Annotated in this window: 62 protein-coding genes and 1 pseudogene (1 of these 63 running past the window's edge); 30 read left to right on the forward strand and 33 right to left on the reverse strand. The window is 63.8% G+C overall.

Features of this window, described 5'->3' with window-relative positions:
* The coding region (locus JWP83_RS27750) for a TetR/AcrR family transcriptional regulator (protein ID WP_297738019.1) at nt 1-312 on the reverse strand (312 nt) is incomplete at its 3' end.
* Nucleotides 313-499: 187 nt separating this feature from the next.
* Between JWP83_RS27750 and JWP83_RS27755 the strand changes: the two genes are divergently transcribed.
* The 7 genes and pseudogenes from JWP83_RS27755 (at nt 500) to sthA (ending at nt 7,616) form a co-directional block, all read left to right on the forward strand.
* Nucleotides 500-1,192: an NAD(P)-binding domain-containing protein gene (locus tag JWP83_RS27755; protein WP_297738022.1), complete on the forward strand. Its 693-nt coding sequence runs from the start codon at nt 500-502 to the stop codon at nt 1,190-1,192.
* Nucleotides 1,193-1,590: 398 nt separating this feature from the next.
* Entirely contained in the window at nt 1,591-1,866 is a 276-nt protein-coding gene (locus JWP83_RS31380) for an MmpS family transport accessory protein (protein ID WP_367185682.1), read from the forward strand.
* Nucleotides 1,867-2,307, forward strand: a complete 441-nt coding sequence (locus JWP83_RS27760) for an MmpS family transport accessory protein (protein WP_297738024.1) — start codon at nt 1,867-1,869, stop codon at nt 2,305-2,307.
* The gene (locus JWP83_RS27765; protein WP_297738027.1) at nt 2,304-5,207 is read left to right on the forward strand and encodes an RND family transporter; all 2,904 of its coding nucleotides are present in this window, start codon (nt 2,304-2,306) and stop codon (nt 5,205-5,207) included. The genes JWP83_RS27760 and JWP83_RS27765 overlap by 4 nt, the downstream gene beginning before the upstream one ends.
* Nucleotides 5,204-5,541, forward strand: a pseudogene (locus JWP83_RS27770) (DUF732 domain-containing protein). Before JWP83_RS27765 ends, JWP83_RS27770 begins: the two are co-directional and overlap by 4 nt.
* Before the next feature lie 55 nt (nt 5,542-5,596).
* On the forward strand, nt 5,597-6,076 hold the full coding sequence (locus JWP83_RS27775; protein ID WP_297738030.1) for a DUF5078 domain-containing protein: 480 nt from the start codon (nt 5,597-5,599) through the stop codon (nt 6,074-6,076).
* 133 nt (nt 6,077-6,209) lie between these two features.
* Nucleotides 6,210-7,616, forward strand: a complete 1,407-nt coding sequence (gene sthA, locus JWP83_RS27780) for a Si-specific NAD(P)(+) transhydrogenase (protein WP_297738151.1) — start codon at nt 6,210-6,212, stop codon at nt 7,614-7,616.
* 521 nt (nt 7,617-8,137) lie between these two features.
* Here the strand turns inward: sthA and JWP83_RS27785 are convergent.
* From JWP83_RS27785 to JWP83_RS27805, 5 genes are all read right to left on the reverse strand, one after another.
* Entirely contained in the window at nt 8,138-9,139 is a 1,002-nt protein-coding gene (locus JWP83_RS27785) for a zinc-dependent alcohol dehydrogenase family protein (RefSeq protein ID WP_297738033.1), read from the reverse strand.
* 26 nt (nt 9,140-9,165) lie between these two features.
* Complete coding sequence (locus tag JWP83_RS27790) at nt 9,166-9,783, reverse strand: NAD(P)-binding domain-containing protein (protein ID WP_297738036.1); 618 nt, start codon at nt 9,781-9,783, stop codon at nt 9,166-9,168.
* Nucleotides 9,784-9,811: 28 nt separating this feature from the next.
* Nucleotides 9,812-10,804 (reverse strand): zinc-binding dehydrogenase, encoded by a 993-nt coding sequence (locus JWP83_RS27795; protein WP_297738039.1) that lies wholly within the window; start codon nt 10,802-10,804, stop codon nt 9,812-9,814.
* Nucleotides 10,805-10,982: 178 nt separating this feature from the next.
* Nucleotides 10,983-11,573, reverse strand: a complete 591-nt coding sequence (locus tag JWP83_RS27800; protein ID WP_297738041.1) for a TetR/AcrR family transcriptional regulator — start codon at nt 11,571-11,573, stop codon at nt 10,983-10,985.
* Between the two features lie 86 nt (nt 11,574-11,659).
* A complete protein-coding gene (locus JWP83_RS27805) occupies nt 11,660-12,019 on the reverse strand; it encodes a tautomerase family protein (RefSeq protein WP_297738043.1) in 360 nt (119 codons plus the stop codon).
* A gap of 8 nt (nt 12,020-12,027) precedes the next feature.
* Between JWP83_RS27805 and JWP83_RS27810 the strand changes: the two genes are divergently transcribed.
* Nucleotides 12,028-12,273 (forward strand): hypothetical protein, encoded by a 246-nt coding sequence (locus tag JWP83_RS27810; protein ID WP_297738045.1) that lies wholly within the window; start codon nt 12,028-12,030, stop codon nt 12,271-12,273.
* Between the two features lie 68 nt (nt 12,274-12,341).
* Here JWP83_RS27810 and JWP83_RS27815 read toward each other — a convergent pair whose 3' ends face one another.
* Nucleotides 12,342-12,470, reverse strand: a complete 129-nt coding sequence (locus JWP83_RS27815; RefSeq protein ID WP_297738166.1) for a hypothetical protein — start codon at nt 12,468-12,470, stop codon at nt 12,342-12,344.
* Nucleotides 12,471-12,587: 117 nt separating this feature from the next.
* On the opposite strand from JWP83_RS27815, the gene JWP83_RS27820 reads away from it, so the two are divergent.
* Together JWP83_RS27820 and JWP83_RS27825 are read left to right on the forward strand one after the other, a co-directional pair.
* Entirely contained in the window at nt 12,588-13,259 is a 672-nt protein-coding gene (locus tag JWP83_RS27820) for a hypothetical protein (RefSeq protein ID WP_297738047.1), read from the forward strand.
* Nucleotides 13,256-14,440, forward strand: a complete 1,185-nt coding sequence (locus JWP83_RS27825) for a PrsW family intramembrane metalloprotease (RefSeq protein ID WP_297738049.1) — start codon at nt 13,256-13,258, stop codon at nt 14,438-14,440. Before JWP83_RS27820 ends, JWP83_RS27825 begins: the two co-directional genes overlap by 4 nt.
* Nucleotides 14,441-14,479: 39 nt before the next feature.
* Here JWP83_RS27825 and JWP83_RS27830 read toward each other — a convergent pair whose 3' ends face one another.
* Nucleotides 14,480-14,875 carry a tautomerase family protein gene (locus JWP83_RS27830; RefSeq protein WP_297738051.1) on the reverse strand — a complete coding sequence of 132 codons (396 nt, stop codon included), beginning with the start codon at nt 14,873-14,875 and terminating at the stop codon, nt 14,480-14,482.
* Nucleotides 14,876-14,909: 34 nt separating this feature from the next.
* Entirely contained in the window at nt 14,910-16,523 is a 1,614-nt protein-coding gene (gene mdlC, locus JWP83_RS27835; protein WP_297738053.1) for a benzoylformate decarboxylase, read from the reverse strand.
* Nucleotides 16,524-16,704: 181 nt separating this feature from the next.
* Here mdlC and JWP83_RS27840 point away from each other — a divergent pair, with 181 nt between their 5' ends.
* Nucleotides 16,705-17,661 (forward strand): quinone oxidoreductase, encoded by a 957-nt coding sequence (locus JWP83_RS27840; protein WP_297738154.1) that lies wholly within the window; start codon nt 16,705-16,707, stop codon nt 17,659-17,661.
* 24 nt (nt 17,662-17,685) lie between these two features.
* Here JWP83_RS27840 and JWP83_RS27845 read toward each other — a convergent pair whose 3' ends face one another.
* The 6 genes from JWP83_RS27845 to JWP83_RS27870 all read right to left on the reverse strand — a co-directional run bounded on the left by JWP83_RS27845 (nt 17,686) and on the right by JWP83_RS27870 (nt 24,607).
* Entirely contained in the window at nt 17,686-18,924 is a 1,239-nt protein-coding gene (locus JWP83_RS27845; RefSeq protein ID WP_297738056.1) for a thiolase family protein, read from the reverse strand.
* Between the two features lie 16 nt (nt 18,925-18,940).
* Nucleotides 18,941-19,996: an LLM class flavin-dependent oxidoreductase gene (locus JWP83_RS27850; protein WP_297738058.1), complete on the reverse strand. Its 1,056-nt coding sequence runs from the start codon at nt 19,994-19,996 to the stop codon at nt 18,941-18,943.
* Nucleotides 19,996-20,502 (reverse strand): SRPBCC family protein, encoded by a 507-nt coding sequence (locus JWP83_RS27855; RefSeq protein WP_297738060.1) that lies wholly within the window; start codon nt 20,500-20,502, stop codon nt 19,996-19,998. Before JWP83_RS27855 ends, JWP83_RS27850 begins: the two co-directional genes overlap by 1 nt.
* A gap of 15 nt (nt 20,503-20,517) precedes the next feature.
* Nucleotides 20,518-23,256 carry a helix-turn-helix transcriptional regulator gene (locus JWP83_RS27860; protein ID WP_297738062.1) on the reverse strand — a complete coding sequence of 913 codons (2,739 nt, stop codon included), beginning with the start codon at nt 23,254-23,256 and terminating at the stop codon, nt 20,518-20,520.
* A gap of 61 nt (nt 23,257-23,317) precedes the next feature.
* The gene (locus JWP83_RS27865) at nt 23,318-23,794 is read right to left on the reverse strand and encodes a helix-turn-helix domain-containing protein (RefSeq protein WP_297738064.1); all 477 of its coding nucleotides are present in this window, start codon (nt 23,792-23,794) and stop codon (nt 23,318-23,320) included.
* Nucleotides 23,795-23,839: 45 nt separating this feature from the next.
* Nucleotides 23,840-24,607, reverse strand: coding sequence for an SDR family NAD(P)-dependent oxidoreductase (locus JWP83_RS27870; protein ID WP_297738066.1), 768 nt, complete (start codon nt 24,605-24,607; stop codon nt 23,840-23,842).
* Between the two features lie 200 nt (nt 24,608-24,807).
* Here JWP83_RS27870 and JWP83_RS27875 point away from each other — a divergent pair, with 200 nt between their 5' ends.
* The 3 genes from JWP83_RS27875 to JWP83_RS27885 all read left to right on the forward strand — a co-directional run bounded on the left by JWP83_RS27875 (nt 24,808) and on the right by JWP83_RS27885 (nt 28,975).
* Complete coding sequence (locus JWP83_RS27875) at nt 24,808-26,628, forward strand: acyl-CoA dehydrogenase (RefSeq protein ID WP_297738068.1); 1,821 nt, start codon at nt 24,808-24,810, stop codon at nt 26,626-26,628.
* A 65-nt stretch (nt 26,629-26,693) separates the two neighbouring features.
* Nucleotides 26,694-28,133, forward strand: coding sequence for a wax ester/triacylglycerol synthase family O-acyltransferase (locus JWP83_RS27880; RefSeq protein WP_297738070.1), 1,440 nt, complete (start codon nt 26,694-26,696; stop codon nt 28,131-28,133).
* Entirely contained in the window at nt 28,133-28,975 is an 843-nt protein-coding gene (locus JWP83_RS27885) for an alpha/beta hydrolase (RefSeq protein ID WP_297738072.1), read from the forward strand. The genes JWP83_RS27880 and JWP83_RS27885 overlap by 1 nt, the downstream gene beginning before the upstream one ends.
* A gap of 10 nt (nt 28,976-28,985) precedes the next feature.
* Here the strand turns inward: JWP83_RS27885 and JWP83_RS27890 are convergent, their stop codons facing one another.
* From JWP83_RS27890 to JWP83_RS27925, 8 genes are all read right to left on the reverse strand, one after another.
* The gene (locus tag JWP83_RS27890) at nt 28,986-29,564 is read right to left on the reverse strand and encodes a TIGR03086 family metal-binding protein (RefSeq protein WP_297738074.1); all 579 of its coding nucleotides are present in this window, start codon (nt 29,562-29,564) and stop codon (nt 28,986-28,988) included.
* A gap of 29 nt (nt 29,565-29,593) precedes the next feature.
* On the reverse strand, nt 29,594-30,742 hold the full coding sequence (locus JWP83_RS27895; RefSeq protein WP_367185684.1) for an alkene reductase: 1,149 nt from the start codon (nt 30,740-30,742) through the stop codon (nt 29,594-29,596).
* On the reverse strand, nt 30,739-31,719 hold the full coding sequence (locus tag JWP83_RS27900) for an alpha/beta hydrolase (protein ID WP_297738076.1): 981 nt from the start codon (nt 31,717-31,719) through the stop codon (nt 30,739-30,741). The genes JWP83_RS27895 and JWP83_RS27900 overlap by 4 nt, the downstream gene beginning before the upstream one ends.
* Nucleotides 31,720-32,559: an MBL fold metallo-hydrolase gene (locus tag JWP83_RS27905; RefSeq protein ID WP_297738077.1), complete on the reverse strand. Its 840-nt coding sequence runs from the start codon at nt 32,557-32,559 to the stop codon at nt 31,720-31,722.
* A 14-nt stretch (nt 32,560-32,573) separates the two neighbouring features.
* The gene (locus JWP83_RS27910; RefSeq protein WP_297738080.1) at nt 32,574-33,038 is read right to left on the reverse strand and encodes a tautomerase family protein; all 465 of its coding nucleotides are present in this window, start codon (nt 33,036-33,038) and stop codon (nt 32,574-32,576) included.
* A gap of 15 nt (nt 33,039-33,053) precedes the next feature.
* Nucleotides 33,054-34,079, reverse strand: coding sequence for an alpha/beta fold hydrolase (locus JWP83_RS27915; RefSeq protein WP_297738082.1), 1,026 nt, complete (start codon nt 34,077-34,079; stop codon nt 33,054-33,056).
* Nucleotides 34,018-34,872, reverse strand: coding sequence for an MBL fold metallo-hydrolase (locus JWP83_RS27920; RefSeq protein WP_297738084.1), 855 nt, complete (start codon nt 34,870-34,872; stop codon nt 34,018-34,020). Before JWP83_RS27920 ends, JWP83_RS27915 begins: the two co-directional genes overlap by 62 nt.
* Before the next feature lie 271 nt (nt 34,873-35,143).
* A complete protein-coding gene (locus JWP83_RS27925) occupies nt 35,144-35,632 on the reverse strand; it encodes a hypothetical protein (protein ID WP_297738086.1) in 489 nt (162 codons plus the stop codon).
* 667 nt (nt 35,633-36,299) lie between these two features.
* On the opposite strand from JWP83_RS27925, the gene JWP83_RS27930 reads away from it, so the two are divergent.
* The 3 genes from JWP83_RS27930 to JWP83_RS27940 are packed head-to-tail and all read left to right on the forward strand — an operon-like array spanning nt 36,300 to nt 36,907.
* On the forward strand, nt 36,300-36,440 hold the full coding sequence (locus JWP83_RS27930; protein WP_297738088.1) for a hypothetical protein: 141 nt from the start codon (nt 36,300-36,302) through the stop codon (nt 36,438-36,440).
* A gap of 27 nt (nt 36,441-36,467) precedes the next feature.
* Nucleotides 36,468-36,611 (forward strand): hypothetical protein, encoded by a 144-nt coding sequence (locus JWP83_RS27935; protein WP_297738090.1) that lies wholly within the window; start codon nt 36,468-36,470, stop codon nt 36,609-36,611.
* Nucleotides 36,612-36,655: 44 nt separating this feature from the next.
* Nucleotides 36,656-36,907: a hypothetical protein gene (locus tag JWP83_RS27940; protein ID WP_297738092.1), complete on the forward strand. Its 252-nt coding sequence runs from the start codon at nt 36,656-36,658 to the stop codon at nt 36,905-36,907.
* A gap of 36 nt (nt 36,908-36,943) precedes the next feature.
* On the opposite strand, the gene JWP83_RS27945 is transcribed toward JWP83_RS27940, so the two are convergent.
* Together JWP83_RS27945 and JWP83_RS27950 are read right to left on the reverse strand one after the other, a co-directional pair.
* On the reverse strand, nt 36,944-37,732 hold the full coding sequence (locus tag JWP83_RS27945; RefSeq protein ID WP_297738094.1) for an enoyl-CoA hydratase/isomerase family protein: 789 nt from the start codon (nt 37,730-37,732) through the stop codon (nt 36,944-36,946).
* A gap of 3 nt (nt 37,733-37,735) precedes the next feature.
* Complete coding sequence (locus JWP83_RS27950) at nt 37,736-38,185, reverse strand: hypothetical protein (protein ID WP_297738096.1); 450 nt, start codon at nt 38,183-38,185, stop codon at nt 37,736-37,738.
* Nucleotides 38,186-38,399: 214 nt separating this feature from the next.
* Here JWP83_RS27950 and JWP83_RS27955 point away from each other — a divergent pair, with 214 nt between their 5' ends.
* From JWP83_RS27955 to JWP83_RS28000, 10 genes are read left to right on the forward strand one after another with little or no spacing between them, the layout of a single operon-like run.
* Nucleotides 38,400-39,128 (forward strand): alpha/beta hydrolase, encoded by a 729-nt coding sequence (locus JWP83_RS27955; RefSeq protein WP_297738099.1) that lies wholly within the window; start codon nt 38,400-38,402, stop codon nt 39,126-39,128.
* Nucleotides 39,125-40,117 (forward strand): zinc-binding dehydrogenase, encoded by a 993-nt coding sequence (locus JWP83_RS27960; RefSeq protein WP_297738101.1) that lies wholly within the window; start codon nt 39,125-39,127, stop codon nt 40,115-40,117. Before JWP83_RS27955 ends, JWP83_RS27960 begins: the two co-directional genes overlap by 4 nt.
* Nucleotides 40,114-40,821, forward strand: a complete 708-nt coding sequence (locus JWP83_RS27965; protein ID WP_297738102.1) for an NAD(P)-binding domain-containing protein — start codon at nt 40,114-40,116, stop codon at nt 40,819-40,821. Before JWP83_RS27960 ends, JWP83_RS27965 begins: the two co-directional genes overlap by 4 nt.
* Nucleotides 40,822-40,850: 29 nt before the next feature.
* Entirely contained in the window at nt 40,851-41,858 is a 1,008-nt protein-coding gene (locus JWP83_RS27970; protein ID WP_297738103.1) for a zinc-dependent alcohol dehydrogenase family protein, read from the forward strand.
* Nucleotides 41,859-41,861: 3 nt separating this feature from the next.
* Complete coding sequence (locus JWP83_RS27975; protein WP_297738104.1) at nt 41,862-42,617, forward strand: hypothetical protein; 756 nt, start codon at nt 41,862-41,864, stop codon at nt 42,615-42,617.
* Nucleotides 42,614-43,150: a DUF302 domain-containing protein gene (locus tag JWP83_RS27980; RefSeq protein ID WP_297738105.1), complete on the forward strand. Its 537-nt coding sequence runs from the start codon at nt 42,614-42,616 to the stop codon at nt 43,148-43,150. Before JWP83_RS27975 ends, JWP83_RS27980 begins: the two co-directional genes overlap by 4 nt.
* A 10-nt stretch (nt 43,151-43,160) precedes the next feature.
* The gene (locus JWP83_RS27985; protein ID WP_297738107.1) at nt 43,161-44,072 is read left to right on the forward strand and encodes an NAD(P)H-binding protein; all 912 of its coding nucleotides are present in this window, start codon (nt 43,161-43,163) and stop codon (nt 44,070-44,072) included.
* Nucleotides 44,069-45,748, forward strand: a complete 1,680-nt coding sequence (locus JWP83_RS27990) for an FAD-dependent oxidoreductase (RefSeq protein WP_297738109.1) — start codon at nt 44,069-44,071, stop codon at nt 45,746-45,748. Before JWP83_RS27985 ends, JWP83_RS27990 begins: the two co-directional genes overlap by 4 nt.
* Nucleotides 45,745-46,011 carry a UBP-type zinc finger domain-containing protein gene (locus tag JWP83_RS27995; protein WP_297738111.1) on the forward strand — a complete coding sequence of 89 codons (267 nt, stop codon included), beginning with the start codon at nt 45,745-45,747 and terminating at the stop codon, nt 46,009-46,011. Before JWP83_RS27990 ends, JWP83_RS27995 begins: the two co-directional genes overlap by 4 nt.
* A gap of 27 nt (nt 46,012-46,038) precedes the next feature.
* A complete protein-coding gene (locus JWP83_RS28000) occupies nt 46,039-46,602 on the forward strand; it encodes a hypothetical protein (RefSeq protein ID WP_297738113.1) in 564 nt (187 codons plus the stop codon).
* On the opposite strand, the gene JWP83_RS28005 is transcribed toward JWP83_RS28000, so the two are convergent.
* From JWP83_RS28005 to JWP83_RS28025, 5 genes are all read right to left on the reverse strand, one after another.
* A complete protein-coding gene (locus tag JWP83_RS28005) occupies nt 46,585-47,031 on the reverse strand; it encodes a tautomerase family protein (RefSeq protein WP_297738115.1) in 447 nt (148 codons plus the stop codon). The genes JWP83_RS28000 and JWP83_RS28005 overlap by 18 nt on opposite strands.
* Nucleotides 47,031-48,527, reverse strand: a complete 1,497-nt coding sequence (locus tag JWP83_RS28010; RefSeq protein WP_297738117.1) for a UbiD family decarboxylase — start codon at nt 48,525-48,527, stop codon at nt 47,031-47,033. The genes JWP83_RS28005 and JWP83_RS28010 overlap by 1 nt, the downstream gene beginning before the upstream one ends.
* Nucleotides 48,527-49,108, reverse strand: coding sequence for a UbiX family flavin prenyltransferase (locus tag JWP83_RS28015; RefSeq protein WP_297738119.1), 582 nt, complete (start codon nt 49,106-49,108; stop codon nt 48,527-48,529). Before JWP83_RS28015 ends, JWP83_RS28010 begins: the two co-directional genes overlap by 1 nt.
* 149 nt (nt 49,109-49,257) lie before the next feature.
* Nucleotides 49,258-49,416, reverse strand: coding sequence for a hypothetical protein (locus JWP83_RS28020; protein WP_297738121.1), 159 nt, complete (start codon nt 49,414-49,416; stop codon nt 49,258-49,260).
* A gap of 103 nt (nt 49,417-49,519) precedes the next feature.
* Complete coding sequence (locus JWP83_RS28025; protein WP_297738123.1) at nt 49,520-49,693, reverse strand: hypothetical protein; 174 nt, start codon at nt 49,691-49,693, stop codon at nt 49,520-49,522.
* A 295-nt stretch (nt 49,694-49,988) separates the two neighbouring features.
* Between JWP83_RS28025 and JWP83_RS28030 the strand changes: the two genes are divergently transcribed.
* Nucleotides 49,989-50,510 carry a flavin reductase family protein gene (locus JWP83_RS28030; protein ID WP_297738125.1) on the forward strand — a complete coding sequence of 174 codons (522 nt, stop codon included), beginning with the start codon at nt 49,989-49,991 and terminating at the stop codon, nt 50,508-50,510.
* 59 nt (nt 50,511-50,569) lie between these two features.
* A complete protein-coding gene (locus JWP83_RS31385; protein ID WP_367185686.1) occupies nt 50,570-51,739 on the forward strand; it encodes a DJ-1/PfpI family protein in 1,170 nt (389 codons plus the stop codon).
* A gap of 151 nt (nt 51,740-51,890) precedes the next feature.
* Here JWP83_RS31385 and JWP83_RS28045 read toward each other — a convergent pair whose 3' ends face one another.
* Genes JWP83_RS28045 through JWP83_RS28055 form a run of 3 tightly spaced genes read right to left on the reverse strand, consistent with a single transcriptional unit; the run spans nt 51,891 to nt 54,950 of the window.
* Nucleotides 51,891-52,982, reverse strand: coding sequence for a phosphotransferase family protein (locus JWP83_RS28045; protein ID WP_297738127.1), 1,092 nt, complete (start codon nt 52,980-52,982; stop codon nt 51,891-51,893).
* Entirely contained in the window at nt 52,979-53,716 is a 738-nt protein-coding gene (locus JWP83_RS28050; RefSeq protein ID WP_297738129.1) for an SDR family oxidoreductase, read from the reverse strand. The genes JWP83_RS28045 and JWP83_RS28050 overlap by 4 nt, the downstream gene beginning before the upstream one ends.
* Nucleotide 53,717: 1 nt before the next feature.
* The gene (locus JWP83_RS28055) at nt 53,718-54,950 is read right to left on the reverse strand and encodes an acyl-CoA dehydrogenase family protein (RefSeq protein WP_297738160.1); all 1,233 of its coding nucleotides are present in this window, start codon (nt 54,948-54,950) and stop codon (nt 53,718-53,720) included.
* 319 nt (nt 54,951-55,269) lie between these two features.
* Between JWP83_RS28055 and JWP83_RS28060 the strand changes: the two genes are divergently transcribed.
* Nucleotides 55,270-56,156, forward strand: the 5' portion of a protein-coding gene (locus JWP83_RS28060; protein ID WP_297738131.1) for a hypothetical protein. Its footprint extends 400 nt past the window's final position; the window shows 887 of its 1,287 coding nt (coding positions 1-887); the start codon lies at nt 55,270-55,272; the stop codon falls past the right edge of the window.

Below are 56,156 nucleotides of genomic sequence, written 5' to 3' on the forward strand. Positions count from 1 at the left end.
GTCGATGACGTGTCTTGTCAGGGGGTCTCGGCGGGCGTGTTCGGCGGTGTAGAGGACACTCTCGACGATCTGATCCGGAAGGTTGCTCTGCCGGGAGATGGACTTGCGCGTCCGGTCGACCAACGCCCGCGCGTGGCGTGTGATCAGCTCGATGAGCAGATCGTCACGATCGACAAAGTAGCGGTAGACGTTGGGCCGCGACAGACCGACCTCGGACGCGATGTCGTCCATCGTGGTCTTGCGGATCCCATGGCGATCGATGCAGCGTTCGGCGGCGCCCAGAATGCGCTCGCGTGCATCGTCGGTGCTCATGGGTGCCGTTGGCTGAGTGCGTGATCCTCCAGGCATGAAGCCAATGTTACTAGTTACGTCAGGTGTCCGGTGGAACATGATCGCGCGTCACCTAATCGTTGTCTCCACTTGACAGGTGGTGATCACGCGCACCATACTTACGCCTGACACTTTTCGTTTTGTGTCAGCCTACGCGAGGAGCGCACGGATGGTGACAATCGCTCAGTCCCGACGGATCGCGGTGGTCGGCGGCGGATTGATCGGGTCTGCGTTGGCCGGTCACCTGATTCTGGCCGGCAACAACGTAATCATTGGAGCGCGGCGGCCTGACGCCTTCACTCCGCCCGACTACCAGCGGGACGATATCGACTATCCGGTCCGAACGATCGAGGAAGCGATCGACGGTGCGGAAGTCGCCATCCTGGCGATCCCGAACGCGGCCGTCGCCTCGTTCGCCGAGGTTTATCGCGAGCAGCTGGCCGGCGCGGTAATCATCGATCCTTCCAACCCGTTCCTGTGGCATGACGGGGGCGTGATGACCATCAAGGATCTCGGCGGTAAGACTTCTGGAACGGTGACCGCTGAGTTGTTCCCGAAATCATCAGTGGCCCGCGCTTTCTCGCACCAGCTCGCTGAGACCCTATGGCTGCGGGGTCGCCGAGAGCCCGGGAGGTGGGCCGTTGGATACGCGACCGACGACAACGACACCGCGTGGATCACCGCCGACATCATCACTCAAACCGGCTTCGTGCCCATCCGAGTTGGCGCACTTGAACACTCTGCGCCCATCGATCCCAGTGGAGGGCTGTTCCCCGGCCTGCTGGGGCTCTTCAGTCCACAAGGCATGCAAACGACCCTCGACAAGGGGCCATTCACAAGTGAACTGCCATGTCGCACGTGACACCCGCGCCTCTTGCAACTTCAGACACCGAGTCGGGCCCGCCGACAGCCGCCTGCACGCTACGGAAGCACGCACCAGTCCTGGTTACCGATTACCAAGTTGCATTTGGCACCGCAGCGGCCGCACCAGTCGGCTCGACCCGCCGCCGGTGGCTGGACACAACCCTGATGGGCGGACTCGGCCGCATCCTCACCGCGCTGACGCAGCCCCCGCCGCTCTACCCGCACCGTGAGCTTGCCTATTTCGAGGCGGCGCGGATGTCTCGGGCGATGGACCGACTGTGACGGCGGGGACGCCGGCACCGTGCCTGGCAGGTGAGCGGCGGACCACGTTCGGGCCGAAACCGTTCGTCTCCGACACCGTGCACAGCATCCCGACGGGCCTGAGGTGGGAGCGCAATGACCCGACTTTTCCGACACGCTTGGGTACCGATGGTCGTGGTGGCCGCTGGGGCATTTACTGTTTCGCGGCTTCGCGAAGTGTTCGGCTCATACGTGTCCGTTTCGGATTCCGGCGCCGCTGATTTGATCATCTGCTTCGAGCCCAAACGCGTGATCTGTGAGGTCTACGGCCCGGCGGGCAGGGTGGCTGCCGGAGCTTTGCGGTGCTGGTCACAGCCAGCGAGAGATGCCGGCGACCGGCGTGTTAACGATCGGTTAGCGAAAGGTGTTTAAGTGAAGGCTATTCCAGTTACCGGCGTGGCCGCACGCGTGTGGATACCGCTCGTGCTGGTGGTCGTGTTGGCTGTCTCGGGATTGATCGTTATGCGGCTGCACAAGATCTTTGGCTCCCAGGACCTCAATGCCGGTGCCGGCGCCGGTATCGAGATCGTGCAGTTCAATCCCAAGATTGTGGTCTATGACGTGTACGGCCCGGCAGGGACCAGCGCCAAGATCGACTACTTCGACGCGGACGCCAACACCCACGAAGTCGATGCAGCCCTGCCGTGGTCAACCACGATTTCCACGACGTTACCCGCGGTCAGCGCCAACATCCTGGTGCAAGGCGATGGCGACCAGATCGGCTGTCGTATCACCGTGGATGGGACGGTGCGGGACCAAAAAAGTAGTGATGGGGTTAACGCGCAGACCTTCTGCCTGGTGAAGTCTGCATGACCGAGATGAGCGAGACGCACGCCAAGCGGCCGTTCTTCGCCCACACCATGCGCGTGTTGGCGGTGCCGATCATCCTGGGCTGGATCGCCATCACGGTCGTCGTGAATACGATCGCCCCCTCGTTGGACGTGGTCGGGGAGGCGCATTCGTCGCCGATGACCCCCGAGGATGCGCCGTCCATGATCGCGATGAGGCGTATGGGCCATAACTTCAAGGAATTCGATTCCAACAGCACGGTGATGATCGTGATCGAGGGCCAGCACCCGCTCGGCCCGGACGCGCACCGGTACTACGACAGCATCATTGGCAAGCTAGAGCAGGATCCCCGGCATATTGAGCACATTCAGGACTTCTGGGGGGATCCGCTGACGGCGGCCGGGGCTCAGAGCGCCGACGCGAAGGCCGCCTACGTGATGATCAATCTCGGCGGTAACCAAGGGACGACACAAGCGAACAAATCCGTCGAGGCTGTCCGCAACGCCGTGGAAGCAACGCCTGCCCCACCCGGGGTGAAGGGCTATGTCACCGGCCCTGCCGCGCTCGCGTTTGATCAGCACGTCATCGGCAACGCCAGCCTGAAGAAGATCACGCTGTTTACTCTGGTGGCGATCACATTTATGTTGCTGCTGGTCTACCGGTCCATCGTCACCACGCTGATCCAGCTTTTCCTGACCGGAATCGGGTTGATGTCGTCCCAGGGAGTGGTCGCGGTTCTGGGCAACAACAACATCTTCGGGCTCACCACATTCGTATCGAATATCCTGACTATGCTGGCGATCGCGGCGGCCACGGACTATGGGATCTTCATCTTCGGCCGGTATCGAGAGGCGCGTGGGGCCGGCGAGGATCGTGAAACCGCCTACTACACCACCTTTCGGTCGGTTACTCCGGTGATCGTGGGCTCGGGCCTGACGATTGCCGGGGCGACGTTCTGTCTGAGCTTTGCGCGGCTGCCCTACTTTTCCACCATGGGTGCGCCCGTGGCGATCGGCATGCTCGTTTTGGTCGCGGCCGCGATCACGCTGGGGCCGGCTGTTCTTTTCGTCGGCAGCCGTTTCGGATTGTTCGAAGCCAAGCGCGCGGCGCGCGGTCGGCTGTGGCGCCGGGTGGGTACCGCGGTGGTCCGCTGGCCCGCACCGATCGTCGTCGCCAGTGCCATCGTCGTGCTGATCGGCATGGTCGCCCTGCCCGGATATGTCACGAGCTACAACGATCGCTACTACCAACCCGCCAGTTCCCCGGCCAATCTCGGATACGCCGCCGCCGACCGCCATTTCACGCAGGCCCGGATGAATCCGGACACCCTGATGGTCGAGGCTAACCACGATATGCGTAATCCGGCCGACATGCTGGTTCTGGACAGGGTGGTCAGAAACGTCCTCAACACGGAGGGCATCGCCATGGTCCAGGACATCACCCGGCCGCTGGGAATTCCGATTCAACACAGCTCGATACCGTTCCAGAACAGCATGGGAGGCCAGAGCACCATGCAGCAATACCCATTCCAGCAAACTAGCCTCGCTAATCTGCAGAAGACGGCCGACGCTATGCAATTCATGATCGGCAACCTGCAGAAGATGTACGGCCTTCTGCAGCAGGTCGACGCCACCACTCACGACCTGGCTCAAAACACGAACGACCTCACGGGTATCACCGACGAATTGCGGGATCACATTGCCGATTTCGACGATTTCTATCGGCCGATCAGGTCCTACTTTTACTGGGAGAAGCACTGCTTCGATATTCCAGTTTGCTGGTCGTTGAGGTCGTTATTCGACGCCTTGGACGGCATAGATCAGCTCACCGACAAGCTGCACACTGTCAACCAAGACACGCAAAAACTGGATTTCCTTCTGCCGCAAACGGTCGCGCTGCTACCGCCGATGATCGACACCCTGAAGACCACCCGGGGATTGATGCTGGCGACGTTAAGCACCATGTCGGCAATACAGAACGAAAATGCGGCGAACAATCAGACCGCGATCGTGATGGGGCAAAGTTTCGACACCGCCAAGAACGGTGACCTCTTCTACCTGCCTCCGGAGGCCTTCGACAACCCCGAGTTCCAGCGGGGGCTGAAGATGTTCCTATCGCCGGACGGCAAGTCCGCTCGCGCCTTCATCACCCACCAGGATGATCCGATGACCCCGGAAGGAACCGCGCGTGTCGGCGCGGAGAGAAAAGCCGCCCTGGAAGGGCTGAAAATGTCCTCCCTGTCCGACGCCAAAATTTACCTTGGCGGCACCGCCGCCACCTACGCGGACATGGCCGACGGCGCCAAATACGACCTCATGATCGTGGTGGTGTCCTCGCTCACCCTGATCTTCATGATCATGCTGATCCTCACCCGAGCCCTGGTCGCTGCGGCCGTGATCGTCGGCACCGCGGCCAGTTCCATTGCGGCATCATTCGGGCTCTCGGTGCTCATCTGGCAGGACCTTTTCGGCATGAAAATCGAATGGCTGGTGATGTTGATGTCGGTCATCATCCTGTTGGCGGTCGGATCTGACTACAACCTGCTGCTGGTCTCCCGGATCAGGGACGAGATCCACGCCGGACTCAAGACCGGAATGATCCGGTCCATGGGCGGCACGGGTGGCGTGGTGACCTCTGCGGGCCTGGTGTTCGCCGTCACCATGGCCTCCATGCTCGGAAGCAGTCTGATCATTGTCGCTCAGCTGGGTTCCACCATCGCCATCGGACTGCTGCTCGACACGCTCATCGTCCGCACGCTGCTGATGCCCTCGATCGCCACCCTGCTGGGACGCTGGTTCTGGTGGCCGCAAGTCATCTACCCCCGCGGCGACCGCAAGCCGCCCCGCACTCAGCAGCCGACCGACGGCACGGCCATGACCCAGCCGCTCCGCGTGGGTGCGACGAGTCACCAAGGACCGCAATGAGATTAGCGAAGCTCTCAGTGCCGGCACTGGTCACGGCGGCGGTCGCTGTCGCCGCGCCGGCCCACGCCGACCCGGATGCCGATTTAAACAATCAGCTCCACGGGTATGGCATCTATAGCCCCTCGACTACAACGCGTGGCTGGGCAAGATCACCTGCGAGCGACTGCACAACGGCCCAGACACCACTGCCGACAAGTCCGCCCACTTCACGTTGGTCAACCTGCCACGCGATACCACGCCCGGGCAAAGCTACCAATTCCTGGCGGCCGCAATTGGCACCTACTGCCCCGACCAGGTGCCGATCCTGACCGCGGCCGCGGCACGTCACCAATGATGGTGCAGCCCAATCCGCGACGCCAACCCGCTGCATTGAGAAAGAGAAGATACCCATGAACCCACCCAGGCGCTCGCGAGCGCGTTGGGTTCGGCGCGCCGGGATCGCCGCGCTGTCCGCCACGGTCGCGTTATCGGTGTTGCCCGGCACCGCGGCCGCCGACTCCACCGACGATTACCCGATCCCCCACCGGATGATCGTCACCACCTGCACCGCCGAGCAGATCCTCGCCGCCGCACGCGATTTCACGCCGATCTCCTATGAACGCTACATGGTCGACGAGCACGACAAATCGCCCCAGGTTCAACACGCCGCCATCGACAGTGCGCGCGACTTCTATTCGCTCAACCCTGCCGATCGCAGAGCCTACTCCGAACAAATGGTCACCAACTTTGCCGATCCCATGACGGCCGCATGGCCCAACTGGGCGAAGATCTTCTTCAACAACAAGGGCGTTACCGCCAAAGAAACCGACCACTGCGCCGACTACCCACCCGATGACCAATCCGTATGGGACTGGTCAACCGCCCGATGACGAACCGAAAACCACTCCCCTGCAATTACTTTAGTCGTACCGGCGCGTGCTGACGTCGATACCCGCTACGCCAATCAGCCCCACACGTAATACATCTCCGAGCGCCGCAAAGGAGACGCACATGCACCCGTCCATGCGGGAGTACGACCTTGTCGTTATCGGTTCAGGTCCCGGCGGGCAGAAGGCCGCCATCGCCGCAGCCAAATTGGGCAAAACGGTGGCGGTCATCGAACGCGACGGGATGCTGGGCGGCGTGTGCACCAACACCGGCACCATCCCGTCAAAGACGCTGCGCGAGGCGGTGCTCTACCTGACTGGCATCACCCAGCGCGAACTCTACGGCGCGAGTTACCGAGTCAAAGAACAAATCACCCCCGCCGACCTGTTCGCCCGCACCCAGCACGTCATTGGCAAGGAGCAGGAAGTGGTGCGCTCGCAGCTGATCCGCAACCGCATCTGGCTCTACACCGGCCACGGCCGCTTTATCGACGAGCACACCGTGCTGGTCGAGGACCAGCACCGTCGCGAACGGGTCGCCGTCAGCGGGCGCTACATCGTCATCTCGACCGGTACCAAGCCGGCGCGACCACCGGGCGTCGAGTTCGACGAACAGCGGGTGCTGGACTCCGACGGGATTCTCAACCTGAAGTTCGTTCCGGCATCCATGGTGGTCGTCGGCGCGGGCGTTATTGGAATCGAGTATGCGTCGATGTTCGCCGCTCTCGGCACCAGGGTGACCGTCGTCGAAAAACGCCACTGCATGCTGAATTTCTGTGATCCCGAGATCGTTGAGGCCCTTCAGTTTCACATGCGCGAGCTGGCGGTCACGTTCCGGTTCGGCGAGGAGGTGACCGCCGTCGACGTCGGCACCTCCGGCACTGTCACCACCCTGGCCAGCGGCAAGCAGATCCCCGCCGAGGCGGTGATGTACTCAGCTGGTCGGCAGGGCCAGACCGACCATCTGGACCTGGCCAACGCCGGGGTGGAAACCGACAGCCGCGGAAGGGTTTTCGTCGACGGCGAGTTCCGTACCAAGGTCGACCACATCTATGCCGTCGGCGATGTGATCGGGTTCCCGGCGCTGGCTGCTACGTCGATGGAACAAGGTCGGCTCGCCGCCTACCACGCCTTCGGCGAGCCGACGACCGGGATGATCGAGTTGCAGCCGATCGGCATCTACACGATCCCGGAGGTGTCCTACGTCGGCGCCACCGAAGTCGAACTCACCAACGCCTCGATCGCCTACGAGGTCGGCGTGTCCCGCTACCGGGAACTGGCCCGCGGCCAGATCTCGGGCGCCTCCCACGGCATGCTCAAACTGCTGGTGTCCCCCTACGACCTGAAGCTGCTGGGTGTGCACATCGTCGGCACCAATGCCACCGAACTCGTGCACATCGGACAGGCGGTGATGGGGAGTGGCGGCACGCTCGAGTATCTGGCGGATGCAGTATTCAATTACCCGACGTTCGCCGAGGCCTACAAGGTCGCCGCGTTGGACGTGATGAACAAGATGCGCACGCTCAGCCGGTTCCGCGCCTGATGCCGATTCGGCGCGCATCGAAATATGGAGGTTGAGAACTGCCGATCGAAATCACAGGACCACCTGAGACGCCCATTACGGCCCGCCAGACGCATTGCAGCGGAACAGCGTTCAGACGCAGGACCAGGCTTCTGTCACCACGGTCCTTATCACCGAGGCAGAGGTGGCCTCGGCGCTGCGACGGCGACGGGTGTGCGCCGGGAGGAACATCGGTGGGTTGCACTACTGAGCCGGGTCCTCGTGGGCGCGCCGAAGGAATCACCGCCCCCGCGGTGTCCTTGCCTACCCTGCGTGGCGTATCTGGAACACCGCGAATGGCACGCGGGATGGAGCGACCGCGAGTGGGAATCGCGCCGGGCGAACACGCCAGCGCTTGAGTACAGCGGCTTATGCGCCCGGATCCCCCAGCTAAGGTAGTGCAGAGGTGAACACCAACGCCCTATTCGTGTCTGAGGTCAATCGCTTTCGCAGCGCCACGATTCACAGAAATCCGCCGCGTTTTCGCGGCACGTCGGCGTCGGTCACGAGGGTTGCTCATCGAAGACGAACACGACTTTGCCCTCCCGACCCGTGTCGCCCTGGGCGAAGCTCAGGGCGTCTTTCCAGTCCTCCAGCCGCATAGTGCGGTCCACGCGTGCGCTAAGCGTGCCGTCGGCGACCAGCGCCACCAGATCGCGATAGGCGCCGTGCACCAGCGCGGTGTCGGTGCGGCGCAGCCAGTTGACCAGCCAGAATCCGGTCCAGGTCACCTGGCGGCCGATCAGATCGAGTATGTCGGCTGAGGCGGTCTGCCCCGATAGAAACGCATAAGACACCGATGTCCCGCCGAAGCGTAGATGGTGAACGAGTCGCCGCGCTGCGGCGCCGCCGACGGCGTCGACGACGTCGAGCTCGGTGTCACCCAGCGCTTCGGCCAGATTGAATTCGAGATTATCATCGTCGATGACGACCCCATCCCCGCCCCAGCTGCGCACCTGCGCGGCTGCGGCCTCGCGCCGGACCACGCTGATGGTTTTCCAACCGAACCGCCGCGCCAATTTGATCAGATACTCCCCGACCGCCGAGTTGCCCGCCGTCTGGCCGATCCAGCGGTCGGGCACCTCCGGATTGCCGTAGTCACGCAGCATCCGCAGCACGGTCATCGGGTTGATCCCAACCATCGCCAGCTGAACGGTGTCGATATCATCGGGTACGACGACGATATCCGTGGTGTCGGCGATCAGATGGGTGGCCCAGGTGCCGTGGCGGTAAGTCGGCAGCAGTAGCACTCGCGAACCGAGCAGTGACTCGTTCTCGCCGGGGCCGACGGCCACGACCCGACCGACGCCTTCGGCGCCGACGTCGGATGGGGGCTGCGGGTTAATGAAGTACTGACCGCTGACGTAGAGGAAGTCCGAGGCATTGATGGTGGCGGCCTGCACCTCGACGAGCACTTGGCCGGGACCTGGGGCGGGTGCCTGGAACTCGACGAGTGCCAGGACATCGGCGGGTTCGCCGATGGCAGTGATCTGGAGTTTGCGCATGGCGGGTCCTTCGACATGCGTTGGGATCAATCCTGTTTGATGACGTGCAGCGTGCTCAGGGGCCCGCCGAGTTGCATCAATTTACCGCCGTCGCGCAGGGGGCCCACGTATACCGGCGCGAAGCCCAGTCCGCTGATCAGCTGTTCGAAATCCGCACAGGCAGTGTTGTCGTCGCCGGCGTAGAACACGACCTGGCGGCCGTCGTCGTGGCGCGGGTCGGCCCCTAGGTAGCTGGCGTACATCGCGTTGAACGCCTTGATGACCGTCGCACCCGGGAGGTGGCGGGCGACCCATTCGCTGCCGGTTTCGTCGCCGAGGTCGGCATAGCCGCGGTAAACCGGTGCATATTCGGCGAATTGGTTGGTCGCGTCAACCACGATCCGCCCGCTCCAATCCGGAACGATATCGGCAAGTTCAGATACCCGCAGGAACGGCAGGGCCAAAATCACGACGTTAGCTCTGGCCGCTTGCTCGACAGTAACGGCTTGGGCTGGATCACCGAGTCCAGCAACCAGTTCGGTCAGGCTGTCCGGGCCCCGGCTGTTGCTGATGAGCACCGGTACCCTTGCGGCCACCAGGTGGTGCGCCAGCGCCTGGGTGAGCGGCCCCGCGCCGATGAACCCGACGTTAGTAAACATGGTCATGCCTCTCTTGGTTGCAGCACTGCATGTTTCATGCTTTGACGACGACGGTGCCGACCTTGCCGGGCTGCGTGACGTCGCGCACGGCGTCGGCGATTCGGTCCAGTGGATAAACGGCTGCGACGTCAAAGTGCTGCGGCAGGCCCGTGGTGATCGTGACCGCGCTGGCTACATCGGAGGCGCGTTGCTCGGGTGAAAGGGCGGTGAGCCACCGGTTGATCGTGAGCCCGCGGATGGCGAGCGCCGAGTGCAGGACCGTGGCGGCATGCAATGGAATCGGTTCTTGGGTCAGGTCGCCGTAGATGATCAGGGTGCCACCGGGGGACAGCGCATGCAGCAGGTCGCCCGCCGTGGCGCCGCCGACAGGGTCGAGGGCGACCGATATCGGTCGGCCGGCAGCGGCCGTGCGCACCTGTTCGCCCCAGCCCCGGTCGGAGGTGGAAACCACCGGCACCGTGGGGAAGCGGTCCCGAAGCTGTTGGGCGCGTTGCTCACTGCGCACGATGCTGATCGTGGCGATCTGGTGATCTTCGGCGATGGCGGTGAACAGTCGGCCCACCGACGAAGCCGCGGCGTTGTTAAGCACCACCGCGTCGAATCCGACACCGAAGTGCTGCTGCGCGGCGCGGCGCAGCATCAGCGCGGTGATGGGGTTGCACAACATCTGGGCGGCAACCTCGTCCGGCACCGGGTCGGGCACGGGGACCGCGATCGCGGCGTCGACATTGGCGACTTGGCGCCACGCGCCTTGGTGGGGGAAGAAGCTGACCCGGGTACCTGGGCCGAAGCCGGTAACCCCGGCGCCGACTTCGGTGACCACTCCGGTGGCTTCGATTCCGGCGATCAGCTCACGGCCTGGTGTCTGCGAAGCAGATATGGCCATCAGGTCGCCGGGGTGGATCGGGAACGCGCTCACCCGTACCTGCAGTTGACCGCGCTCCGGCGGACGAGGTTCTCCGACATCGGTGACCTCGAGTATTTCTGTCGGGTCGCCTGAGCGGCGGTAGGTAATCGCCAGGCTCATGAGGTGGGCTCCTTGTGTTGGGCGCCAGGATCAGCCGCTGGGCGCGGGTCGTTGCCGCACAACGCCGTATGCTTTCGGCCCCGGCCGCTGACCGTAGTCAGACCTCACCTTAACGCATTATGGAATGATTAGTCAATAATTGCGTGAGCACTCACTACGCAGACCGATCCGCTCCGCTCTACGCGCCGGGCAGCAACGCGATGGCCTGTTCGGCTGCGCTGGTGATCGTGGCGCTCGACGCTTCGCCCTTGCGCAGCGCCTCCATGCCTCGCAGTAACGCCAGCACGAGCGCCGCCAAATCGCGTGAATCCACCGCAGCATCGAGGTGGCCTTCACGCTGGGCGGCTGCGATGGTCTCGGCGAGCTCGGTTTGGTACGTATCAAGGAAGCGCCTGACGCGGCGGGCTACCGCCTTGTCGGTGGCCGCGAGTTCGGCGGCACTCTTAGCCGTCAGGCAGCCGCGCCGCTTTGAATCTGTGGCGTTGGCTCGCGCCATGCTGCGGATGTGGCCAACCAACCGATCGTAGGCGGACTCGGCCGAGTCCCGAAGCTCGGCACGCACGGCGGCCATCGTCATTACGGAGTATTCGTCAAGAGCCCGCATGAATATGGTGTGCTTATCGCCGAAAGCGCCATAGAGACTTCCCCGCCCCAGGCCGGTCACCGCGACGAGGTCATCGAGCGATGTTCCGGCATATCCATGGGCCCAAAACTGATCGCGGGCTGCCTCGATAACTTGATCCTCAACGAATTTGCGCGGTCGAGCCATAGCGCCATGATAACAAGTTCTTAACTATTCATTCAAAAACTGGCTCGCGGCCGCTGTATAGGTTTTCGATGCGACGTTCTGCCTCCTCAGCTGCCGGCGATCCAGGCCGCTTCCTCGCCGCGCTCGGGTAGGACGCGCCCGCCTTCGATGGCGAAACTGGCCGGACTGCTCTGAAAAACCACGAGCACCCGCTCGGAGGGGACGCCCGTCACCCGGGTCACGGTGGCGGCGATTTCGGTGGCAAGGCGAGTGGTCTCGGCTTTCGGGTGGCCCTCGCGTATCCAGCCGCTGACGAGCACCGGACTGGCGGGGACGCCGTCGGTGTAGACGCTCTCGGGCGGCAGTTCGTGAAACACCACGTTGACGTAGGTGCTAGGCACGTGATTGATCGCCGAGTGGATGGTGCCGATCTCTCCCGCGAGCGCCTGCTTGGTCTGAGCGGACAACGTCCGACGTGTGGGACGGCATTGTCGCCAAGTACGGTCTTCGTCGGCTGAGCTTGCGCCAACTGGTCGGTCACGGTGACCAGCACGCGGACTTCGCGTTCGCCTACGGCGCACCCGAAGGGCCCCGGGCATTTGTGAGCACCATCAAACTGCGCCAGGCCGGGTTCACCGAAACGATCGACACCGAGCACGCATTCCGCACCGCGCTGCAGTCGCTCATCGACCACAAGTTCCTGCCACCGCCAGCGAGTTAACCCGCCTCCGTCCGCCACCGGAACGCTTTCCATCGCCAGTACGTGGGCTTGCGTTCACTTCGCGAACGTCAATTGCGTGCCTGGTGTGCAAACACCGCTGCCAGACTCCGGTTCGCAGGGAGGGGGCCGACGAGAAACGAGATGCCCGAGGCAAATCGGATGCTGCCTGCCGCGAGCGCAAAACGGTCGATCGCCATGGCCCGCAGCCTACGACGAATCGTCCTATTCTGGTATCGCGTCCCCCTAGCATCGTTATTCTCGAACCCCGACGCGGGAAACGTTGCAAAGCGGCAGAAGGGTTGGTGGGGCAGGATATGGCCGATCCCGAAACCTCCATGGTCTCCGTGGCTCCGCCACCGAGATTCGAACCCGACGAACGCTGGGTGCCCGCTGACGAGCGATGGTTTGGTCTGGATCGGCGTACCATCCGCCCGACGCTTGCGGTGTTCGCGTTGGCGTTCGTGATGTCGGTGGTGTTGCCCGTCGTCAACGCGAAAGTGCCCTACCATGACATCGTCAAAGCCGGCGATGTCTTACAGCTCGAAGGCGACGTGACGTTCGTACCGGAGCCCGGCTGGGGCATCACCTCGGGTGTCCGCGCCGGCCACGCTCCGTTGTCCGGTCAGTACCCGGCGACCGCGACCGTCGAGAAGGGCGCCGTGAAATTCACGGTCCACACCGGACAATTCCACGGAGACGCCAACCAACTGCTCGACCAGATCGAGACGACCTCCGAAGCCCTCAACCGCGGCCGCGGCGTCCACGTGACCGGTGTACCGACCACCATCGTCACCGATCAAGGAAAGCAGGGTGCGCGAGTGCTGGTCACCGGACCGCACACCGCCGGCATCATCGCCGCGTTCGTATTCGGGGAACGAGGAGTTGAAGCCGTGGCGACCGGACCGTCTGATGTCGGCGCCGAGTCCACGGCCGCGGTTTTGCGGATGATCCGCAGCATCAGCCAAACCGGAGAGGGGAAGCGGTGACAACGACCACGCTTTCCGACCTCGATCATGCACGCGATGTAGCGCTCGACCTCTCCGGCTGGGGCAGGAGGTTCCTCTTCTACCAGCCACGCAACTTTGCGTTCTGGGGATATCTGCTGCTGGTCGGGATCGGGTTCTTGGCCTTCGTCTCCAAGCTCGCCCGCGAGTACGACGCTTACGGCGAGGCGATCGGGCTGGCGGTGACGTCATTCGCCATCTACGCCGGGCTGTTCTGGTGGTTCACCCAGCACATCGACCACTACGCCAAACTGCCCGCCAAACTCATGGTCGTTGCGTTTTTGTGGGGCGGCTTCGCTGCGACCAGTGCGATGGCGGCTAACGCCAACGACGCGATCCTCGCCTTATACGGCAAGACCTTTGGTCAGGTGTGGGCGCTGAATTGGGGCCCCGGCCTGGCCGCCCCGTTCACCGAAGAATGGGCGAAAGGTTCGGGTCTGCTGCTGCTCATCGCGTTGGCACCACGGCACGTAAGAACCGCGTTCGACGGGTTCATCCTGGGCGCGTTCATCGGTCTGGGATTCCAAATCGTCGAAGACATCACCTACGCGATGACGTCGGCCGGCACCCAGTTTGGCGCGAACCAAATTGGGGCGTCGATAGGCACCATCGTGCTTCGGATGGTCAGTGGGGTCGCCGCGCACATCATTTATAGCGCGATCTTCGGCGCCGGTCTGATCTATCTGCTTGGCCGACCCGCCGAGCCACGCAAAGTCGGGCGGGGTTTGCTTCTCATCGCGATACCGATGCTGCTGCACGGGACATGGGACTCGGTGGGCACTGTCGCCGGCCCGAGTACGCTGAAGTTGTTCGGGCTGCTCATCGCGACAATCGTCGTAGCGCTCGCAATCGTTGTGCGGGTTTACAAGTTGACCGTGAAACGGGAACAGGACTTCGTCCGCGACGTCATGGCCCCAGAAGAGGCCCGCAACGTCATCACCGCGGCCGAACTCGACGCGATAGCCGGTAATCGCAAGGCCCGCAAGGCTTATCTCAAAGCCAGCCGTAAACGCAGTGAGCGCAAACGCGCCCGCTACGTCCTCAACGCTGCGTATGCCCTCGCGGAGGAGCTGGCTACCGCCCGCGGCGCCGACACCGACCGGGTACGCTTCGCCCGCTCGGAAGTAGCCAGAATCCGTGCGGGCGTCCCGTCACCATGGTGAGCCGGCGACTAAGACCGCGACCTTTCGCCGCTCTACCAGTCATTCCGCCGCGAACCAGGCCTGCTCTTGGCCTGGTTCAGGCAGGATTCGGCCGCCTTCGACCGCGCCACTCGCCGGGCTGTTTTGGATCACCATAAGAACCCGGTCGGCGTGAATATTGGCGATCCGGGAAACGGCGGCTGCGATTTCCGTTGCGAGACGGGTGGTTTTGTCTTCTGGGTGACCGGATCGCACCCAGCCGTTAATCAGCACCGGATTCGCGGGTACACCATCGGTGTAGATTCCGCCGGCGGGCAGCTCGTGGAAAACGACGTTGACATAGGTGCTGGGCACGTGATTGATCTCGGCATGGATACGGCTTATCTCGTGGGCCAACGCGCGCTTGATGTCGGCAGTCAGCGTCGCTGTTGTCGTCGTGTAGGTATAGACCGGCATGGCCGCTCCTTGAATAGACGATGAGCCGGCGGCGTCAGCCCAGGTGTGCGGCCTGCGGTTTGGTCGGCACCACAATGACGGTGGGCCCGTCGGCGCTCAGCGCGGCGGTGAATTCGTGGGCGAGCTTTTCTGTGCTGTCGACGTTGACGGTGCGGCACCCGAAACCCGCTGCGATGGAGGCGATATCGAGGCCCGGCAAGTCCATTCCCGGCACGCCGGGGCACTTCTCCAGCTTCGCAAACGACTTGAGGATCGAGTATTCCCCGTTGCGCATCACCACGAACACGACCGGCAGGCGGTGTTGGACGGCCGTATAGACCGCTTGCACCGAGTATTGGAACGATCCGTCGCCGATGGTCGCAAGGACGTGGCGCTTGACACCACGGGCGCGGTCCCCCAGCGCGACGCCCACCGCGGCGGGCAACCCCCAGCCGATACCGCCGCTGGCAGTGGCGAAAAACGAAGCCGGGCGGGTGGTGGGCAGGAATCGCAGTTGTTGGGCCATCGTGGACGTGGATTCGGTGACCACCGGCGAATCGGCGGGCTTCACGGTGCTCAACGTCGACCACACCGCGTCCGGCGTGAGCGGTGCCGACCCGGTCATGTCAACGGCGGGAGTCGGCGCCTGTGCAGCCGGCACCGACCGGTCGCTGTGATCATCGACCAGGTCCACCAGCTGCTCCAGCGCCAGCAGCGTGTCCCCGAGCATGCTGTCACCCACCGGCGCCGCAGCAGCCAGCCCCGGATCGGCGGTGATCTGCAGCAGTTCGGTGCCCTCGGGCAGGTACTCGCCGGCCACGTAAGGGTAGTAGCGGAAGACCTGCGCCCCGACCACGACGACGAGGTCGTGCCCGCGCATGATCTCGGTGACACCGGCAATGGTCATCGGTATCTGCCCCTGATACAGACGGTGATCCTCCGGGAACGACGCCCGGTCGGGAAGCGGACTGCCGTACACCGGTGCGCCGACCTTCTCCGCGAAGGCCACGCCGGCATCCCAGGCGCCACTGCGATCCACTTCAGGGCCGAAGACCACCATGGGCCGCTGCGCACCATTGATGCGCTTAGCGAATCCGCGCAGCCGCTCGGGGTCCGGGGCGACACGATGGCTCACCGTGCGTACCACCGCAGGGCCCAACGCCGGTTTCTCCCAGTCGTCAAGCGGGATGGACAAAAACACCGGGCCGGCCGGCGGCTGTATCGCCATCGCGTAGGCGCGCATAAACGCGGCCGGCACGTCCTCGGCGCGCTTGGGTTCGTACGCCCACTTCACCCACGGCTGCGGAAACACGGTTTCGTCCTTGTTAGTCAGATACGGTTCACACAACACCATTTCGCGGGTCTGCTGACCGGCCGTGACGATCAGCGGGGTGTTGCCCTTATACGCCGCCACCAGGTTGCCCATCGCGTTACCCATCCCCGCAGCGGTGTGCACATTGACCAGGGTGGGCTCGCCGGTGGACTGCGCGAACCCGTCGGCCATGGCCAGCACCGATGCCTCCTGCAGTCCGAGGACGTAGGTGAAGTCGTCGGGGAAGTTCTTCAAGAACGTCTGCTCAGTAGAGCCGGGGTTGCCGAAAACCGTCGTCAGCCCGAGCTCACGCAGCAGGTCGTAGGTCACCTCGTGGACGGTTTTCGCGATTGTCATCGTCCTGCCGGTCCTTCCGTGTTTGTCGAGCCTTCGCCGCGTGCGGTGCGCCGACGCGCTCGGGTTTCAGCCTCGTCCTAGGTGGTCGTCTTGTCGATGTCTCGTGTGACAACCGTGCCTACCGGTCGCTGTGGCCGATCACAATGTCCGCCGAGCGTTCGTCGTGTTGGAATGCTTGGACGTGTACGCGATAGAGGTCGAGCAAACCGGCGGTCCGGAGGTCCTTTCTTACGTCGAAAAGCCGCGGCCCTCCCCCGGGCCCGGCGAGGTGTTGATCAAAGCCGAGGCGATCGGCATCAACTTTGTCGACACGTATTTCCGGTCGGGGCTGTATCCGCATGAACTGCCGTTCGTCCTCGGCGCCGAAGTTGCCGGCACCGTCGCCGCGGTAGGAGACGGCGTGACCGCGTTGCGCCCGGGTTCCAGGGTCGCGACTGCGGATGCCGTCGGCGCCTACGCCGAATACTGTGTCGCCCCAGCCGATGTCGTGGCGTCGGTGCCGGATGCGGTGGCTGCCGACGTCGCCGCGGCGACCATCCTCAAGGGTATGACGGCCCACTTGCTAATCAAGTCGGTGTATCCCGTGCAGCCTGGCGACATAGTCTTGCTGTATGCGGGGGCCGGTGGGGTGGAGCTGATACTGACGCAGTGGGCGACCAGCGTCGGGGTCCGGGTCATCACGACGGCCTCTACGGCGCACAAGGCGCAGCTGTCCCGCCGGGCCGGCGCGGCGGAGGTGCTCGACTATCCCGATGACCCTGACCAGTTCGGGGCAAGCGTGCGCGAGCTCACCGGCGGCGAAGGCGTCCCCGCTGTCTACGACGGCGTCGGAAAGTCCACGTTCGACGCCAGCCTCGCCAGCCTGGCGGTCTGCGGCAAGCTTGTGCTGTTCCGAGCGGCCAGCGGACCGGTGCCCCCGGTGGACCCCCAGCGCCTCAACGCGGCGGGCTCGGTGTATCTGACCCGCCCGTCGCGGCCGCATTTCATGCGCACACGCGACGAGTTCACCTGGCGCACAAGCCAACTGTTCCACGCGATCGCCGCCGGCGCCATCACGGTCACCGTAAGCGCGCGCTACCCGCTCGCGGACGCGGCCCAAGCCCACCGCGACCTTCAGGGCCGCAAGAGGGTCGGCTAGGTCGTGCTCACGCCCTAACTCGCGCTAAGCGGCATCGGGGTTTTCCAGGACGACGGCGACGGCTTGTCCGGAGCCGATGCACACCCCGATAGCGCCATAGCGCGCGTGGCGTTCGCGCAGTTCGGTCGCCAGTGTCAGCACGTAGCGGGAGCCGGTAGCGCCGAACGGATGCCCGATGGCCACCGCCCCACCATTGGGTGTGAGCTTGTTGTCGGGAATGGTGAAGCCGCCGAGCTGATTTGGAAGTTCCCGAAGCACGCCGAGAGCCTGCGCGCTGAATGCCTCGTGGACTTCCCACACGTCGATCTGCTCGGGCGTCAGGCCGGCCCGCTTGATCGCCAGCGGCAACGCCCACGCCGGGGCCAGCCCCATGATCAGCGGGTCGAGCGCGTACACGGCTGAGGACACCACGCGCGCCAACGGATTGACGCCGAGCTCAGCGGCGCGCTCCGCCGACGCAAGCACGACCGCACTGGCGCCGTCGCTGAGTGGTGTGGAGTTGGCAGCGGTCATCTGGGTGGTGCCGGCTTGTACCGGCAACGCCGCCAGCTGCTCGGCGGTGGTGTCGTCGCGGATGAACTCGTCGTGCTCGACCTTGCGCGCCGGCGTTTTTTTCGTCGCCGCGATCGGCACCGGCATGATCTCTTTGGCGAGTCGCCCCGAATCACGGGCGGCCCTGGCGTGTTGCTGCGAGCGTAGCGCGAAGGCATCGATCTCCTCTCGCGTCAGACCGTAGCGATCGGCCACGTTCTGCGCGGTCTCGATCATGGAAATGTAGGCGTTGCGCCCCAACAGTTTTGGATTCGGCGGGCCGCCAGCACCCGCCCACATGGTGTCGAGCAGAATCACCGGTCCGCGTGGGGAAAACGGCGCGTCGCCCTTCATGTATGCCCACCCGGAACGCGACATCGACTCCACCCCGCACGCGATGCCCACACCCAGGTCGCCCGCCTTGATGGCATGGGCCAACTGGACGGTCGCGCTCAACGACGACGCGCAGAACCGGTTGATCGTCGCTCCGGCGACGCTGTCGGGGAATCCGGCCGCCAGCGCCGCCCAGCGCGCCACGTCCCCCAGCCCCTCGTGCGCTGGGTTGACGCAGCCTGCGACGACGTCCTCGATCTGGTCCCGCTCGACGCCGACGCGTTCACACGCGCCCGTCATCGCCAACCCGAGCAGATCGTCGAGCCGGATATGCGATAGCGAACCGCCGTATCGGGTAAATGGGGTGCGCACACCGCCGAGCACAAACGCCTCTGTCATCGTCGACTCCCAAATATCACTGAGAACTGATTTCACGCACGATCTCGATCGCCCTGCCCAAGGTGGACAGCCGGGCGTCGACGGTGTCGCCCGCCGGATAGAGCCGGACGGTGTCAACACCGGCATCGCGCCAGACCGACAACCGTTGCCGCACCATGGATTCAGTGCCGATCAATGTGGTGGCCAGAACCATGTCGTCGGTCACCAGGTCCACCGCGCCCTCGCGGGCGCCCGACTGCCAGCGCTCACGAACCTCGGCAGCGACGTCTGCCCAGCCCTGACGGCTATAGGCCTGGTTGTAGAAGTTGGTCGACGCCGACCCCATCCCTCCCAGGCTGAAGGCGAGTTCCTTCTTGCGGCTACCGACCATGAGCCGCAAAGCATCCTCATCGGACGCGAAGGCCACCTCAGCGCCCTGACAGATATCGAGGTCGTCGCGGCTGCGCCCGGCGCGGGCCAGCCCTTCCTCCAAATAGATGAAGTAGGCGGCGTCGGCGCCTTCGGGCACGAAACTGGTGCCAAGCCAACCTTCGGCGATTTCGCCGGTCAACCGCAGCATGGCCGGCGACAGCGTCGCGAGGTAGATCGGGATCTGGTGTTCCGCGCGCATCGACAACTTCATCGGAACGGCATCCCCGGCGGGCCAGGGAATCTGGAACTCGCGACCCTGGTACGAGATCTTCCCGCCATCAACCACTTGGCGCACGATATCGACCGTTTCCCTAAGACGAGACAGGGGGCGCGCAAACGAAACCCCGTGCAGCCCTTCGATGACCTGTGGACCGGACGCACCGAGGCCGAGCAGAAACCGTCCGCCGGACAGGTTCGACAGCGTGATCGCGGCCTGCGCCACCGCAACTGGCGTTCGAGTCCCGACTTGAATGACCCCGGAACCGAGCAGAATGTGATCGGTACATGCCGCGTAGTAGCCCAGCGCCGACGGCGCATCCGACCCCCAGGCCTCGGCTACCCACAACACGTCCAGCCCCAGCTTCTCGGCTTCGACGGCGAAGTCTCGTTGCTGCGACCAGCGATCGAAGCTGGCGGCCTCAACCGTCGTGGCGGTGCGCATTAGTCTTCAGCCAGTTTCTTGATGTGGGCCAGGGTGGCGGTCATGTTCTGTTCGAACTCGCGCATCCGTACGAACACGATCTTCTGTTCCTTTTCCGGTATGCGATCGATCGCGAACGACAGCCCGGAGCGCGCGGGACCCATCTGCATCCACTCCGACAACTCCGTTCCACCGTTCTTGGGCTCAAGCCGGAAACGCCAGATCGCGGTCGGGTTCGCCGGGTCTTCGACGGCCCAGGCGAACACCCGCTCGGGCTCGCACTCGATCACGTGCGATGTGGTTGCCCATTCGCCCAGCGCTTCGTGCTTGCTGCGTCCGACGAACTTGGCCCCGACCGCGGGCTCGGTGGCTCCGTCGAGCCATTCGATCGATTGCAGTTCCTGGCTCATCGTCGGCATCAGCTCGATGTCGGACACGAACTCCCACACCCGCCGCGGTGACGCACCGATCCACGTCTGCACCTGCACGGTCGGTTTATCCGCGTAGCGCACACCTGTCCACTCCACCGTCCGCTACCTCCGTTAGTTCAGTTCACCACGTTCGCGTAGTGCATTGGCCAACTGCACCCGCGACTGGACCCCGAGCTTCGAATATGCCGAACGAAGGTGGGTACCTACCGTATTCACTGATATGCCAAGCGCTTTGGCAGCGGATTTGTCGGTGCAGCCGTCGGCGATCAAATACACCACCCGCCGTTCGCGCTCGGTCAGTGACTGAGGCTGCGACCCGCCGTGATCGCTGACCCACTTTGCGCGCCGGACGCCCGCTTGCCTCATGACGCGTTGAACCGTTGCCCTGCGCGCAAACGCACCCATGCGGTCGTAGACGTCCCAGGCGGCGTCCAGTTGCTGCAGGGCAGCGTCGCGTTGGCCGGCTTCCAGCAGCATGGTGCCGTAGCCTTCCGTCCCTGCGGCCCGCAATCCACGTCGCGGACTGTGCTGTAAGACTTTTACCGACTCGGCCACCATGGCCATGTCGCGGTTGAACAGCCCACGCATGTTCAATGCCAACCCGGTCAGCGTGGCGACGTCGGGGTTGCGCTGCGCGCCTTCTTCGGCAATCTCAATGGTACGCTCGGCAAAATCTGCTGCACCGCATGCCATTCCAACTTCAAAGAGGATCGTCATCCAGCAGGGCCACCACGCCCAGTAGCTGCGTGACGGGTAAGGCGCCGCGAGCAGCCGCGACAGCGTTTGGCGGCTACCGTCGAGGTCACCCTGGAGCGCCGCTAGCCAGCCCTGCGTGAATGTCACCCCAGGGTGGCCGCTGGCCTGTCCGCCCGTGAGGTCGACAGCCAGCCCGAGTCGTTGCGCGGCCAACGCCGCCTCGCCGCGTAGCAACGCACTGAAAGCGCGTATCAGGGTGCCCTCCACGACGTGCACGGTGGTGCCTATTACCTGCCCGAGTTCGACGACGGCCTCTGCGAGCTGATCAGCCTCGCGCAGCTGGCCGAGGTTGTAGTGCTGTTTGGCTTGGGCAAACAACAGGTCGGGCACCAACGATTCAGCCTTGCCGTGGCTATCCTCGGCTGCGGCATCGAGGAGTATTTGGGCGTCGTGGTAGCGATCGAGAAGTTGCAGCTCCATGATCTCCTCGGCGAGGTAGGAATTCCCAGTCACAGATCGCAGTTCACGGAAATGCTTCAGCGCCAGCTGATGTCGGCGCTGAGCGTGGGCGGCTTCACCGGCAGCCTGCAATGCCAAGGCGAGCGCATCACCGTCGTGTGATGCCCTTGCTTGCGACAGCGCGGCATCAGCCTGCTCGGCAGCCGCGTCCGCGCCCACGGTACGGGTGGCCGCCAAGGCGCGCGTCGCCTCAAAGCGCGCGGCCAGATCGCGCCGCCCGGTGGTCAGGGCGAGAGTGCGCTCGGCGCGATCGTTCAGGTCCGAGAAGCGTCCGTTGAGCCACAGCGCTTTCACGGCGTGGATTTGGATCCGGCCAATCGTGTCGACATCGTCGATGGTGGCTAGCAGCCGGTCGGCCACCGCGATCGTGTCGTTGGCGCGCTGTGCGCGCGACAGCACCGACACCGCTCGTTCGCCCAGCTCCAACCAGTGTGGATGACCGGGACGCATCGTCCGGAATGCTTGCAGCGCAAGCCCGGCGGCGTCGACAGCGCTCGTGGTGACCAGTGCCTCTGCACCGGCAATCATGATCCGGGCGTTGGATTCGTCACCGACGACCGCGGCCGCGCGCGCGTGGGTGGCAGCCAGCACCGGATCTATCGCGGATTCCACGAGGTGTCGTGCCAATCGCGCATGAAGGTGGCGCCGTTTCTCCGGGGAGACAACTTCGTAGACGGCCTGCCTGACGAGGTCGTGACCGAAGCTCAGTTCGACGCCGGTGGACAACAGCAACCCCGTCGAGATCGCCGAGGCGATGGGGTCGTTGTGCCGTTGTCCCGGCGTCGTGTCGCACAGCCTGGGCAGTTCGCTGATTGGTACCGCGCGCCCGGCGGTGGCGATGGCTTCGATGATTTCCCGTCCGCTGCTCGACACGTCGGCCAGCCGTTGATACACGGCGGTGCGAAACTCAGCCGGAATTTCATCATCGCGGCCTGTCTCGCCGCGATGGGCCGCGCTGTCAATGATTTGAATGGCCCACAACGGATTACCGCCGGTGGCGTCAAGTACCTCGTCGATGCGACTGCTAACACTGTTCCCGAGGCGATCCCGGGCGATCTCGGCGATCACGCTCCGCGGCAACGGGTCCAGCCGGATATGCTCGACGCCAACGGTATCCGCGGCGCTGACGGTCAGACCGGGGTCGTCGCCGCGACCGGCCAGCACCCACACCACGGGCCTGCCGGCCAGTCGAGAGATCAAAGAACGCAACGCATATCGGCTGAGCCGGTCCGCCCACTGCACGTCGTCGACGGCGATCATCACGCGATGGCTAGCCGCTAACCTCTCGAGGTGTTCGGCGGTGCGATCGACCAGTACCAGCGGCTCGCCGGCGAGCCCGGCGATGTCGTGGAATTCGGCTGCAGTGAGAAGCGGATCCCGTCCGGTGCGCAGCAGCCCGATGACCGGTGCGCCAGGAGAGGCCTGCTCGATTTCGTCGCATTTGCTTCGGGCGACTCGGATGCGGCTGTGGGTTGCTTGACGGCAGATCTCCGACAGCAGCGCGGTCTTACCGATCCCGGGCTCACCGGTGATCAGCACCACCCCGCTGGCTCCGTGCACACGGGTGCGGCGGACGATACCGAGGGCTCTGGCCAGCTCCTGATCGCGGCCGCGCACCGGCCCATAGGGTCTCATCAGGCACCCTTTCGACCCCGTCGGCGTGGCGACGACGTTTGCTCCCCCCGGGGGAGACGGCTCATGAGCGGTTGCCGCGATGCATGATCAGGCCGCGGCCGACGACCGGCTCGGTGTCGCGGGCATTGATGTCTTCGCCGCATTCTGAACACACCACGCGGACACCCACGCGGTGCCCACAGGGCTTGTGCAGCAGGTCAACTGGCGGGGCCGCAAGACCGGTCCACTCGTTACCCCATTGCATCAGGGCGACGTAGACGGGAAACAAGGCCCGGCCCTTGGCGGTCAGCCGGTACTCGTTGAGATCGCGCGTGGTGTGCTCGGCGTAGGGTCGACGCTCGAGAATGCCGTGGGCGACGAGCCAGTTGAGGCGGTCGGTGAGCACGTTGCGGGCCAAACCGATGCCCCGCTGGTAGTCCTCGAACCGCCGGGCGCCGTTGAACGCCTGGCGCAAGATCACCCACACCCACCGTTCACCGACGATGGCCGCAGAACGCGCGACCGCGCAGTTCTCGTCGAGCAAATCCGTGTGTCTCACAGCTAGCAGGATAACCCCTGATCTCGTCGCTTTTCAAAACTTGGATTACGAGACGGTGAGTCCGCCGTCGACCACCAGCGTGGTGCCGGTGACGTAGGCGGCGGCGGGGCTTGCAAGGAACACCAGCGCCGCGGCAAGCTCCTGCGGATCTCCCGGCCGCCCGGCGGGCACGCGCGGCAGTTGGCTGTCGATGTAGCCCTCGGGGAACTCATCCGTCATTTCCGATGGGAAGAAGCCCGGAGCCAGCGCATTGACGCGGATGCCCTTACGACCGGTCCACTGCACGGCCAGGTCCCGGGTCAGGCCAGTCACGCCGGCCTTGCTCGCCGAATAGGCCGCCTGGGGCAGCCTGCCGCTGGTCAGCGCGACGACGCTGGCGACGTTGATGATCGAGCTGCCCGGTTTCATGACACGGCCACAGGCTTGGGCCATCCAATAGGACCCGTTGAGATTGATGTCGATAACCTCACGGAACTGCTCGGGTGTTTCGCGTGTCGCCGGTACGGCGGTGCCCTTGCCGGCATTGTTGACGAGCACGTCGACGTGGCCGAACTCGGTCATCGCCGCGTCGACCACGCTCTGTGCGTCCTCGGGGCGTGCGACGTCCGCCGTGACCGTTAGCGCGCGCCGGCCCCGTTCCTCGACTTGGGCGCGAGTCTGCTCGAGGCGATCGCTGCGGCGCGCGGCCAGCACTAGGTCGGCGCCCGCCTCGGCAAGCGCCTCGGCGAACGCGATACCCAGCCCGGACGACGCCCCGGTGACGATTGCCACCTTCTTGTCGAGCCGAAAGAGGTCGAGAACCGTCGTCGTCATCTGGTTGTCCTTTCATGAGAGGCAGAGTCGCTTCCGAATCTTAGTTGCAATTTACTACTAGCGGTGTACCGTGTGAAGCCATCCCAATGGCTGCCGCAGGAGGCCAGTGTTGACCCAGTTGAGCCGTCCTCCGAAGCCGGGAAAGTCGCGGGCAAGGACCGTGAGGCAGCCCGCTACATCGGTCCAATAGTTAGGTCCTCATGAAGCGCATCTACGCCGACTCTCACCCCCCGTTACTGAATCCGCGCGACATCGACTTTCTACTTTATGAATGGCTCGACGTGGAAGCACTGTGTGATCGGCCGCGGTACCGCGAGCACTCCATCGAATCCTTCGACTCGGTTCTGGATCTGGCGGCAGACATAGCGGTCAAACGCTTTGCGCCGCACTTCAAGACCGCCGACACAAAGGAGCCGGTCGTCAATCCCGACGGCACCGTGACCACGCTGCCCGAGATGAAAGCGGCGCTGTCGGCGGTGGGTGCCGCCGGACTGCTGGCCGGCGAGTTCGACCACGACGTCGACGGCTATCAACTCCCGTACGTGGTGTCGAGAGCCGCGTTCGCTTGGCTCCAGGCGGCTAACATCAGCGCCGCTGCATATCTGGGGCTGACCATCGGCAACGCCCACCTGGTGGCCGCCTACGGCAATAAGGAACAAATCGACAGCTGGGTGCGGCCGATGCTCGACGGCCGCTACCTGGGAACGATGTGCCTGTCTGAGCCGGACGCGGGGTCATCGTTGGCCAACATCACGACACAAGCGGTCCGGCAGGATGACGGAACATACCGCCTCACTGGCACCAAGATGTGGATCAGCGGCGGCGATCACGAAATGTCCGACAACATCGTTCATCTCGTGCTGGCCAAGACGCCCGGCGGTCCACCAGGCGTCAAGGGCATCTCGCTATTCATCGTTCCGAAGTTTCTCGTCGATGATGGCGGACGCCCGTCGACGCGTAACTCGGTGGTGCTGGTCGGTCTGAACCATAAGATGGGCAACCGCGGAACGACCAACGCGCTGCTCAATTTTGGCGACGACTCCATCACGCCCGATGGCGTTAACGGCGCGGTCGGCTACCTTGTCGGCCAGGAGTTCGACGGGCTGCGCCACATGTTCCACATGATGAATGAAGCCAGGGTCGGCGTCGGACTGGCGGCCACGGCTCTGGGCTACACAGGGTATCTGCAGGCGCTGTCCTACGCCCGCACCCGGCTGCAAGGCAGGCCCCTGTCGCGCGGCCGTGAATCCGTCGATGAGATTCCGATCATCTCCCATCCCGACGTGCGCCGAATGCTGCTGGCCCAAAAGAGCTACGTCGAGGGCGCTCTGGCGCTCGGTCTGTATTGCAGCCGCCTTATCGACGAAACAGTCTCCGCCCCAACCGATGCCGAGCGCGATGACACCGGGCTTCTGCTCGAGGTGCTGACCCCGATAGCCAAGAGCTGGCCGTCGCAGTGGTGCGTTGAGGCCAACAGTCTGGCTATCCAGGTCCACGGCGGATACGGCTATACCCGTGACTACAACGTCGAACAGCTCTACCGGGACAATCGACTCAATTCCATTCATGAGGGCACACACGGCATTCAGGCCCTCGATCTTCTTGGCCGCAAAGTGCTCATCCACAGCGGCCGCGGCCTCCGTCTGCTGCTCGAGAGAATCCGGGACACCACCAGTCAAGCGTCGGCGCTGGGGCATCCGCTGGCCGGCTGGGCGGACGCGCTGGCATCGGCCGCGCAGCGCGTCGAGGACACCACCCTGTCGCTCTGGAAGGATGGCGACCCCGGCGCCGCGCTGCCCAACGCGACGTTGTACCTCGAGGCCGTCGGCCACGTCGTGCTGGCATGGATCTGGCTGCAGCAGGCGTTAGCCGCGCACGGCAAGGCCGGCGATTTCTATGACGGTAAGCGCCTTGCGGCGCAATACTTCTTTCACTACGAACTCCCTAAGACGACCGCGCAGTTCGATGTGCTCGATAGCGGCGACCGAACCACCACCGACTTGGACGAAAGCTGGTTCTAGCGTGATGGATGCTGCATGTGGTCACAATGTCTCAGGGACTAAACCGAGTTCCCCATGGAGGTGCGATGCAGCAGCTGACCGGTTTAGATGCCGCGTTTTTGACGCTCGACTCGCCCACGGCGTACGGGCACGTGGGCAGCGTGTCCGTCCTCGATCCGCCGGCGGGCGGCGAGGCCCTCACGCTTGAGCGGCTGACCGAACTCATCGAGTCCCGCTTGCATCTAGTCCCGCCGTTTCGCCGCCGATTGGTGGAGGTGCCTTTTGGGCTGGATCAGCCGTACTGGATCGAGGACCCCGATTTCGACATCGAGTTTCATGTCCGCGAACTCGCGTTGCCCGCCCCAGGGGATGATCGGCAGCTGGCGGTCCAGGCTGCCCGGCTGCACGCGCGGCCGCTGGACCGCCGCCGCCCGCTCTGGGAGACCTACCTCATCCACGGCCTGCAGAGCGGCCGGCAAGCCCTTTACACGAAGGTGCACCACGCGGCCATCGACGGGGTGTCGGGAAACGACTTGCTCGCAGCGCTGATGGACACCTCGCCAGAGCCGCGCGACACCGGCGAGCCAGACTCGTGGCGTCCGGAAACCCAGCCCGGCGCCGCGAAGCTGCTGGTGCGCAGTGCTGCGTCGCTGGCAACCAATCCGGTTCGGGCCGTGCGGGTCTCGGCGGGAATCGTGCGTTCATTGCCAGCCCTTGTTACGAGTCCCGCGCGTCCCTGGCTGCCGCTCATCGACCGGTATGTGTTGCGCCGTGACCGCGGCGTCATCTTGTCGGCGCCGCCGTTGATAGCGCCCGCAACGCCGTTCAACAAGAACATCGGCCCGCATCGGCGCTGGGCCTTCGCCAGCCTCCCGCTTGGGCAGGTCAAGGAGATCAAGAACGCCGCAGGCGTCACAGTCAACGACGTCGTGATGGCGCTGTGCGCCGGCGCGCTGCGCATCTGGCTACAAAAACACGATGCCCTGCCCGACGGACCGTTGTTGGCCGCCGTTCCGGTGTCCATCCGCACCGAAGAGCAAAAGGGCGCCCACGGCAACCGGGTCTCGTCCGTCATCGCGGCGCTACCCACCAATTTGGCGGACCCGGCCGGGCGGCTGGCAGCTGCGCACGAGGCGATGCGCGCGGCCAAGGAGCAGCACAACGCACTGCCCGCCGAGCTACTCACCGACATTGCGCAGTTCTCCATGCCGGCGTTGGCGAATCAGGCCAACCGGCTGGCCACCCGACTGCGGCTACTGGAGCGGGTCCCGCCGTTCAATCTGATCATTTCCAACGTTCCCGGGCCGACCGTGGATCTTTACCTGTGCGGCGCGCGGCTCGACGGCATCTACCCGCTCTCGGCGATCGCCGACGGACAGGGGCTCAACCTGACTGTCTTAGGGTCCAAAGGCAAGCTCAACTTCGGCGCACTGGCCGACCGCGACCTGGTGCCCGATGTCGAGATGATCATCGACGCGCTAAAAGACGAAATCGCCACACTGTCTGACGCTTTCGGGGTCGGCTGATGTCGAGTCCGAGGCCGCGGCCGCACATACCTACCGGCCCCACCGGGGTGACCGCTCCCCCGTCGTGGCTCTACCTGACAGACCCCGCCCGTGCGGCGGCCGAATACGGGTGGCTGATTGCCGCGCTGCCGCTCAGGCAGCTGCTGCCTACTGGCGACGGGCACCCGGTTCTGGTGTTGCCGGGTCTGCTGGCCGACGACGGGTCCACCTGGACGCTGCGGCGCATCCTGCGCGACCTGGGCTACCGGGTGCACGGCTGGCGGCTGGGTCGCAACCTCGGTCCGACAGCTGCGACGGTTACCGGGCTACAGACCCGCCTGCTCGACCTGCGGTCGCGATACGACTCTGCGGTGAGTGTGATCGGCTGGAGCCTCGGCGGCATCTACGCTCGCACTCTGGCCCGTGACGCTCCAACTGCGGTGCGCCAGGTGATCACGCTGGGCAGCCCGATTCGCCTCGCCCACGAAAGCCAGTCCCGCGCCGGTCGCGCCTTCGACCGCTACGCCCATTTACATGTCGTGCCAAGGGAGCTGCCGCTGGAGTCAGGCCTCGATGCCCTGCCGGTGCCGGCTACCTCCATCTACTCCCGATACGACGGCATCGTCGCCTGGCAGGCCTGCCTCGACCTGCCGTCTACGCGGGCCGAGAACATCGCAGTGGTCTGCAGCCATTTGGGGTTCGGTCACCACCCGGCGGTAATCTGGGCCGTCGCCGACCGGCTGGCACAGCCGCTGGGCCAGTGGGCGCCATTCCGGGCGCCAGCCGCGCTGCGGCCGCTATATCCCGCGGCCGACTCACCACCCCAGCGGGCTCCGCGATCCCACCACAGAAGGGCTCAGTGAGCTTTCATCATCAGTAGTTACCTTTCGGGCAGTCGCCTCTCGCGGTTATCTCTGCTGGGTCGCGGCCGGTGAAGGCGATGAGCCGCTCGAGCGGGCTGGCGTTGGCGGGCACTGGCACGGGTGGATCGAATCCAGCGGTGATGCGACTTTGTGGAGTGAGGGTCTGCCGCGCCAGGGCGAGGACGTGAGCGGCGTGGGTGTCGGAGACATCAAGAGGACAGTGTAATGCCATGGCGAAATCCCAGCCGTGGACGACGAGTTCGAGAGACAGGATGCCGAGCGCAAGGTCAGCGGGCAGTGTTCGTCCGCTGAAAACGACGTCACCGGCCAACCCGCGGCGACACCATTCCGCCAGGATGGGCTGCGTAAGTTGCTGCATGCGTTGGTCTATGGAGCCGTAGGTGGGTACGACGGGTGGAATACCGGCGGCGGCAGCGAGGCGGGAGATCGTGTCGATGAGATGGTCGGCCAGGGCCTGCACATCCCAGTCGTCACACGGCGTGGGGCGGTGCATGTCGTCGGGGCCGATCGTCTGGACGACATGCTGCAACACGACCAATGCCTGTCCGGCACTGGCGAATTCATCCACGGTGTCTCCTGATCGTGCGGCGCACGACGTCAAACGCGGCGATCACGTGCCGCCATCGGCTCGTAGGGCGGATAGTCGATGTATCCATGGGGGCCGGGTGTGTAGTGCAAGGCGCGGTCGGATCGTCGGATCGGCGCTAGGGCGGCAAAGCGTGACGGTAGGTCGGGGTTGGCGATGAACGTTTCGCCGAATGCGACGAGATCGACCAGACCGTCATCGATGAGCTGGTTTCCGCGTTCGCGCGTCATTCCGACGTTGGCGATAATGGTGCCGCGGTAGCGGGGCCGGAAGTGCTTGAACATGCCGTCGCCCTGCAGATCTGAGAGCGGACTACCGCTGAGATCGGCCATCGCGCCCATCAATAGTAAGTGCGCTAGCGAATATTCGTTGAGCCGCTCGATCACGTACTCGCTGGTCTCCAGAGTGTCGGCCGTCGAGACGAACTCGCCGCGCTCACCCCACGCCGGCCCGGCCTTGACCCCCACCTTGCTGATGTCGATGCGTGCGCCGACGGCGTCAAGTACGTCGAACAAAAGGCGTGCCCGGTTTGCGATCGAACCGCCGTAGTCGTCGGTGCGGACATTGGTGCGTGGGTTGAGGAACTGGCTGATCAGATAGTTGAACCCCGCCTGAAGTTGCACACCATCGAACCCGGCCCGTACGGCGTTCGCTGCAGCCGTTGCGAAGTCGTTGATCGTCCTGCGGATGTCGTCCTGCGTCATCGCTCTGGGAGTCACAGTCGGCTGGTTGCCCGACGAGGTTGGCGAGCGCAGCCTAGGGTTGACCGCCGACGGGGCCAACGGTGGTGTGCCAGAGAAGAAATCGGGATGCGATAACGAGCCGGTGTGCCAGAGTTGCGCGAAGATGACACCGCCCGCACGGTGCACGGCCTCGGTCACTCCGGACCAGCCACGGACCTGGGCGTCGGTGAACAATCCAGGAACGTCGTTCCAGCCGACGGCGTCGCGACTGACCCACGTGCCCTCGGTGATGATCAGCCCGGCCGACGCGCGCTGGGCGTAGTACTGCGCGTGCAGTTCCGTCGGCACCAAGTCGGGATTGGTTGCGCGGCTTCGTGTCATAGGCGCCATGACGACGCGATTGGCGAACGGGGAGTCACCTGCGCGGTAGGGCCACAACAGTGGCTGTGCCCCGTTGTGCTCTGGCGGCGTGCTCAAGAGGCTGCCTCCTCTACGGTGTCGCTGCGGGCGTGCATTCTGAAAAAGCCCGCGAGATCTTCAATCGCTAGCGCCGACTCCGGTATTCCCGCCGATATGAAGACCGGCCATACGTGAATTCCATGCGCCCACGGCTGGAAGGTCGTGTCGACGCCGGCCGCCACGGCTGCATCACAGATACGGGTCGCGTTGTCGAACAAGATCTCGTTCTCGCCCACCTGGATCAGCAGCGGCGGGAGACCGTGTAGATCGGCAAACACTGACGAGCAGCGAGGATCTGCCGGGTCGGCGCCGTCGAGGTATTCGGATGCCATCGATTCCAGTGTTTCGCGAGTAACGAACGGGTCGATTTCTTTGCGCAGTTCCAACGAGGGTCCGGAGAAGGTCAGATCGGCGAACGGCGAGATCACCGCAACACAGGAAGGCAGCGGCAGGTTCTCGTCACGGGCGGCCGTGGCGACGGCTATGGCTAGGTTGCCGCCGGCGGAATCTCCGAGCACAGCGAGGGTCTCAGGATTTTCTCCCCCATCGCGGACGGTGAACCGGTAGGCCGCCAGGCAATCCTCAAAGGCGGCGGGAAAGCGATGGTCGGGAGCCAAGCGGTAGTCGACCACATGCACTCTGGCATGTGCGGCAAGCGCCACGGCGCCAGCCAGCGGCAGGTATCGATCGGGCGGCGAGCCGCTGATGTAGCCACCCCCGTGGTAGTAGACGACAGTGCGCTTGGGCTTGCCGACCAGTGGTTCGAGGGTGATCGTAGGAACACCGCCCAAGCTGTTGGAGTAGCCGGAAATCCCTTCCAGCGCTTGGCGGTCATTGAACCTCCGAATGCTCTCGGTGTCGTCGTCGGCGGGCCTGTTGCGCAGGTAGCGGGTGAATGCCTGCAGCAGCAGGGACGGCTTAGCTAGTTGCTCGACCGTTGATGGTGCCCTATTGGCGTCCTCAGCTGCGGTCATGGCGCCTTTCTGGTAGTGCATTCATCGGTAAAGTGCGGCAGCCCCCAGCCAGAGCGCTCCGGGATTGAGCCGGTCAGGGAAGCGTTCGACCATGGCGTTGAAAAAGCCCAGCGCTGTGGTGTGCTGCGACAGCAACTCGTCGGCGCTGTTGAGGTATTCCCGTGTCTCGGAGATAGCACGTGTGCCGGTGTCGTCGAGATCTTTGTTCTTGTGTCCGGCTACGATCCATCGCGGGTTGAGGCTTTCGACGATGCCGATGGCCGAACGCCACTTGTCGCGGCCACCGTCGGCCGATTCTGCCAGGTATAGGTGGACACCGTTGTAGACGGTGTCACCAGCTACGACGAGGTCCAGGTTCGGCACGTGCAGCACACTTGTCGCATCGGTGTCAGTATGGCCGACTTCGACAACGTCGAGCGGCCGGCCTTCCAACTGAATTCGGTTGTTCTCCGGTGGCACAGCCGTGACGGTGGTCTCGGGAATTTGGCCAGGGAACAGCCTGTCCCACACGGCGTCGCGCATCGCAACATTTCGGTGCATCTGGTCGATGGTGCCTGGGCTGGCGACGATTTGAGCGCCGAACTTGTCGACGAACATGCCTGCGGTGAACCAATGGTCGCCGTGTCCATGAGTGACGAAAATGTGAGTGAGGTTCTTGTTGCTGGCCTGGACCCAGTCGATTACAGCCTGCGCCTGCTCGCGGGTGAACGGCGGGTCGACCAGAACCGCATCATCGTGACCGTGAATCAGGGTGGTCGACAGTGGTGACCACATGGGACGGTCCCCATTTGGGAGCAGCTGGGTCACGTTTTGCGGGATGGGGTCCGCGACAAAGATGTCATAGCCGAGGTGGGTCGACATTTCGGTCCTGCCTTTCAATTTTTCGATGAGCTGGTGGGGGCCGGCTTGGAAGGCCGGTTTTCCCGGATCCAGCGTTTCTCCTCGTCTGAGCCGCTGTCGGGTGGGCGCATGCCCTGAATCGTCCACTGATTTCGCGGTGTGTCGTCGATGTGAATCTCCCAGTCCAGTCCGCGGTCGCGTACGAAGGGGTGGATGGACTTGTTGATGAATTTCAGCAGCCCTTCCCTCAATTCGGCTGGCATCGCATAAGCGATGTGGTCGATGGAGAAGCGCACGAAGTCGTTGCGCGGCACGCCTCCAACGAACAGCGAATCCTTGGGCAGATCGTGAAAGGCGACCACGACATAGAAACGGGGCATCGCCATCTCAGGAAGCCCGCCGGCTTCCGGAGCGTAAATATCAGTGATGGCTTCGGCGAAGGCCCGCTTCTGCTCGCTTGAATAGGTGCCTTCCGTGCAATACACATTCCACAGCGGCATATCTCCTCCTACCTATTAGGTGGAGCCGCTCACCGGCTCCGGCGCGCTGGCTTGCTGGTTTCGCGACACCACCAAGTGCTCGACGAACCAGTCTCGAGCCGGTGGTCCGGTCTGTTCGAAAAATGTTGTGTACGCATCGAAATGGCCGCCATCGTAGGTGAGCAGCTTCTTAGGTTCGGGAGCTGTTTGGTAGACCTGCATCTGAACTTCGGTGAAGGTGCATACGTCGTGTTCGGCGATGATCATCAGCAGCGGCTTGGGTGCCACATAGGGAAGCCAGCCCGCAGGCTCGAACTCGGTGAAATTCTCCAGTGAGCGAAGCGTTGTCTGGTTGTTCCAGATCCCTGATTCTATTGCTTCGCGGTACTCCTCGGGAAACTGCCGCGGGAAGGCACATAGTTCGCCGGGGTCTTCGGAGAACATCGGCACCATCATCGGTGGCTCGCCGGCCAGGCGGGCGCGCCGGTCAGCGGCGGCTCGGCGGCGGATCTCGTGTAGCTCCTCGGTGGTAAACAGCTTGACCGCATTGCGGTGACCGCTGACGTTGGGAATCTGCGCGACCACGCACCGTACACGCGGGTCATTGGCGGCGGTGACGATCGCCAATCCCCCCGAGAAGCTTGACCCCCACACGCCGAATCCTTGTTGGGCGTCGAACTCCGGTTGCGATTCGGCAAAGGTGATGGCGTCACGCAAGTCGGTCAGCTGTTTGAACACGTTCAACTCCTGCCGTGGTTCGCCCTCGGAGGTGCCCCAGCCGCGGTTGTCGTAATTGAGCACAGCAAAACCCGCCCGGGCGAATAACGCAGCGAACTGGTCAATGTGTGGCTTCACTCCCCCGAAGCCAGGGCACATGACAATCCCGGGGTGGGCGTCGCTGTCCGGCGAGTGCAGGTATGCCCGCAGGATGATGCCGTCTTCGGTAGGAATCTTCGCTCGCCGCATAATCGTTCGCTTTCGACTGGGTGACGGTGGCGTCTCATGCCCCCTTTCGGGAGAACCATGAATTTGCGGAGAAGTGCAATGTCCAGCTATTGCCAAAGTCGGGGTACTTCGACTTCATCAGCCCGACCAGTTCCTCTGCGCTGTTGAGGCTTTGCGCACCCTCGGCGAAATCGCTGATGTAAGTGCGTGTTTCGTCGAGCATCCGACCAACTTCCCGGTCGGAGGACTCAGGCTTCTTATGGCCGCAGACGATCATCTGGGGGGAAAGTTTCTCAACGGCGTCCACACTCTGAATCCAGCGCTCCCATCCGCGCGGGCCACTTAGGCCGAGCATCGCGTGAATCTGGTTGTAGACGACGTCGCCTGCGACAACCGTGTCGATCGCCGGGATGTGGACGACGGTACTGGGACGGATATCACCCTGGCCCACTTCGACGATCTGAAGCTCCTGCCCTTCCAGCTCCAGAGTCAACCCATCTAGCGCCTCGGGAACTGCGGTTGGCTTGACGACTCGATCACCAAACATCGCCGACCACTGCTCGGCCTGAATCTCGGCCTCGTCGTTGATGTATTGCAGGACCGGCGCAGTAGCCACTACCCGTGCCCCCGGGAATTTCGCCGACAGCTCGCCGGCGCCATACCAGTGATCGGCGTGTCCATGGGTCACGTAGATCGTCGTCAGCCGCCGGCCCGTCCGCTCGATCAGGTCACCCAGGGCCGTCACGTCGGAGCGGATGTGCTGGGCGTCAATCAGCACCGCTTCCGACGCGCCGAAAACAAGCGTGGACGTGGTCGCCGCGAACGTCCCCTTCCCCCGCTCGAATGGTAGGAATGGGCCGATAAACACCTCAGCGCGAAGATTAGCCGCGCCAGCCAAAGGAGAACTCATCACTTCCACTCCTCTCACGACGTGCCGATAGTCAAAACGATGACGAGCCAGTTCTTTTGACGATTGCCGCGTCCGGTTTGCTCGCTCACCTCGGCGATTTCGCCTTTCGAGGTCGCTGCGCGGTGGGCCAACAAGATGCCTGAAACCGACCCTCGCATGTCGCAACGTGGCGGTCGATCACCTATTCAGGTGAGCCGCTCGCTGAGCTTCCGAACACGACTGCCGGTGGTTGTCCGTCGCGCACTCAACCGAATAGGTGACGGGATCGGCGTCAGGAAGCGAAGTCGATCAGATACTTGACGAGGTCTCGATCGAGTATGCCGGGGACTTTTGAGCCTCTGAGTTCCGGGAACTGACTGAAGAAAGCCGTAGGTTCATCGAGATCAATGCGAACCTGTTCGCCCTCGTTCTGCGAAATACAGACACGCACTGGCGCTCCCAGTCCGGCGGTCGCCCCGTACCGGAAAAGCCCGTTGACGATGACGGCATTACCGATCAAATAGAATCTGCAATCAATCGGAATACCGGCCAGCCTCTGCGTTGATCCTTGGTCGAGTTTGAAGAAGATCGAAAACTCGTGGTCTCCGGAGAGTTCTTCGAAGTACGCGCGGATGCCAGCTTGGTCACCCGCCGCAGTCATGTCAGCCAACCTTTGCAGATCAACCATCTTGAAGAGGCTTTCCAGTGCGTCCGTGACTTCGGCAAACGACTTTTTGGAGCGGATCGTGATGAGCTTGCACGTAAATTCGGTCTCCGCCACTTGCGGTTCCAACTTGGCTCCCTTCATCAGGTCTAGAGGCATCAACGTCGGCCTCAGCAGCCGCGTCCAGTACGAGCTGATGCGGATTGGCCCTCGTGGTAGTCCTTCCCGACGAGGTGGCTGCGCACAGCCGGACGCCGACAGGCATTATTCTGCGGCAATTAGCATGTCGTGCTGCCTGTCGGCGATCAATCATGCGTTTAGGTGAGCACCTCGGCGCTGATGGCGGCGCATGACAGTCACATTCCACGGCAGGATCAAGAGCCACGCGTGAACAGATCTCCTGCTTCTTCCCGATGCGCTGCTACGCCGACACGACTACACCGTCGATATCCTCCGCGCCGCGTCCACCCGTGGGCGGCCCGCTACCAGCGGGCTGGAGAACCCCCTACTCGCCGCGATCGACTGGCCGGCATCACACTCCGCTGAGCCAACCCGAGCCCGGTCACCTGAATAGGTGACGGATCGCCACCTCGCGTCCTGACATCTTCGATGTTCAAGCAACGTTCATCTGCGACCACCGCCGAACGGACAAGGGCGATCCCGATGCCACCTCGCCACCCACCCTCGGATGACGGCATGACAGCGTCGCGGCCCCAAGACGACGACGCACGCTGTAGCGGGGCAGGGTTCGGCCCATCGCCAGCCCGCGCTGAGCCAGGCGCTGATGGTCCGCCTGCGCGGATACGGGTCGCTCGAGACCCTCGCCGCGGGCGACCTGCTGTATCAGCCCGGCGATGACCGCTACGACCTCATCGTCATCGAATCAGGTCGAGTCGACTTGCTCTGCGACGACATCTCCGATTAGACACCCGGAGAGAGCATCCACACCAACATGTCGGCCTACCTCGTGGACCGCATCGTCAGCCATCCCGCCATCACCGTCGCTACACACACCGAAGTCACCGCCGTAGACGGCACCGAGCGCCTGGAATCGGTCACCATTACCCACCGCCCCGACGGCGCGACCACCCGCTGACCAGCGCGGGGCTGTTTTGCTTCATCGGTGCGCTGCCCGACACGATGTGGCTGCCGAACATCGCCACCGATAAAGCAGGCTTCATTCGCACCGATACCCAGCTCGACCATGACCTCGGACCGCGCTGGGACACGCTGCGCCGCAGGCCCCTGCCCTTCGAGACCTCTGTTCCAGGCGTGTTCGCCGGGGGCGACGTCCGGCTCGGTTCGATGAAGCGCGTGGCCGCGGCGATGGGCGAAGGAGCAGCCGCGGTCGCTTCTGTGCACGCCAAGCTCGCCCTGCCCGATGCCGGCTAATGAACGCGCCCGCCGCCTACGACGCACCGCAGCGAGTCAGCGGCCGGTGAACGTCGCGTGCCCGGGACCCGACGTCAAGAAGCTGCGGATCCCGCCGCGAGCGTCGTCGGTGTCGAACAGACCGACCGCCGCATCGGCCAGCAGCGCGTCGGCACCTGCGACGCCGCCTGCGGTATAGGAGCGGGTGAGTTCCTTGACCACCGCAAACGCACGCGTCGGTCCGGTGGCCAGCCGGCTACCGAATTTCTGCGCAGCGCTGTGCAACTCATCGGCGGCAAGCACCCGATCAATCACTCCCCACGCCTCGAACTCCTCCGCGGTGTGCAACTCCCCGCCCAGCGCGACCGAGCGCGCGCGTCCAAGGCCGGCCCGCGTGGCGATCCGCTCGATACCGCCGGCCAGCGGAACAATGCCCAGCCGGGTCTCGGGCAGACCCAGCATGGTGCCTTCGGCCGCCCAGATCAGATCGCAGAACAGGGCCAGCTCAAAGCCGCCCGCCATGCACGTCCCGTGGACTGCGGCCAGTGTCGGAAACGGCAGCCGCTCGATGCGATGCCCCAGATCCAAGAATGAGCCGATCAGCGGACGCAGCTGGTGTGCAGTCATCCCCGCAAACAGGGCGACATCTGCTCCCGCACTGAAGACCTTGCCCTCGCCGCGCAGCATCAATGCCCGCAGCCCCTCCGCGGCTTCAACCTGGTCGAGTGCAGCTAGAAGATCGGAAATCAGCTGCTGGCCAATCAGATTCAGTGGTGGGCTAGCCAGCGTCACCGTACCCAGCGGGCCGTCGCGGGTGAAAAGAACCTTCGGCGTCGAGCTATTCACTCGTCATTCCTTCCCGCCCGTGGCGGATGGCACAGTCTGAGCCAGCTCACGGCGCACCGCGGCAACTAGCTCGACGTTGGTATGCGCGTGCCCCCACAACCCCCAACCGCCGTCGTTCGCTCCGGTAAGCAGCACCCAGATCCGCTCGGGTGCGGGTGGATTACCCGGCGCGCCGGCGATCAGCTCGGTGAAACGAGCCACCACGGCGATCTGCTTGCTGCGATCCAGCGCGCCGGCATCGGTCAGCACCTGCACGCGCACGTAATCCGAACCGCCGTCCACGTTGGCGATCGCGTCGGCGGGAATTTCGTGAATGAACGCAGCGGTGTTCTGGCGGAACATCGGAATATCGGGTACTTCCTCGATCACCATCAGCGCACCCGCCAGGCGGCGGGCCAACAGGTGCTTGTCCTCGAACGCACCCGCGGGCGCGTACACGTCGATCATCGGCATCGTGTCACTCCCTCTTCCTGCTCGGCAGACACTGCTGCCGCGCCAACCAGCCCCGGAACACGAGTATCGGTCGGTGGCATTTGGCGTTCACTCACCCGAAAAGGTGACCAGAGACGCGCAGACGCCTCACCCAAATGGGTGACGGAGCGCGAGCTCAATCCGTGCCATGTTGGGTGGCGAACACGGCGCCACCCATCGCACAGGGGCAACGATCATGACCACATCAACGACACCGACGATCGTTCTGGTGCATGGCGCGTTCGCCGACGGGTCCGGGTTCGGCGCCGTGATCCGCGAGCTACAAAGCGCTGGGCACACTGTCATAGCGGCGCCCAATCCCCTGCGCAGCCTTGCCTTCGACGCCGCAGCCGTCGCAGCATTCGTCGCCGCACTCGACGCTCCGGTGGTGCTCGTCGGGCATTCCTACGGCGGTGCTGTCATAACGCAGGCCTCGGCCAAGCTGGACAACGTCACCGCGCTGGTCTATCTGGCCGCGTTCGGGCTCGAGGAGGGTGAAAACTGCGCCAGCGTGCAACAACCCTTCCCGCCGTCGCTGCTGGCAAGCACTTCCTATCCCACCGGCTACGACGCGCCGGACGCACCGCAGGGGCCCGACCTCTACATCGCTAAGGAGCGGTTCCGCGAAACCTTCTGCGCCGACGTGCCCGTCGACGTCGCCGAGGTCATGTTCGCCACCCAGCGGCCGTTGTCGCTGGCCGCGCTGACCGAGAACGCCACCGCGGCCGGCTGGAAGACCAAGCCATCGTGGTATCTGGTGTCCGAGCGCGACAATGCCATCCCGCCCGACGCCGAGCGGTTCATGGCCGAACGCATGGGCGCCACCACCAAGTCCATCGCCGGCTCGCACACCGCCCTCATCGCCCAACCGGTGGCGGTGGCCGGCTTCATCGCCGACGCACTCGCCACGGGGTCCACCGCATGAGTCTGGCCGTCACCTACCGCCGCCCCGGCGATCCCGCAGAGGTGCTCGAGCCCACCGATATTGGCGAACCTCCACCACCCGGGCTCGGTCAGCTGCAAGTAGAAATCACCGCGTTCCCGATCCATCCTGGTGACCTGCTCGCCATATCCGCCTCATCAGCCTTGGCCGGCGAGCAGATCGCGGGCATCGAAGCAACCGGGGTGGTCCTCGACGTTGGCGCCGGGGTGAGCGATTTCACCCCCGGTAGCCGGGTCAGCTTCTTCCCTCACTCTGGGGCGTGGTGCCAGGTCGTCAATGTCGACGCCGCGATCGCGGTCCCCGTGGCCGACTCGGTGCCCGACGAGGTGGCCGCCCAAATGCTGTGCAACCCAATCACCGCGCTGATGCTGCGCCGCGCCGCACAGCAACACTTCGGCGTCGGATTCGACGGGGTGGTGCTCAACAACGCCGCAGCTTCGTCGGTGGGCCGACTGTTCACCGCTATTACCGAACGCCACCAAATCGCCACGGTCAGCATTGTGCGCAGCGAGGCGCGAGCCCAGCAGCTACGGGACCGGTTCCCCACGGTGCCAGTGGTTTCCACCGCCGACCCGGCCTGGATCGAACAGGTGCACACAGCCGCCCGCGGCCGACCCATACCGGTCGCCCTGGACCCCGTCGGCGGCACCATGGCGGGTGACCTCCTGTCGGTGCTCTCGCCCGGCGGCACCCTGATCATCTACGGCGCACTGGCCCACGAGCCGATTCCGTTGCACGCCGCCGCGGTCCTGCACTCGGCGCTGGGGATCCGCGGGCTGACGATCAATCGGTGGCTCACTGCCGTATCAGCCGTGCAACGCGCCTCCGATGTGGCCAGTGCGGTTACGATTACAACGGGCATGCCGCAGCACTTTGACGTCGCAGCCATTTACCCGCTCGACCGAATTTCCGACGCGGTGCGCCACGTCTCCGAGCCCGGCAAGGTCGGGACGGTGGTGGTCAAACCATGACAACACCCGAGCACGCGCAGCCGCGTGCGCGCGCCACCAAAACGTGGTGTGGCGCAGACGTTCTCGCGTTACTGCTCGAAGGGAGCATCACCATGTTCAATAACGTGGGATTCATTGGCTCGGGCCCCATCGCAGAGGCGTTGGCGCATCACTTGGTCGCCGCCCAAATACCGGTGTATCTCAGCAACAGCCGCGGCCCCGACAGCCTGATCGACCTGGTGGCTGACCTCGGTGATCCGGCGCAAGCCGCGACCGTTGAGCAGGCGGCCAGCGCCGATTTGGTGATCTTGGCCTTGCCGTTTCTGCGCGTGCCGGAACTTGTCGACGTGGTGGCGGATTGGAGCGGGCGGGTCGTGGTCGACGCCACCAACCAGTTCGCCGAATACACACCGGTTTACCGCGGCTATGTCGACCTGGGCGAGGAAACCGGCAGCGAATGGGTTGCCCGTCATCTGCCCGGTGCAACGATCATCAAGGCGTTCAACGCGATGTCCGCCAGTTACGTCGCGGCTGATCCGCGCCACGCCGACGGCCGCCAAGTCGTGTTCTACGCCGGCGACGACAACACCGCCCGCGCAGATTTCGACCAGCTGATCAGCAAACTCGGCTTCGCGCCGGTCTACGTGGGCGGCCTGCGCGAGGGCGGCAAATTGATGCAACTCGGGGAGCCTCTGAGCCTCCTCCACGTCATCAAACAGGTCTAACCCCGACCACCGCATATCGAAAGGCCATCATGCATAAACTCCAGATCACCGCAATCGGCGAACCTGCCGACGTTCTGGAACTCGTCGAATTCCAGGTGCCCGCACCCGGTCCCGGCCAGGTGCTCGTCGAGGTTGAGGCCGCCACCATCAACGCCTCGGACTTCCTCTACATCAGCGGCCAGTACTTCATCACCCCGCAGCCCCCATCCGACGTCGGCGCCGAAGGCGCCGGCCGGGTCCTGGCCGTCGGCCCCGGCGAGAACGAGTCGCTGGTTGGTGCGCGGGTGCTGCTCCTACCGACGTACCGGCACGGCACTTGGGCCACCCATTTGATCGCCGACACGACCGATATCGTTGTCGTGCCCGACGATATCGACACCATTCAGCTGGCGATGGTGGGGATCAACCCGATGACGGCCCTACTGCTGCTGCGTAACTACGGCGATCCGTCGATGCCCGACCGCTGGATAGGCCAGACGGCGGGCAACTCGGCGGTCGGAGAGTACCTGATCAAGCTGGCGAAGCGGTTCGGGTGGAAAACCGTGAGCGTGGTCCGCCGCAAGGCCGCGGCCGAGCTGGTCCGCAGCTGGGGTGGGGATCGCGTCGTCATCGACGATGAGAATTTGGAATCCAATCTGGCCGAGTCACTGAGCGATGCCGAGCTCGACATCGTCGTCGACTCCGTCGGGGGCCGCGCGGCGCGGCAGCTCGCCCACCACCTGCGCTTCGGGGGCACACTGGTCTCTTATGCGGCTTTGTCGGGGCAAAGCGCCTCGGTGTCCGTGCTTGAGCTGATTGGCAGCCACGTGAACTGGACGGGATTCTGGGAAATCAACTGGCTACGCCGCACCGACGTCGAGGTGGTGCACAGCGCTTATCGCGAGTTGGTGGCGCTGGTTGCCGACGGCACGCTGAGCGCACGAGTCGCACGCACGATGCGGCTGGAGGACTGGAAAGACGCGATAAGCCTCGCCCAAAGCGACAAGGGTCGGGAGGGCAAGGTCGTGTTCGTGATCGACGAACAACACAGGACATAGCCCATGACAGACGACCTGCTTGAGCTAGCCATTGCCACCATCGGTGGGCGCGAGCTGTGGAAAGCACTGCGCGGCTTACGGATTGACATCTCTATCGGCGGACCGATTTGGGCGATGAAGGGTTGGCCGCCGGAGAAGACGTTCGACCAGATCCTCACGCTGGACACCGTCAAGGAGCACATCGTCTTCACTCCTTTTACCCGCCCCGATCAGCAGATGGTGTTCGACGCCTCCACCGACAGTGTCACCATGGAAACCCTGGACGGCCAACCGGTCGACAAACTCGAACCCGCCCGCGCTGGATTCATAGGCATGCTGCGCAACAGCGCCTGGGACGCGGCGCATTTGGGCTACTTCCTGGGCTACGCCTGCTGGAACTACTTCACCACCCCGTTCCTGTTCAGCTATCCCGGCGTGGAGGCCCGCGAGATCGAACCCTGGCACGAAGCCGGGCAGACTTGGCGGCGGCTGCGTGTCCGCTTCCCGGATTCGATCGCCACCCACAACCCAGATCAGGTGTTCTTCTTCGATTCCCAAGGCCTGCAACGGCGCATGGACTACATCGTCGAAATCAACGGCAGCACCCTCGTCGGCCACTACACCAGCCGCTATAAGAGCTTCGGCGGCCTGCAGATAGCCACCCGCCGGCGAGTCTTCCGCCGCAACCCCGACAACACCGTCAATCTCAATCTGCCGTCGATCACCCTCGACATCCACGACGTCGAACTCGTTAGCCGCGACGAAAAGGTGCAGCCATGACGACCACCACCATCGCCATCGACCACCCCTGCCGGCGCCTGGTGGTCGCGCTGCCAGGATCGTACGACGAGGCGCGCGAGCAATACGAAACCCTGGTTCCCGAGGCTGATTCCACGCGTTTCTACCAGATGGCGTCCTGGCAGGCCACGCTGGAGCTGGCCGAAATCAATGCGCCTCACGGATTCATGCGCTACGCCCGCATGGACGTCACCGCACTGATGGCGTCGTCGCCGTCGTTTTGGAAAGCCACCCAATACCTCATGGGCAACCACACCATCGCCGAACGTATGTTCCGCCACGACCCGTCGGTCATGCTGCACGCGCCACTGCGCACCTTGCTGTACGCCGACGCCAACGGCGACACCAAGTTCGCGGTCGACCAACCCAGCCTGCTGTTCGACAGCTACGACAACCCCGACATCGCCGCCGTCGGGCTCGAACTCGACGGGTTGATCACAAAACTCATCGACCTGCTCGGCGGGGAGGTCCCTTCACAGCTCGCCGCTCAAAGCCGCCAGCAAATACGATCATGAGGCCGCGGTTATGACTCCCACTCCCAGTTACCTGATCACCGGCGCCGGCGGCGGTGTCGGGGGGGTCAGCCGGCTAGTCGTGGAGCAACTTCTCAGCCATGGCGCGGCCGTGCGGGCGATGGTGCACCGCGACGACTCGCGCGCCGACGCGCTGCGCGCACTGGGAGCTGACGTGATCGTTGGAGATCTGACCAACCCGGTGGATGTCAGTGCGGCGATGTTTGGCATCGGCCGGATGTTTTTCAACATGAGCGTCTCGGCGGCCTATTTGGAAGCCACTGCCGTGGTGTGCGCGGCCGCCGACGACGGCGACGGCCTGGAAGTGCTGGTCAACATGTCACAAATGACGGTCTCGCAGATGACCGCAACTAGCACCGAGGAATCCCGCCAACAACGCCTGCACTGGCTGGCCGAGCACGTCATCGGCTGGTCGGGCTTGCCCGCAGTGCAGATCAGGCCGACCGTCTTCCTCGATAACCCGCTGTTCACCGTGCTGGCAGCCCGCTCAATCCGCGAGAACGGGCAGTTGGCTTTGCCGTTCGGAAGCGGCCGCACCTCCCCTATCGCGGCGACGGATGTGGCCGCCGTCGTCGCCACCGTGCTCCGTGCGCCGCAGGACCACGTCGGTGCGGTCTACGAATTGACCGGCCCGGCAGCGCTGGACATCGATGAATTGGCCGAGCAGTATGCGAAAGCCCTTGACCGGCCGATCACCGCGGTTCGGCTGCCCTACGACGAATGGCTTGAGCATCTCACCCAGGCAGGCCTCGACCCGCACACCCAACAGCACATCGCCACCATGGCCAGGCTGCATCGCGACGACCGCTACAACCGCTTAACCCATGATGTCGAAGACCTCACCGGCCGCCCACCACAATCGGTGCAGGAATACATCCGACAGCGACGAGAACTGTTCACGTGACTGACGCGCACAACCACGTCAACGTCCCGGTCAATACCAAGACTCGACCGTTGCTGACGCCAGCGCTGATGGTGCGCTTGCGCGCGTACGGATCGGCCGAGACGGTCGCTGCCGGCGACCTCATCTATCAGCTCGGCGACGACAGCTACGACCTGATCCTGATCGAAACCGGTCGCGTTGATCTGCTCTGCGACCCAGCGACCGGCCAAGCGCCGTCCCTCATCGCAGAGATGCGGCCCGGTGATTTTCTCGGTGAGATCAGCCTGTTCACCGGGGAACGCATGTTCATCACCGCGTGCGCCCGCGAACCCGCCACGATCTACCGCATCGGCGCGGAAGCCTTCCGGCAGTTGATGGCCCAAGACGCCGAGCTGTCCGATCTCATCCTGACCGCGTTGTATCGTCGCCGCGGACTGCTTAAGGGCGCGCTCGCTGGCACGATCGAGATTGTCGGGCAACAGAATTCAGCCGCGGCGTTGGCGCTGGTGGCTTACGCCGAACGAATGGAACTGCCGCACAAGTGGACCGACGCGGAGACGCCCCGCGGGGCATCGTTGGGCAGAAGCCTCGAACTCCAACCGGCTGACCTGCCCACGGTGCTGTTGCCCGACGCGGTCCTTGTGAACGCCACTCCGTCACAGCTGGCCAGACACCTGGCGCTATCCCCGTCCCGGAGCGCCACGAAGACCACCGACCTGGTGGTGATCGGCGGCGGGCCAGCCGGTTTGGCCGCGACCGTTTACGGCGCCTCCGAAGGCCTGCAGACGATCATGCTGGACGCTGTCGCCCCCGGAGGCCAGGCCGCCGCAACCTCGCGGATCGAGAACTATCCGGGGTTCCCCAACGGACTCAGCGGCGCCGACCTCGTTCGCCGTGCGGCCATCCAGGCGCTGAAATTCGGGGCGCACCTATATGCCCCCTACCGGGTGGTGGCGCTCAACGCCCAACGGGGCGAGCCGATCGAGCTGACCCTCGACGATCAATCCCGCATCATCGCCCGCGCAATCATCCTGGCCACCGGCGCCCACTACAAGACGTTACCGCTGCCACGCTGGACCGAGTTCGAAGGCTGCGGAATCTACTACGCCGCAACCGAATTAGAGGCACAGCGCTGCGCGCAATCACCTGTGGCAATCATCGGTGGGGCGAATTCGGCCGGACAGGCGGCACTGTTTCTCGCCGAACGTTGCGCACACGTCACGCTGATACTGCGAGGACAAAGCATCGATACCAACATGTCGGCTTATCTTGTCGACCGCGTGGTCAACCACCCCGCGATCACGATCGTTACCGAAGCAGAAGTCACCGAACTACACGGCGCCGACTGCCTCGCATCCCTCACGATGACGAAGCGCCCGACCGGCACCGCCAGCACTATCGAGTGCGGTGCGCTGTTCTGCTTTATCGGTGCGCTGCCCGACACGAGTTGGCTGCCGCACATCAGCACCGACGAGGACGGCTTTATTTACACCGACACCCGGATCCGCAACGACCTTGGGCCGCAATGGGAATCACTTGCACGGCAGCCGCTGCCATTCGAGACCTCAATTCCGGGAGTCTTCGCCGTGGGCGACGTCCGTAATGGATCAATGAAACGTGTCGCCGCCGCGATCGGCGAAGGAGCAAGCGCGGTAGCCTCCGTTCACATAGTCCTCAATCCGGGAGGTAAATCGTGACGCCCATGTCTACAGACCCCGATCTGACGGCGATCCAACCCGTCAGTCCTCGCACCCCGAACGGCTGCGAAGAGTGCCTGGAACTCGGCACGCGATGGGTGCATCTTCGGTTGTGCCTGACGTGCGGGCACGTCGGCTGTTGCGACTCGTCGCCGATGCGGCACGCCAGCAGCCACGCCCGCACCGTCGGGCACCCCATCGCGCAATCCATGGAGCCAGGCGAATCCTGGCGCTGGTGTTATGTCCACGAGAACTACGTCTGAGCCCTGCCGGTAATCGAGGATCCATAAGTGCGCAGAGGCTGGCAAAGCGGGTTCGCGACGATTCCGGTGACGGTGCTGACGTTGGTACTCGTCGTTTTGGAAGTTGCCGACGGCCCGGTTCGCAGCTGGTTAGCAGCCCACCCGTTCACCACCGCGACAGCAGCAGGAATCCTTGTTCTGGGTATCACCGTCTTGATCGTCGATCAGGTGCTGCGGATGCGGCAACTACGCGAGCGATCCCGCGCGACCGCAGCGCAGGCCGCGATCGTGCTCGTACAAGCGACTCGCGCGACACGAGCGGCTTCTGACGCCTTGAGCGGCTCCGACGACCGCGCGACGGCCTCCGACGAAGTACGCACCTACATGACCATGCTGCTGATCGCCGCCCCAATCCTGATCGACGCCAAGACCTCGCGCGCGTTCTTAGAGCAGGCCCAACAGCTGGGAGGTCAGCTGGTGAACCTTCTCGCTGCAGACGCGACGAGCCCCGACAAGGCTTCAGCCGCACTAGTCGATCGGGCGCTTCAACAGCTCAACACCGCGGCTGCTCCCTTGCTTGCCCTGCTCGAGGTCCTACCGCGAATCGCTTGAAACCGTGGTCCAGCCGAGTTGGGTTAACTTGGCACGGTTCTGCTCAAACCACTGCTCTTCCTGGCCGGGCTCGGGGAAGATCAACCCGGCTTCCATGACATTTGCGGGATCGGTTTCGGTCAGCGCGACAATAAGTTCGGCGTCTGACTGGCCCGTGACATCTATCCACATCCGCGACAGGTCTCGCAGCATTCCTTGTCGCGTTTCGAGGTCCCGTCCATGCCGGACGATGCCGAAAACGTAAGAGTGCGTTGCCGGTTTGCCGGCAACGAAGCACTCGCCTTCCGGAAGCTCCAGAAACAAAACATTGACAAACGACGGTGGTGCGCCGGTGGCGTTGCAGTGAATGCTGGTAATTTGGTCGGCTATCTCGGCTTTCGCAGATTTGGCCAGTAGCCCTTGCGGGTAGTAACACTGGTAGACGGGCATCAGTTGTTTCTTTCCTTCGGATGGGGAGAGTTGGACTCGGCGGCTAGCACACGTTCGCGGACCTCGGCCGGGTAGAGATTGTCGAACGTCGCTGCGCGCGCTTCACCGTCCTCGATCGACGCGAGCAACCCGTCGTGCACAACAATCGGCCCGCGCCCGCCGTGCCGTTCCTCCTCGGTGTAGCACTGATACCACGGCAGGATCGGCACCTCCCAGTGCTCCTGCCGAAGAGTCGGATGTATACGAGTGCCAAGCGCCCACAACACATCCGACATGTTCGCCGGGTCGATGTCGTCGTCGAGCACGTAGGTGACCGGACACATGTGACCGACCCGGCTGGTACTCATCAGCTCCCCGACCCGGTGCACGAATTCGGTGGTGCTGGCTTCCGATCGCACATCGCGCCAATGCCGCGGGACGGTGATGATCATCCAGTGGCAGGCCGTGTCCACCAGCAGCCAGGCCGTGGTGATGGGCAGGCCCGCGTTGCGTAGGAGCGCCAGTACCTCAGCCGACACCCCAACCGCCGGGGCGATCTGCGAATCATCGGGCGGGCGGCCGGTGGCACTTATCGGCCAGATCGGGTTGTCGCGGTAGGTGATCGCCTCGATCGTGTATACCGGCTCCGGGGAGGTCTCGGGAAGCGCGTAGCCATGGAATTCGGCGTAGGGGCCTTCGGTGGCGTCACGGGTGATCGAAACATGGCCTTCGATGACGACTTCGGCGCCGGCTGGTACCTCAAGATCGTTGGTCTCACACTTGACGACTTCCACGGGTTCGCCGTAGAGCGTTCCCAGGAACGTTCCCTCATCCACCTCGGCCGGAATGGGCATCCCGCCAATCATCGGTACACCGGGGTCACCGCCCTGCACAACGGCGAACGGCATCGGCTTACCGATCTTTTCCCATTCCGCCCAGATCATCCCGATATGTTGCTGAGGCAAGAACAGGCCTGTCATGTGGCGGTTGTCGATCATCATGATGCGCGAGATCGACCAGTTGGTCCATCGTCCGTCGGGGGTTTGCGCGACGATGACACCCCAGGTATTGGGGTAGCGGCCGCCATCATCGGCGTGCACCAAGGGAATCGGAAAGCGATCCAGGGTCGCGTCGGCGCCCAGCAGAATGTTCTGCTTGCATGGCGCCGCATCGGCTGAGATCGGCTTCGGCGGAATCGGGGTCTTTCCATGCACCGCTACCAGGTGCTCGACCAATTGTTGCGCCGTCGTGTCATGCGGTAGACCGAGCGAAAGCGCAACGCGCGCCAAGGGATAGCGGCGATCACTGGACAACGCACCCGGAGCACCAAGCAGGCGGAACCCGGGCTCTGCGTCCTCGACGGTGTCGAACAACGGTGCCGGCCAGCCCTGCTCGGTTGACCGGCGGGTGATCGCGGCCGCCTCCAGCACAGCGCTGACGCGACGATCGATATGCTCAACATCGCCAAGCGACTCCAGCGCCTGCAGATATTCACGGAGATCGGCAACCCTGGGCATCAGTGACTCACCACCTTGAGACTCGAGGCCTTCGCCCCCGGCACACCGGTCCACCTTTTGGCGGCTGGCGATTCGATGTCGAACTGGTCCAGAATCCGGGTCACGACGTGATCGACAATGTCGTCGACGGACTCCGGAAGGTTGTAGAACGCCGGCATCGGCGGGACGATGCGGGCACCCATGCGGGCCAGGGTCAGCATGTTGTCCAGATGAATCTCACTGAGCGGCGTTTCACGGGGCACCAGCACGAGTCGGCGGTGTTCCTTCAACGTCACATCCGCTGCACGGGCAATCAATCCGTCGGCGTAGCCCGTCCGGATCGCCGCAAGAGTCTTCATGCTGCAGGGGACGATCACCATTCCCTCTACCCGGAAAGAACCAGACGAGATCGCCGCAGCCTGCTCGTCCCACGAATGGACAACGTCGGCTAGTTCCTCGACATCGCGTGCCGACAACTGCGTCTCCAGGTGGATGGTTGCCCGCGCCCAGCGCGACAGCACCAGGTGCGTCTCTATATCGGGACACTGTTGCAGTCGGCGAAGCAGCTCGATGCCGAGCACTGCGCCGGTGGCTCCAGTCATGCCCACGACAATCCTTCTCATTCAACCCACTTCCAATCACTACTCAATATCCTGTTTTGCTCTTGACGGTAGTTCTAAGCGATTCGATTGGATCCTTCGCCAAACCGGCGCAGTTTGTCGATATGCGAGCCGACAACGGCTGCGCCCTCTTAATGCCTCTCGGTTGCCAATGCAGCCATCGGGCGACGGTGCACGGTCACGAACTCGTTGGAGTTGCGCAGTCGGGCGGCGAGATGGAACGCGGTCACCAGAGCTGGGATCAGCACCGGGGACAAAGTCAGTACCAGTATCGCGATTGGAAGGAGCATCGTTTCACCTACATTTCTTTCGTTTGAGCGGATCTCCGCATTTGGTTTTCTAAGGACGCGCGACGCTGCGCGATACTCGCCCGGTGGCGAGAGCGAGAGTTCTTTACCACCACTTCTTGATCTGTCGGTACACCTCGTCGCTGGTCCCGGTAACCCGTTGCTTGACAACAAGATTGGAACCGTACAGGCTGGCTACCCATCGGCCCGCGATGATGTCAACGCGCAATAGGCAACCGTCGCTGGCGAATACATGGCCGGTCGCATGAGGCATGACCATGACGTCCTCCTTTGGTGTAATCCGTACATCTCATGCAATCACCGCAGGTCAACGGGGGTTAGCCTCAAAGGGGTTGTTTTTCTCCCCCGAAGGGGGAAACGAGTTGCGCTTGGCCGCGGGCGGGGCAACGGCCGACAGTCCTTCCCGGCGCGCGTGGTTGGTTTTCTCACCCCATGTGGGCATTTCATCGCCGAACCGATTGACCCCGTGCCCACACCCGACAGAGGCTGATGCCACCAGACGCGTTACTGCCAACGCACTTTCAATATCAACACCACTAAGAAGAGGTGAACAAATGCAGGCAACGGCCACATTAGACAAAAACTCCACAATCAGCGCGGAGGATTTTCGGTTCGCGATGCGCCGCCTGGCCGGTGGGGTCAGCATCATCTCCGGCATCGGCCCCGACGGCCCGCTGGGGGTCACCGCAACCGCGGTGACGTCGCTGACAGCCGAGCCGCCCAGCGTCCTGTGCTGCCTCAACCGCTCGCTGGAGTTGGAGACCGCCGTCAAACAGACCGGCAGGTTCGGAGTGAACATGCTGCGCACCGATCACCACGATCTGGCGAAACGCTTCGCCGGCATGCACGGGGTGCGTGGTTCTGCGAAGTTCGAGCAAGGGAACTGGACAATCCTGCCCAGCGATGTTCCCGCGCTCTTTGACAGTCTCGTTACGTTCGACTGCCGCGTCGACGACATCGTCGAGGTGGGAACACATTCCATCTTCGTCGGCCTGATCACCCGAGCCCATTTCGGTGAGTCAGGTGACCCATTGGTGTATTGCGACGGCGCCTTCGCCGGCCTGGCTCCGCTGTGAGCGTCGGACTCACACGGAGTCGCTGACGTAGGTCTCTAGTTTGGAAAGGAAATTTTGCAATGACCTCTGTACTGATCGTGGTTTCTGCCGCGAACCGCTGGACCCTCAACGACGGCACCAGCCATCCCACGGGATATTGGGCCGAGGAGCTGGCGCAACCGCACCAAATTTTCACGGCGGCTGGCTGGGACATCACCATCGCAACTCCGGGCGGGGTGGCGCCGACCGTAGACCGGCTCAGCCTCGGCTTCGCCGGTGGCCTGCCGTCAAAGACCCGGGCCGTGGCGGACTATCTGCGCCAACTTGATTCGGCACTGACCCATCCAAAGGTACTGGCCGATGTCGACCCGAATGACTATGACGTGGTGTTCTACCCGGGAGGACACGGCCCGATGGAAGACCTGGCAGTTGACGCCGACTCGGGCCGGATCCTGACCGCTGTGCTGGAATCCGGTCGGCCGCTGGCCTTGCTGTGCCACGGGCCCGCGGCCACCTTGGCGGCGCGCCGCGAGGACGGGACATGGCCGTTTGAGGGCTATCGAATGACGGCACTGTCCAACGCCGAGGAGCGATTCAACCCGTTTGCCCGCAAAGCCCCGTGGCTGCTGCAAGACCGCCTGGTGGAGTCCGGGGCGATCTATAGCAAAGGCCGGCTTCCGCTGCGGCCTTACCTGGTGGTGGACCGAAATCTCTACGCCGGACAGAACCCGGCCTCGTCGGCGATGCTGGCCCACAAACTGGTGACCGACCAAAGTTCACCGGCACTGCACATCTCGGTCAGCCGGCTGATCCCAGCCGATCCCATGACGACCTATGACGTAATCAGCGATATCACCACCATCGGGCAACGCAGCCCCGAAACCCATGCCGCCAAGTGGATCACCCACGGCAAGAAGTTCAAGGGCTACAACCACATCGGCCCGCTGTACCGGTGGAGCACGGTGTGCAAGGTCACCCAAGACGCGCCGGGACGCACCTTCGCATTCGATGTTGCGTGGCCATCGAAGACCGTGTGGCGCTACGACCTTGCCGCCGCGGACGAAGGAACCGAGGTCACATTGACGATGACCAAAATGCAGCCCCAGGCCGCGCCGGTTCTCGCGATCCAACACATGGTCGGGGTCCACGACCGCGCGCGGCACCTCCGCACCGGCATGGAGCAGACGCTCAAAGGCTTGGCAGAGCAGGTGCAGCAGATCAGCCGCCACCCCTCCACACGGGCCAGGTAGCCGCCGGACCAACAGCCGTCACCCCCTCGCCACAACACTGCGCTGCGGCGAGGGGGTGACATGCGCGTGCAGCTCGGTGGCCATGTCGACTCGATTACCAACGCAGCAGCCGCCTTCGGCTAGGCCGGATACCCCCGCTATAAGCGGCAGATCAGATCCCTGCCCTTGCGGCGATGTCGTGTGCCAACGCAACGAGGTCATTCACAGTCTGGTGATCAGGAACGCCAGAGTCGGCACGGTTGCGTGAATCCTGTTGTGCCCGCCTCAGAATGCCTTCGGCGATGATGGCGATCTTCCACAACGCCAGCGAGTGCCAGAAACCCAGCTCCGCGTCGGTGACGCCGTGTCCGGTTATGACGCAGTACCGTTCGACCAACTCCGCGCGGCTGGGATAGCCGGGTAACAACAGGGCACGGAATTCGGGGAGGACTGTTTCGTCGTTTTCTGGCCAGTACGCCAGCGTGGTACCGAGATCGGCGATCGGGTCGCCCAGCGTGGCCAATTCCCAGTCCAGGGCTGCCAGGATTTCGCCGTCGAAGGCGGACACGACCATATTGCGGAGGTGGAGGTCGCCGTGGACCAGCGTCAGCTCCCGCGTTGGGGGAACCGCGGCCCTGAGCCGATCGGTGAGCAGATCGAGGTTGGCGAGTTCACGTGTCTTCGACCGCCCCCACTGGCCGGACCACCGCTTCAACTGACGCTGCGCGTACGGTGAATGGCTGGCCAGATCAGTGAGGTTGACCGCGCCGAGGTCTACCGCATGGATTCGCCCGAGGGTCTCAGGCAACGCGATACCCGCGCTGTGGCGAGCCCGTACGGGCAAGGTTCGCGAGGCCGCCACATCGCTGATGACCAAACCATCCACAAACTCCATGAGCACCAGTGGTTCATCCCCGATTTGGCCTCCCTGGGCGACACCATAGATTCGCGGCACCGGGACACCGGTGCGCGCGAGGGCAGACAGGATGTGCGCCTCGCGCAGAACATCGTGAGCCGAGCTCAGCAGCTGGCCCATCGGTGGGCGGCGGAGCACCCACCGGCGGCCGGCCGCATCGGAGAGCAGGTAGGTCAGGTTCGACTGACCGACGCCGATGCGCCGAGCCATCACCGGCGGTGTGAGGTCTGAATCGAGCCCGCCCAACCAGGCGGTGAGCTTGGCGTGCTCGACACCCTCCACCATGACCAACGAGTCCTTGACTGTGGTGTCGGAGGGGGCGGAAGGATTGCCGGCTGGGGGATTCATAGGATCGCTCCTCCGTCGATGACCAGGGTTTGGCCGGTGATCCAGGCTGCGGCGTCAGAGGCAAGAAAAGCGATGGCCCAGCCGACGTCTTCGGGCTCACCAATGCGTGCCAGCGGCAGCGAGTCGACAAGGGTTTGCTCGTGCTCACCCCACAGCAGTTCGGAGAGTTTGGTGCGGACCACGCCGGGTGCGACGGCGTTCACCCGCACGGTAGGTGCCAGTTCTACGGCGCTTTGTCTGGTTAGCTGAATCAGCGCGGCTTTGCTCGCGTTGTAGACCCCAAGCTTCGGCTCGGTAGCCAGTCCCCCGATCGATGCGGTGTTCACAATCGCCCCGCCGTGCTCGGTCATCCATGCCCGCGCCGCCAGGGATGACCACATGATCGGGGCCCACATATTGACGTCGATCGTTTTGTGGAACCCGGAGTAGTGCTGCTCGGTCAGTAGACCGTACGCGGAGTTCGTCGCCGCATTGTTGACAAGGATGTCGAGGCGCCCGAACCGTTCAATCGCGAAGCCAATGCATCGTCGGGCGGCGTCCTCATCGGTGGCGTGCGCAGCGAACCCCACTGCGTCGCCGATCTTTTCGGCGGCGGCATCAGCCGCATCCTGAGTGCGAGCCGTCAGGATAACGTTCGCACCCAGATCGGCTAGGCATTGTGCCGCGGCCTGTCCAATTCCGCGAGACGCGCCGGTCACCAGCGCGGTTTTTCCTTTGAGATCCATGCCAGCCATGTCAGGCGCCTCCCACCGCGCCGTCTCGGCGTATTCGTTGCCTATACAGTTCCTGCCGCGCGATCGTTCGCTTGTGGACCTCGTCGGGGCCGTCGGCAATTCGCATCGCTCGCAGGTGCGCCCAGAATCCTGCGAGAGGCGCATCTTCGGTCACCCCGAGCCCGCCGTGGATTTGGATCGCGCGATCGACCACGCCGAGCGCGACGTTGGGAGCGTCGACCTTGATGGCGGCGATCTCGGTTTTCGCTTCTTTGTTGCCGACGGTGTCCATTAGCCAGGCCGTCTTGAGGATCAGCAGCCGCGATTTCTCGATTTCGACGCGTGCTTCGGCGATCCAGTCGCGAATGTTGTCCCGCTCACTGAGCGGTGATCCAAAGGTATTCCGGGAATCGGCCCGCTGACAAAGTAATTCGAGTGCGCGCTCGGCCATGCCGATCGCACGCATGCAGTGGTGGATGCGACCGGGCCCCAGCCGCGCCTGGCCAATGGCGAAACCCTCACCCTCGCCCTTGAGCAGATCGCCCGCCGGCACACACACGTTGTCGAACTCGATCTCGGCATGGCCCTCACGATCGTGATAGCCGAACACAGCCAGATTTCGCACGATCCGCACCCCGGGCGCATCGATCGGGACAACCACCACGGACTGCTGTCGGTGCGGTGCAGCCGCTGGGTCCGTCTTTCCCATCACAATCAGCACTCGGCAGTTGGGATGCATCGCATTGGACGCAAACCACTTGCGCCCGTTGAGCACATAACCGTCACCGTCGCGGTCCATGTGCAGTTCGATATTGGTCGCATCTGAGCTCGCCACCGCCGGCTCGGTCATCGCGAAGGCCGAGCGGATCGCGCCCTCCAATAGCGGCCGTAACCACCGCTCCTTGTGTTCATCGGTGCCAAAGAGCGTGAGCACCTCCATGTTTCCGGTATCCGGAGCGTTGCAGTTGCACGCTTCGGGTGCCAGGTGGGGACTTCGGCCCATGATCTCAGCGAGCGGGGCATAGTCAAGGTTGGGCAATCCGGGCCCCCACTGGGGATGCGGGTGAAACAAGTTCCACAAACCCCGCTGACGCGCCTCACTTTTGAGATCCTCGACGATCCGCGGGTGATGATGAGGGTTCCCCGACTCGCGCATCTGAGCGTCATACACCGGCTCGGCCGGATACACGTGCGTATCCATGAAGTCCAGCAGCTGTGCCCGATACCGCTCAGCTCGATCCGAGGACTCGAACAGGGAAGCAAATTGATCGGAAATGACAACTCCTTGAGGTTGTTTCGATCCGTCGGGTGGGCATACCAGCATCAGGATGCATGACTTGCCGTGCCGACAACACCGCCGAAGCGGCGGAATCCCACTTTCGGAGTACGAAACTCACTCGCCACGCCGCAGCGTTGCCCTCGTCCAAGCGAGGGGGGAGTTTTCTCACCCGTTGTGGCCATTTCGTCGCCGGCACGATTGACCGGCACTCTCGCCCACAGCAAGCTGATGTCCGCAGATACGTTTTGAATCAACGCGATCCGCGACACCACACCGCTGACCGAAAGAGGCAAAGATGCACGCACCGGAGCGCACCGTTCGTGGCGCCGACTTGGCTCGACGGAAATCAGTCTGCGACTTCCTCAACAAGACCATCAAGGGCCGTGGCGCCTGCGCTTACGATTCGGCAGTCATCGCCGGCAACGGGATCGGTGCCCTGGCGTTCGCCGGCTGGCTTGCGCAAAGCCCCTTATTCGACGGCAAGGTGACAGTCGTTGCACCCCCGGTTGTCGAGTCACGGCGACTGATCAACGGCGTCACCTTGCGTGGGCGTGCGGTCGACTTCATGAGCGCCGCGTTGGACACGACATTGGATGACATCCTCGCGGTGATGTCCGGGTCCATCGAGACGCCGCCGGTGTGCTACCGCCAGACCGCAGCCATGGCGCTACAGCGAGGACGGTCTTGGCGATTCGGCAAGCGGGGGCAGTGGCAGAACGGACTTCCGGACAACCGACCGATCGCCTATGGTCTGCGGAACAGCAGGGTGGTCGGCGGCATGCAGGAATTGGCGTCCAAGCTCGCGATCGAATTCGTGGACGAAAAGGTCGAGTCCGCCTCCCACCTCCGCAGCTTCAGCGCCGGACGGCATCCCCTGCTCGTGAACGCCACGACCGTGCCCACACTGATGGGCGGCGAGGCCAGGCCCCCGAAACGGATGGTCTTCGGAGTGCAAGCCCCGTTCATCGCACCCGAGCGCGGCGTCAGCTACCCGCTGGAAGCCCAGACCGCGTTCGCGCCCGTGGTGCGGCGCGCAGGAGCCATCGACGTGGGGTACTTCACCCCCTTCCGTGACCCGTTATCGCCACGCTCCACCTGGTACGGGATCTACGCCCGCGTCGTCGACCGCAACGGCACGTTCAACAAAGATGCCGAACTTCGCATCATGACCGAGCAGCTATT

The sequence above is a fragment of the Mycobacterium sp. genome, from assembly GCF_025965855.1.
Taxonomy (GTDB): Bacteria; Actinomycetota; Actinomycetes; order Mycobacteriales; family Mycobacteriaceae; genus Mycobacterium.

Coding starts and splice junctions, on each gene's coding strand:
- JWP83_RS28005 (WP_297738115.1), bottom strand. CDS start 47,031: ATGCCCGTCTACCAGTGTTACTACCCGCAAGGGCTACTGGCCAAATCT.
- JWP83_RS27940 (WP_297738092.1), top strand. CDS start 36,656: ATGTGGCTGCCGAACATCGCCACCGATAAAGCAGGCTTCATTCGCACC.
- JWP83_RS27775 (WP_297738030.1), top strand. CDS start 5,597: ATGAACCCACCCAGGCGCTCGCGAGCGCGTTGGGTTCGGCGCGCCGGG.
- JWP83_RS31385 (WP_367185686.1), top strand. CDS start 50,570: ATGACCTCTGTACTGATCGTGGTTTCTGCCGCGAACCGCTGGACCCTC.
- JWP83_RS27960 (WP_297738101.1), top strand. CDS start 39,125: ATGAGTCTGGCCGTCACCTACCGCCGCCCCGGCGATCCCGCAGAGGTG.
- JWP83_RS27950 (WP_297738096.1), bottom strand. CDS start 38,185: ATGCCGATGATCGACGTGTACGCGCCCGCGGGTGCGTTCGAGGACAAG.
- JWP83_RS27910 (WP_297738080.1), bottom strand. CDS start 33,038: ATGCCGCTGTGGAATGTGTATTGCACGGAAGGCACCTATTCAAGCGAG.
- JWP83_RS27985 (WP_297738107.1), top strand. CDS start 43,161: ATGACTCCCACTCCCAGTTACCTGATCACCGGCGCCGGCGGCGGTGTC.
- JWP83_RS27800 (WP_297738041.1), bottom strand. CDS start 11,573: ATGGCTCGACCGCGCAAATTCGTTGAGGATCAAGTTATCGAGGCAGCC.
- JWP83_RS27980 (WP_297738105.1), top strand. CDS start 42,614: ATGACGACCACCACCATCGCCATCGACCACCCCTGCCGGCGCCTGGTG.
- JWP83_RS27860 (WP_297738062.1), bottom strand. CDS start 23,256: ATGAGACCCTATGGGCCGGTGCGCGGCCGCGATCAGGAGCTGGCCAGA.
- JWP83_RS27820 (WP_297738047.1), top strand. CDS start 12,588: ATGGCCGATCCCGAAACCTCCATGGTCTCCGTGGCTCCGCCACCGAGA.
- JWP83_RS27920 (WP_297738084.1), bottom strand. CDS start 34,872: ATGAGTTCTCCTTTGGCTGGCGCGGCTAATCTTCGCGCTGAGGTGTTT.
- JWP83_RS27830 (WP_297738051.1), bottom strand. CDS start 14,875: ATGCCGGTCTATACCTACACGACGACAACAGCGACGCTGACTGCCGAC.
- JWP83_RS27870 (WP_297738066.1), bottom strand. CDS start 24,607: ATGACGACGACGGTTCTCGACCTCTTTCGGCTCGACAAGAAGGTGGCA.
- JWP83_RS27845 (WP_297738056.1), bottom strand. CDS start 18,924: ATGACAGAGGCGTTTGTGCTCGGCGGTGTGCGCACCCCATTTACCCGA.
- JWP83_RS28045 (WP_297738127.1), bottom strand. CDS start 52,982: ATGAATCCCCCAGCCGGCAATCCTTCCGCCCCCTCCGACACCACAGTC.
- JWP83_RS28030 (WP_297738125.1), top strand. CDS start 49,989: ATGCAGGCAACGGCCACATTAGACAAAAACTCCACAATCAGCGCGGAG.
- JWP83_RS27935 (WP_297738090.1), top strand. CDS start 36,468: ATGTCGGCCTACCTCGTGGACCGCATCGTCAGCCATCCCGCCATCACC.
- JWP83_RS31380 (WP_367185682.1), top strand. CDS start 1,591: ATGACCCGACTTTTCCGACACGCTTGGGTACCGATGGTCGTGGTGGCC.
- JWP83_RS27785 (WP_297738033.1), bottom strand. CDS start 9,139: ATGCGCAAACTCCAGATCACTGCCATCGGCGAACCCGCCGATGTCCTG.
- mdlC (WP_297738053.1), bottom strand. CDS start 16,523: ATGACAATCGCGAAAACCGTCCACGAGGTGACCTACGACCTGCTGCGT.
- JWP83_RS27900 (WP_297738076.1), bottom strand. CDS start 31,719: ATGCACTACCAGAAAGGCGCCATGACCGCAGCTGAGGACGCCAATAGG.
- JWP83_RS28025 (WP_297738123.1), bottom strand. CDS start 49,693: ATGGTCATGCCTCATGCGACCGGCCATGTATTCGCCAGCGACGGTTGC.
- JWP83_RS27880 (WP_297738070.1), top strand. CDS start 26,694: ATGCAGCAGCTGACCGGTTTAGATGCCGCGTTTTTGACGCTCGACTCG.
- JWP83_RS27790 (WP_297738036.1), bottom strand. CDS start 9,783: ATGACCATGTTTACTAACGTCGGGTTCATCGGCGCGGGGCCGCTCACC.
- JWP83_RS27905 (WP_297738077.1), bottom strand. CDS start 32,559: ATGTCGACCCACCTCGGCTATGACATCTTTGTCGCGGACCCCATCCCG.
- JWP83_RS27795 (WP_297738039.1), bottom strand. CDS start 10,804: ATGAGCCTGGCGATTACCTACCGCCGCTCAGGCGACCCGACAGAAATA.
- JWP83_RS27755 (WP_297738022.1), top strand. CDS start 500: ATGGTGACAATCGCTCAGTCCCGACGGATCGCGGTGGTCGGCGGCGGA.
- JWP83_RS27970 (WP_297738103.1), top strand. CDS start 40,851: ATGCATAAACTCCAGATCACCGCAATCGGCGAACCTGCCGACGTTCTG.
- JWP83_RS27815 (WP_297738166.1), bottom strand. CDS start 12,470: ATGGCGATCGACCGTTTTGCGCTCGCGGCAGGCAGCATCCGATTTGCC.
- JWP83_RS27930 (WP_297738088.1), top strand. CDS start 36,300: ATGGTCCGCCTGCGCGGATACGGGTCGCTCGAGACCCTCGCCGCGGGC.
- JWP83_RS28020 (WP_297738121.1), bottom strand. CDS start 49,416: ATGCTCCTTCCAATCGCGATACTGGTACTGACTTTGTCCCCGGTGCTG.
- JWP83_RS27875 (WP_297738068.1), top strand. CDS start 24,808: ATGAAGCGCATCTACGCCGACTCTCACCCCCCGTTACTGAATCCGCGC.
- JWP83_RS27885 (WP_297738072.1), top strand. CDS start 28,133: ATGTCGAGTCCGAGGCCGCGGCCGCACATACCTACCGGCCCCACCGGG.
- JWP83_RS28015 (WP_297738119.1), bottom strand. CDS start 49,108: ATGACTGGAGCCACCGGCGCAGTGCTCGGCATCGAGCTGCTTCGCCGA.
- JWP83_RS27955 (WP_297738099.1), top strand. CDS start 38,400: ATGACCACATCAACGACACCGACGATCGTTCTGGTGCATGGCGCGTTC.
- sthA (WP_297738151.1), top strand. CDS start 6,210: ATGCGGGAGTACGACCTTGTCGTTATCGGTTCAGGTCCCGGCGGGCAG.
- JWP83_RS27965 (WP_297738102.1), top strand. CDS start 40,114: ATGACAACACCCGAGCACGCGCAGCCGCGTGCGCGCGCCACCAAAACG.
- JWP83_RS27850 (WP_297738058.1), bottom strand. CDS start 19,996: ATGCGCACCGCCACGACGGTTGAGGCCGCCAGCTTCGATCGCTGGTCG.
- JWP83_RS27975 (WP_297738104.1), top strand. CDS start 41,862: ATGACAGACGACCTGCTTGAGCTAGCCATTGCCACCATCGGTGGGCGC.
- JWP83_RS28010 (WP_297738117.1), bottom strand. CDS start 48,527: ATGCCCAGGGTTGCCGATCTCCGTGAATATCTGCAGGCGCTGGAGTCG.
- JWP83_RS27765 (WP_297738027.1), top strand. CDS start 2,304: ATGACCGAGATGAGCGAGACGCACGCCAAGCGGCCGTTCTTCGCCCAC.
- JWP83_RS28050 (WP_297738129.1), bottom strand. CDS start 53,716: ATGGCTGGCATGGATCTCAAAGGAAAAACCGCGCTGGTGACCGGCGCG.